General features: G+C 63.1%; 39 protein-coding genes and 17 pseudogenes. 31 read left to right on the top strand and 25 right to left on the bottom strand.

All coding sequences use genetic code 11. The annotated features are described in order from the left end of the window. Positions 1-303: 303 nt before the first annotated feature. From BVER_RS29815 to BVER_RS04430, 8 genes and pseudogenes are all read left to right on the top strand, one after another. Positions 304-495: pseudogene (locus tag BVER_RS29815) on the top strand (porin); the annotation flags it as partial. A gap of 239 nt (positions 496-734) precedes the next feature. Then, complete coding sequence (locus BVER_RS04460) at positions 735-1,577, top strand: AAA family ATPase (RefSeq protein WP_050452251.1); 843 nt, start codon at positions 735-737, stop codon at positions 1,575-1,577. 7 nt (positions 1,578-1,584) lie between these two features. Then, entirely contained in the window at positions 1,585-2,175 is a 591-nt protein-coding gene (locus BVER_RS04455) for a GNAT family N-acetyltransferase (RefSeq protein ID WP_050452250.1), read from the top strand. 28 nt (positions 2,176-2,203) lie between these two features. Then, positions 2,204-3,383: pseudogene (locus BVER_RS04450) on the top strand (vWA domain-containing protein). Positions 3,384-3,417: 34 nt separating this feature from the next. After that, positions 3,418-4,615 (top strand): annotated as a pseudogene (locus tag BVER_RS04445) (benzoate/H(+) symporter BenE family transporter). An 85-nt stretch (positions 4,616-4,700) separates the two neighbouring features. After that, positions 4,701-4,949, top strand: a complete 249-nt coding sequence (locus tag BVER_RS04440) for an energy transducer TonB family protein (RefSeq protein WP_050452249.1) — start codon at positions 4,701-4,703, stop codon at positions 4,947-4,949. A 222-nt stretch (positions 4,950-5,171) separates the two neighbouring features. Beyond that, positions 5,172-6,125 carry a transaldolase gene (gene tal / locus BVER_RS04435; protein WP_050452248.1) on the top strand — a complete coding sequence of 318 codons (954 nt, stop codon included), beginning with the start codon at positions 5,172-5,174 and terminating at the stop codon, positions 6,123-6,125. A gap of 215 nt (positions 6,126-6,340) precedes the next feature. Beyond that, positions 6,341-6,769, top strand: coding sequence for a VOC family protein (locus tag BVER_RS04430; protein WP_050452247.1), 429 nt, complete (start codon positions 6,341-6,343; stop codon positions 6,767-6,769). A 27-nt stretch (positions 6,770-6,796) separates the two neighbouring features. Here the strand turns inward: BVER_RS04430 and BVER_RS04425 are convergent. From BVER_RS04425 to BVER_RS04400, 6 genes and pseudogenes are all read right to left on the bottom strand, one after another. Beyond that, a pseudogene (locus tag BVER_RS04425) lies at positions 6,797-7,901 on the bottom strand (FUSC family protein). A gap of 126 nt (positions 7,902-8,027) precedes the next feature. Beyond that, complete coding sequence (mctP, locus tag BVER_RS04420) at positions 8,028-9,569, bottom strand: monocarboxylate uptake permease MctP (RefSeq protein ID WP_050452246.1); 1,542 nt, start codon at positions 9,567-9,569, stop codon at positions 8,028-8,030. Further along, positions 9,566-9,757, bottom strand: coding sequence for a DUF3311 domain-containing protein (locus tag BVER_RS04415; RefSeq protein ID WP_050452260.1), 192 nt, complete (start codon positions 9,755-9,757; stop codon positions 9,566-9,568). The genes mctP and BVER_RS04415 overlap by 4 nt, the downstream gene beginning before the upstream one ends. Before the next feature lie 347 nt (positions 9,758-10,104). After that, complete coding sequence (locus BVER_RS04410) at positions 10,105-11,010, bottom strand: class I SAM-dependent methyltransferase (protein ID WP_050452245.1); 906 nt, start codon at positions 11,008-11,010, stop codon at positions 10,105-10,107. Beyond that, positions 10,979-11,485: a DNA-deoxyinosine glycosylase gene (locus BVER_RS04405; protein WP_050452244.1), complete on the bottom strand. Its 507-nt coding sequence runs from the start codon at positions 11,483-11,485 to the stop codon at positions 10,979-10,981. The genes BVER_RS04410 and BVER_RS04405 overlap by 32 nt, the downstream gene beginning before the upstream one ends. Beyond that, positions 11,482-12,123: a chorismate--pyruvate lyase family protein gene (locus tag BVER_RS04400; protein WP_050452243.1), complete on the bottom strand. Its 642-nt coding sequence runs from the start codon at positions 12,121-12,123 to the stop codon at positions 11,482-11,484. The genes BVER_RS04405 and BVER_RS04400 overlap by 4 nt, the downstream gene beginning before the upstream one ends. Before the next feature lie 140 nt (positions 12,124-12,263). Here BVER_RS04400 and BVER_RS04395 point away from each other — a divergent pair, with 140 nt between their 5' ends. Beyond that, a complete protein-coding gene (locus tag BVER_RS04395; protein WP_050452242.1) occupies positions 12,264-12,521 on the top strand; it encodes a hypothetical protein in 258 nt (85 codons plus the stop codon). A 61-nt stretch (positions 12,522-12,582) separates the two neighbouring features. On the opposite strand, the gene htpG is transcribed toward BVER_RS04395, so the two are convergent. After that, complete coding sequence (gene htpG, locus BVER_RS04390) at positions 12,583-14,487, bottom strand: molecular chaperone HtpG (RefSeq protein ID WP_050452241.1); 1,905 nt, start codon at positions 14,485-14,487, stop codon at positions 12,583-12,585. A 710-nt stretch (positions 14,488-15,197) separates the two neighbouring features. After that, a pseudogene (locus tag BVER_RS04385) lies at positions 15,198-16,655 on the bottom strand (aminotransferase-like domain-containing protein); the annotation flags it as partial. A 155-nt stretch (positions 16,656-16,810) separates the two neighbouring features. Between BVER_RS04385 and BVER_RS04380 the strand changes: the two are divergent. The 6 genes and pseudogenes from BVER_RS04380 (at position 16,811) to BVER_RS04350 (ending at position 24,221) form a co-directional block, all read left to right on the top strand. Continuing rightward, a pseudogene (locus BVER_RS04380) lies at positions 16,811-17,598 on the top strand (VOC family protein). A 41-nt stretch (positions 17,599-17,639) separates the two neighbouring features. Further along, positions 17,640-18,566: pseudogene (locus tag BVER_RS04375) on the top strand (DMT family transporter). 100 nt (positions 18,567-18,666) lie between these two features. Further along, complete coding sequence (locus tag BVER_RS04370) at positions 18,667-19,863, top strand: aminotransferase-like domain-containing protein (RefSeq protein ID WP_050452240.1); 1,197 nt, start codon at positions 18,667-18,669, stop codon at positions 19,861-19,863. Positions 19,864-19,909: 46 nt separating this feature from the next. Further along, positions 19,910-20,371, top strand: coding sequence for a RidA family protein (locus tag BVER_RS04365; protein WP_050452239.1), 462 nt, complete (start codon positions 19,910-19,912; stop codon positions 20,369-20,371). A gap of 94 nt (positions 20,372-20,465) precedes the next feature. Then, positions 20,466-21,319: pseudogene (locus BVER_RS04360) on the top strand (PhzF family phenazine biosynthesis protein). 463 nt (positions 21,320-21,782) lie between these two features. After that, entirely contained in the window at positions 21,783-24,221 is a 2,439-nt protein-coding gene (locus tag BVER_RS04350) for a bifunctional diguanylate cyclase/phosphodiesterase (RefSeq protein ID WP_050452237.1), read from the top strand. Between the two features lie 21 nt (positions 24,222-24,242). On the opposite strand, the gene BVER_RS04345 is transcribed toward BVER_RS04350, so the two are convergent. Then, a complete protein-coding gene (locus BVER_RS04345; RefSeq protein ID WP_050452236.1) occupies positions 24,243-24,701 on the bottom strand; it encodes a CopD family protein in 459 nt (152 codons plus the stop codon). Between the two features lie 127 nt (positions 24,702-24,828). Between BVER_RS04345 and BVER_RS04340 the strand changes: the two genes are divergently transcribed. Together BVER_RS04340 and BVER_RS04335 are read left to right on the top strand one after the other, a co-directional pair. After that, complete coding sequence (locus BVER_RS04340; RefSeq protein ID WP_050452259.1) at positions 24,829-25,296, top strand: helix-turn-helix domain-containing protein; 468 nt, start codon at positions 24,829-24,831, stop codon at positions 25,294-25,296. Next, positions 25,293-25,875, top strand: a pseudogene (locus BVER_RS04335) (PIN domain-containing protein). The gene BVER_RS04340 and the pseudogene BVER_RS04335 overlap by 4 nt, the downstream one beginning before the upstream one ends. A gap of 3 nt (positions 25,876-25,878) precedes the next feature. On the opposite strand, the gene parC reads toward BVER_RS04335, so the two are convergent. The 4 genes and pseudogenes from parC to BVER_RS04315 form a co-directional block, all read right to left on the bottom strand. Next, on the bottom strand, positions 25,879-28,197 hold the full coding sequence (parC, locus tag BVER_RS04330; protein WP_050452235.1) for a DNA topoisomerase IV subunit A: 2,319 nt from the start codon (positions 28,195-28,197) through the stop codon (positions 25,879-25,881). Positions 28,198-28,234: 37 nt separating this feature from the next. After that, entirely contained in the window at positions 28,235-30,214 is a 1,980-nt protein-coding gene (locus BVER_RS04325; protein WP_050452234.1) for a DNA topoisomerase IV subunit B, read from the bottom strand. Positions 30,215-30,542: 328 nt separating this feature from the next. After that, positions 30,543-32,477, bottom strand: a complete 1,935-nt coding sequence (locus tag BVER_RS04320; RefSeq protein WP_050452233.1) for an ATP-binding cassette domain-containing protein — start codon at positions 32,475-32,477, stop codon at positions 30,543-30,545. A gap of 147 nt (positions 32,478-32,624) precedes the next feature. Beyond that, positions 32,625-32,798, bottom strand: a pseudogene (locus BVER_RS04315) (DUF4399 domain-containing protein); the annotation flags it as partial. Between BVER_RS04315 and BVER_RS29805 the strand changes: the two are divergent. Next, positions 32,783-33,025 (top strand): annotated as a pseudogene (locus tag BVER_RS29805) (bestrophin-like domain); the annotation flags it as partial. The pseudogenes BVER_RS04315 and BVER_RS29805 overlap by 16 nt on opposite strands. Continuing rightward, the gene (locus BVER_RS04310) at positions 33,022-33,771 is read left to right on the top strand and encodes a class I SAM-dependent methyltransferase (protein WP_050452232.1); all 750 of its coding nucleotides are present in this window, start codon (positions 33,022-33,024) and stop codon (positions 33,769-33,771) included. The pseudogene BVER_RS29805 and the gene BVER_RS04310, both read left to right, overlap by 4 nt. Before the next feature lie 29 nt (positions 33,772-33,800). Here the strand turns inward: BVER_RS04310 and BVER_RS04305 are convergent, their stop codons facing one another. Then, entirely contained in the window at positions 33,801-33,983 is a 183-nt protein-coding gene (locus BVER_RS04305; RefSeq protein WP_050452258.1) for a rubredoxin, read from the bottom strand. A gap of 273 nt (positions 33,984-34,256) precedes the next feature. Here BVER_RS04305 and BVER_RS36185 point away from each other — a divergent pair. Then, positions 34,257-34,457 (top strand): annotated as a pseudogene (locus tag BVER_RS36185) (DUF4399 domain-containing protein); the annotation flags it as partial. 43 nt (positions 34,458-34,500) lie between these two features. Then, positions 34,501-35,106 (top strand): annotated as a pseudogene (locus tag BVER_RS04300) (lysophospholipid acyltransferase family protein); the annotation flags it as partial. Between the two features lie 24 nt (positions 35,107-35,130). On the opposite strand, the gene BVER_RS04295 reads toward BVER_RS04300, so the two are convergent. Then, entirely contained in the window at positions 35,131-35,904 is a 774-nt protein-coding gene (locus BVER_RS04295) for an SDR family NAD(P)-dependent oxidoreductase (RefSeq protein WP_050452231.1), read from the bottom strand. Between the two features lie 123 nt (positions 35,905-36,027). On the opposite strand from BVER_RS04295, the gene BVER_RS04290 reads away from it, so the two are divergent. Next, positions 36,028-37,065: a LysR substrate-binding domain-containing protein gene (locus BVER_RS04290; protein ID WP_232316374.1), complete on the top strand. Its 1,038-nt coding sequence runs from the start codon at positions 36,028-36,030 to the stop codon at positions 37,063-37,065. On the opposite strand, the pseudogene BVER_RS33355 reads toward BVER_RS04290, so the two are convergent. Both BVER_RS33355 and pcaQ read right to left on the bottom strand, forming a co-directional pair. Next, a pseudogene (locus BVER_RS33355) lies at positions 37,039-37,248 on the bottom strand (response regulator); the annotation flags it as partial. The gene BVER_RS04290 and the pseudogene BVER_RS33355 sit on opposite strands and share 27 nt — an antisense overlap. A gap of 275 nt (positions 37,249-37,523) precedes the next feature. Beyond that, complete coding sequence (pcaQ, locus tag BVER_RS04280; protein WP_050452257.1) at positions 37,524-38,462, bottom strand: pca operon transcription factor PcaQ; 939 nt, start codon at positions 38,460-38,462, stop codon at positions 37,524-37,526. A 113-nt stretch (positions 38,463-38,575) separates the two neighbouring features. On the opposite strand from pcaQ, the gene pcaH reads away from it, so the two are divergent. From pcaH to BVER_RS04265, 3 genes are all read left to right on the top strand, one after another. After that, a complete protein-coding gene (pcaH, locus tag BVER_RS04275) occupies positions 38,576-39,277 on the top strand; it encodes a protocatechuate 3,4-dioxygenase subunit beta (protein ID WP_050452229.1) in 702 nt (233 codons plus the stop codon). Positions 39,278-39,282: 5 nt separating this feature from the next. Beyond that, positions 39,283-39,873, top strand: a complete 591-nt coding sequence (gene pcaG / locus BVER_RS04270) for a protocatechuate 3,4-dioxygenase subunit alpha (RefSeq protein ID WP_050452256.1) — start codon at positions 39,283-39,285, stop codon at positions 39,871-39,873. Between the two features lie 78 nt (positions 39,874-39,951). Then, positions 39,952-40,260: a DUF2288 domain-containing protein gene (locus tag BVER_RS04265; protein ID WP_050452228.1), complete on the top strand. Its 309-nt coding sequence runs from the start codon at positions 39,952-39,954 to the stop codon at positions 40,258-40,260. A gap of 6 nt (positions 40,261-40,266) precedes the next feature. Here BVER_RS04265 and BVER_RS04260 read toward each other — a convergent pair. Beyond that, positions 40,267-41,359: pseudogene (locus tag BVER_RS04260) on the bottom strand (AI-2E family transporter). Positions 41,360-41,549: 190 nt separating this feature from the next. Here BVER_RS04260 and BVER_RS04255 point away from each other — a divergent pair. Continuing rightward, the gene (locus tag BVER_RS04255) at positions 41,550-42,077 is read left to right on the top strand and encodes an OmpA family protein (protein ID WP_083452035.1); all 528 of its coding nucleotides are present in this window, start codon (positions 41,550-41,552) and stop codon (positions 42,075-42,077) included. Here the strand turns inward: BVER_RS04255 and BVER_RS04250 are convergent. From BVER_RS04250 to BVER_RS04240, 3 genes are read right to left on the bottom strand one after another with little or no spacing between them, the layout of a single operon-like run. Beyond that, complete coding sequence (locus BVER_RS04250; RefSeq protein WP_050452227.1) at positions 42,074-44,065, bottom strand: acetyl/propionyl/methylcrotonyl-CoA carboxylase subunit alpha; 1,992 nt, start codon at positions 44,063-44,065, stop codon at positions 42,074-42,076. The genes BVER_RS04255 and BVER_RS04250 overlap by 4 nt on opposite strands. Positions 44,066-44,069: 4 nt before the next feature. After that, the gene (locus BVER_RS04245) at positions 44,070-45,677 is read right to left on the bottom strand and encodes a carboxyl transferase domain-containing protein (protein WP_050452226.1); all 1,608 of its coding nucleotides are present in this window, start codon (positions 45,675-45,677) and stop codon (positions 44,070-44,072) included. 12 nt (positions 45,678-45,689) lie between these two features. Next, entirely contained in the window at positions 45,690-46,871 is a 1,182-nt protein-coding gene (locus BVER_RS04240) for an isovaleryl-CoA dehydrogenase (protein ID WP_050452225.1), read from the bottom strand. Positions 46,872-47,034: 163 nt separating this feature from the next. Between BVER_RS04240 and BVER_RS04235 the strand changes: the two genes are divergently transcribed. After that, positions 47,035-47,754 carry a TetR/AcrR family transcriptional regulator gene (locus tag BVER_RS04235; RefSeq protein WP_050452224.1) on the top strand — a complete coding sequence of 240 codons (720 nt, stop codon included), beginning with the start codon at positions 47,035-47,037 and terminating at the stop codon, positions 47,752-47,754. Position 47,755: 1 nt separating this feature from the next. Here the strand turns inward: BVER_RS04235 and BVER_RS04230 are convergent, their stop codons facing one another. Both BVER_RS04230 and BVER_RS04225 read right to left on the bottom strand, forming a co-directional pair. Then, positions 47,756-48,655 (bottom strand): ferritin-like domain-containing protein, encoded by a 900-nt coding sequence (locus BVER_RS04230; protein WP_050452223.1) that lies wholly within the window; start codon positions 48,653-48,655, stop codon positions 47,756-47,758. 104 nt (positions 48,656-48,759) lie between these two features. Then, positions 48,760-50,176: pseudogene (locus BVER_RS04225) on the bottom strand (MFS transporter). A 164-nt stretch (positions 50,177-50,340) separates the two neighbouring features. Between BVER_RS04225 and BVER_RS04220 the strand changes: the two are divergent. Beyond that, positions 50,341-50,628: a helix-turn-helix domain-containing protein gene (locus BVER_RS04220; RefSeq protein WP_050452222.1), complete on the top strand. Its 288-nt coding sequence runs from the start codon at positions 50,341-50,343 to the stop codon at positions 50,626-50,628. A gap of 22 nt (positions 50,629-50,650) precedes the next feature. Here BVER_RS04220 and BVER_RS04215 read toward each other — a convergent pair whose 3' ends face one another. After that, a complete protein-coding gene (locus BVER_RS04215) occupies positions 50,651-51,322 on the bottom strand; it encodes a TetR/AcrR family transcriptional regulator (protein ID WP_050452221.1) in 672 nt (223 codons plus the stop codon). 153 nt (positions 51,323-51,475) lie between these two features. Here BVER_RS04215 and BVER_RS04210 point away from each other — a divergent pair. The 3 genes and pseudogenes from BVER_RS04210 (at position 51,476) to BVER_RS04200 (ending at position 55,331) form a co-directional block, all read left to right on the top strand. Continuing rightward, positions 51,476-52,980 (top strand): annotated as a pseudogene (locus BVER_RS04210) (MDR family MFS transporter). A gap of 243 nt (positions 52,981-53,223) precedes the next feature. Then, positions 53,224-54,018, top strand: coding sequence for an ABC transporter substrate-binding protein (locus tag BVER_RS04205; RefSeq protein ID WP_050452220.1), 795 nt, complete (start codon positions 53,224-53,226; stop codon positions 54,016-54,018). A gap of 197 nt (positions 54,019-54,215) precedes the next feature. Then, positions 54,216-55,331, top strand: a complete 1,116-nt coding sequence (locus BVER_RS04200) for a succinylglutamate desuccinylase/aspartoacylase family protein (RefSeq protein WP_050452254.1) — start codon at positions 54,216-54,218, stop codon at positions 55,329-55,331. Between the two features lie 7 nt (positions 55,332-55,338). On the opposite strand, the gene BVER_RS04195 is transcribed toward BVER_RS04200, so the two are convergent. After that, on the bottom strand, positions 55,339-55,707 hold the full coding sequence (locus BVER_RS04195) for a nuclear transport factor 2 family protein (RefSeq protein WP_050452253.1): 369 nt from the start codon (positions 55,705-55,707) through the stop codon (positions 55,339-55,341). Between the last annotated feature and the right edge of the window lie 257 nt (positions 55,708-55,964).

Below are 55,964 nucleotides of genomic sequence, written 5' to 3'. Positions count from 1 at the left end.
GGCTTACCCGGAACAATGGACTCCAGTCGTCCCCATATCTCATCGGTCAGCAACATTCGACTCATCTTGATCGCTTACGCAAAAGATGAGATGTAAACACATTTCTTCAAATGTGAATAGAGCCTAGTGCTGTTGCACGCGCGACACAGCGCAAGGCGCGTGAAAGCACTGTCACATTTGTTTCTTTAGCGACCGCTACATTTCGCCCGTCGCTGTCACACGCCAACAGAGCGTGATACATCGCAGACACGCGTTGAACCACAACGACCGCACACCGCGAACCAACAACTCACGGAGCTTGTTTTGAAGAAGAATCTCTTGGCAACCGCCGCTCTCGCCGCTTTTGCCTCGCTCGCAGCAACGACCGCCCACGCTCAGAGCAGCGTCACCCTGTACGGCATCATCGATGCCGGTATCAGCTACGCCAACAACGCCGCCCGCACCGGGGGCAGCGATTCCTTCGTCAAGTACGACGACGGCGTGGCGCAAGGCAGCGTTTCCGCCTGCGACAATTCGTCCCTGCCCGGCGCGCACGGCCGCGTACGGAAATTGCACGCGCGCCCAGCCACCGCCCGCGCGATGGTCCGCAACGGCCGTCGCGCGCGTTCGAAAACCGCGTCCGGCACGGCCCCGACAGCCCGTCGACGGCGGCTCACACGATACCTGCCGCGCGGCTATCTCAAAAGGTCTTCTGACTTATACTGGGATTTTTTTCTCCGACCGGGATCTTCGTCATGCGTTTCGAAGGCTCATCGCAGTACGTTGCGACAGACGACCTCAAACTCGCGGTGAACGCCGCGATGACGCTTCAACGGCCGCTGCTGATCAAGGGCGAACCCGGCACCGGCAAGACCATGCTGGCGGAGGAAGTCGCTACCGCGCTGGGCATGCCGCTGCTGCAATGGCATATCAAGTCGACGACCAAGGCGCAGCAGGGTCTCTACGAGTACGACGCGGTCTCGCGCCTGCGCGATTCGCAACTCGGCGACGAGCGCGTGAAGGACATCCGCAATTACATCGTCAAGGGCGTGCTGTGGCAGGCCTTCGACTCGGATTCGCAGTCGGTGCTGCTGATCGACGAGATCGACAAGGCGGATATCGAATTCCCGAACGATCTGCTGCGCGAACTCGACCGCATGGAGTTCTATGTCTACGAGACGCGCGAGCTCGTGAAGGCGCGGCATCGGCCGCTGGTGATCATCACGTCGAATAACGAGAAGGAGTTGCCGGACGCGTTCCTGCGCCGCTGCTTCTTCCACTACATCAAGTTCCCGGATGCGCAGACGATGAAGGATATCGTCGAGGTGCATTTTCCGAACATCAAGCAGGACCTGCTCGCCGCCGCGATGCAGAGCTTCTTCGAATTGCGCAATGTGTCGGGCCTGAAGAAGAAGCCGTCGACGTCCGAACTGCTCGACTGGCTCAAGCTGCTGCTCGCCGAAGACATTCCGCCCGAAGCGCTGCGCTCCGACGATCAGAAGCAGATCATCCCGCCGCTGCACGGCGCGCTGCTGAAGAACGAGCAGGATGTCGCGCTGTTCGAACGGCTGCTGTTCATGAACCGCAATCATCGCTAGAAGACAAATGAGCCGCTGGATCGAACCCGTCACGCTGGAAGGCGAGCACGTCAGGCTCGTGCCTCTCACGCTCGAACACGAGCACGCCCTGAGCGCCACCGCCAGCGACGGCGAATTGTGGAAGCTTTGGTACACCTTCGTGCCCTCGCCCGAGGAAACGCGCGCCTATCTCGACACCGCGCTCGACATGCGCGATCGGCTGGGCGCGCAGCCGTTCACGGTGATCGACAAGAAGAGCGGCGAGATCGTCGGCTCGACGCGTTATTTCAATGTCGAAGAGGCGAATCGGCGGCTGGAAATCGGCCATACGTGGTATGCGAAGCGGGTGCAAAAAACCTCGCTCAATGCCGAAGCCAAGCTGCTGTTGCTCACGCACGCGTTCGAGCAACTGCACACGATCGCCGTCGAGTTCTGCACGCATTTCATGAATCACGCATCGCGCGCGGCGATTGCGCGGCTGGGCGCGAAACAGGACGGCATTCTGCGCAACAGCGGCATCAGCCGGAACGGCGCGTATCGCGATACGGTCGTGTTCTCGATCATCGAATCGGAATGGCCGGCGGTGCGTGCCAACCTGAAGTTCCGGCTCGACCGCTGAGCTACGAAAGCGTCAAGGAGACCGCGCCATGCTGATCGACTTTTTCTACTCGTTGCGCAACGCGAAGCTGCCCGTCTCCGTCAAGGAATATCTGACGCTGCTCGAAGCGCTCAAGGCGCAGGTCATCCAGCCGTCGCTGGACGAGTTCTACTTTCTCGCGCGCATGACGCTGGTCAAGGACGAGAAGTACTTCGACAAGTTCGATCGCACGTTCGGCGAGTACTTTCACGGCGTCACGCAGATTCCCGACCAGGCTTTCGAGGTCCCGCTCGACTGGCTCAAGAAGCGTCTGGAACGCGAGTTCTCGGCGGAAGAAAAGAAGCGTATCGAGGCGCTCGGCGGTCTCGACAAGCTGATGGAGCGCTTCAAGGAACTGATGGACGAGCGAAAGGCCGTCACGAAAGCGGCAACAAGTGGATCGGCACGGGCGGCACGTCGCCGTTCGGGCACGGCGGATATAACCCGGAAGGCTTTCGGATCGGCGGCGAGGCCTCGGGCAATCGCAGCGCCGTGAAAGTGTGGGATCAGCGCGCCTATGCCGACTACGACGATCAGGTGGAAATCGGCACGCGCAACATCAAGGTCGCGCTGCGGCGTCTGCGCCGTTTCGCGCGCGAAGGCGCGGCGGAAGAACTCGATCTGCCCGACACCATCCGCAGCACCGCCGCGAACGCCGGCTGGCTCGATCTCAAGATGGTGCCCGAGCGTCACAACAACGTGAAGGTGCTGATGCTGCTCGACGTGGGCGGCTCGATGGACGATCACATCAAGCGCGTCGAAGAGCTGTTCTCGGCAGCAAAGGCGGAATTCAAACATCTTGAGTTCTATTACTTCCACAACTGCGTGTACGACTATCTGTGGAAGAACAATTGCCGCCGCCACACCGAGCGCGCGTCGACCTTCGACGTGCGTGCTGCACAAGTTCACGCCCGACTACAAAGCTGATCTTCGTAGGCGACGCCACCATGAGCCCGTACGAAGTCCTGCAACCGGGCGGCTCCGTCGAGTACAACAATGCCGAAGCGGGCGCGGTCTGGCTGCGCCGCTTCGCCGATCAGTTTTCGCATCACGCGTGGCTCAATCCGGAGCCGGAGCGTTTGTGGGAATATCGCCAGTCGATCGCGGCGATTCGCAATATCCTCGGCAACCGGATGTACGGGCTGACGATGGCCGGTCTCGAAGCCGCGATGCGCGCCTTATCCAAGTAACACACAAGTAATACACGCAACACACACTCGAAAAATGAAAGCATCGCCTTCCGCGCCCGTCGTGCGCGCGCCCCTGCGTCCCTTCTCCGATACCTCCGTTTCCACGCTCGTCGCCGGTTTCGTCGCGATGATGACGGGCTACACCAGCTCGCTCGTGCTGATGTTTCAGGCCGGTCAGGCCGCGCACCTGAGCGACGCGCAGATTTCCTCGTGGATCTGGGCGCTCTCGATGGGCATGGCCTTGTGCACCATCGGTCTGTCGCTGCGATACCGCGCGCCGGTCGTGGTCGCGTGGTCGACGCCGGGCGCGGCGCTGCTGGTGTCGTCGCTGCCGAACGTGCCCTATTCCGATGCGATCGGCGCGTTCGTCATCTGCGCCGCGCTGCTGAGCGCCGTCGGCCTGACCGGCTGGTTCGACACGCTGATGAAGCGCGTGCCGTCGGGCATCGCGGCGGCGCTGCTGGCGGGCATTCTGTTCGAGATCGGCATCGAGATTTTTCATGCGACGGAACATCAGACCGCGCTCGTCATCGCGATGTTCTTCGTCTATCTGATCGGCAAGCGCTTCGTGCCGCGTTACGCGATTCCGGCAACGCTCGTCGCGGGCATCGCGCTGGCGGGCGCGCTCGGGCTGCTCGACTTTTCGCGCTTTCATGTCGCGCTCGCGCATCCCGTCTTCACGATGCCGACGTTCTCGGTGTCGGCGGCGATCAGCATCGGCGTGCCGCTGTTTATCGTCGCGGTGGCGTCGCAGAACGTGCCGGGCATCGCCGTGCTGCGCGCCGACGGCTACACCACGCCGTCCGCGCCGCTGATTTCGACCACCGGCATCGCCTCGCTGCTGCTCGCGCCGTTCGGCTCGCACGGCGTCAATCTCGCGGCGATCACGGCGGCCATCTGCATCGGACGCGAGACGCACGAAAATCGCGACAAGCGCTACACGGCGGCCGTGTGGTGCGGCGTGTTCTATCTGATCGCGGGCACCGACCATCGCGGCGCTGTTCGCGGCGTTTCCGAAAGCGCTGGTCGTGTCGGTCGCGGCGCTCGCGCTGTTCGGCTCGATCACGAGCGGGCTCGCCAACGCGATGGCCGACGTGCGTCAGCGTGAACCGGCGCTGGTGACGTTCATGGTGACGGCGTCGGGCCTGACTTTGTTGTCGATCGGCTCGGCATTCTGGGGACTGGTCGCGGGCGTTTTGACACATTTCGTCCTGAACGCGCGACGCGCCTGAGCGGGCGCTTGCGAGCCGCCTACAATGGAGAATTCGGCTGACCATTGCGCAGCCGATGCTTCATCCACGCTCTCGCCTCACCGTCATGGCCCTGATCGACAAACTGCTGGCGCGCGGCGCGCCGTCCGGCGCTGCCCAGAAACGCAAGACGATCGTTCGCGTCCTGCTCGACGATGCCGGCACCGTGCAGGACGTCGTTCTTAAAATGAGTTGCGGCGATCCGCAAAAAGACGCCCGCGCGCTCGAGGAAGTCCGCGCGATGCGCTTCCCGCGCGGCCAGATAGGCTCGGGCACGGTGCGCCGCTGGCACGAACTCGCCTACGCCGTCGACTGATCGGGAACGCCCGAGGAACGAGCAAGGAACGCAAGAACGCGCCGCCGGTCGAAATCTCGCGCGCAACGTGCACGCCGCAAGCGGGAATGCCGCGTGCAGGACTAAAATATCGATGTGAACTCAGGGCGCGCGCCGCGCGCGGGACATCGCCGCACGGCATCGCGATCATGGTTATCCGCGGGTTACCGCATTTGACAAGGCGCCACGCGCCGACGATACGACATGACATCCGCTCTCGACCAGCTCAAGCAATACACCACCGTCGTCGCCGATACGGGCGACTTCCAACAGTTCGTCGAATTCAAGCCGCAGGACGCGACGACCAATCCGTCGCTGGTTCTGAAGGCCGTGCAGAAGGACGACTACAAGCCGCTGCTCGAAAAGACCGTCAAGGAGCACAAGAATAAGCCGATGGGTCAGATCATCGACCATCTGCTGATTGCGTTCGGCACCGAAATTCTGAAGATCGTCCCGGGCCGCGTCTCGACCGAAGTCGACGCGCGTCTGTCGTTCGACACCAAGGCGTCGATCGACAAGGGCCGCGAAATCATCAAGCTGTACGAAGCCGCCGGCATGAACCGCGATCGCGTGCTGATCAAGCTGGCGTCGACCTGGGAAGGCATCCGCGCGGCCGAAGTGCTGCAGAAGGAAGGCATTCACTGCAACATGACGCTGCTGTTCTCGCTGGCGCAAGCCGTGGCCTGCGCCGAAGCGGGCGCGCAACTGATTTCGCCGTTCGTCGGCCGTATTTACGACTGGTATAAGAAGTCGGCGGGCGCGGAATGGGACGAAGTCAAGAACGGCGGCGCGAACGATTCGGGCGTGCAGTCGGTGCGCCGCATCTACGCGTACTACAAGAAGTTCGGCTACAAGACCGAGGTGATGGGCGCGAGCTTCCGCACTGTCAGCCAGATCACCGAACTGGCCGGCTGCGATCTGCTCACCATCAGCCCGGATCTGCTGAAGAAGCTCGCCGACAGCAACGACAAGGTCGATCGCAAGCTGTCGCCGGAAAGCGTGAAGAACGAGAACATCGAAAAGATCGCCATCGATGAATCGACCTTCCGCTTCCTCGTCAACGACGACGCGATGGCCACCGAAAAGCTCGCCGAAGGCATCCGCGCGTTCGCCGCGGACGCGATCAAGCTGGAAAAGCTGATCACTGCGCTGCAATAAGCTTGAGCGGCACAAGCATGAAAACGCGCGGCGAGTCCGCGCGTTTTTTATTGCGCCGATCACGCGAATAGCGAAAAATCGCGTCATTTCGCGCAGGAAACACTGTGTTTAGTCGTCTGAACACGTAATTTTCATGCTTTCAGAGCCGTCCGAGCATGGCCGTGCAATAGACTCCCAGCTATCGCGGAACGCCCGCCTTTGCTCGGAAGTCTGACATGCAGCTGGACACTTATTTGTTTTATCACGGCGATTGCGCCGACGCGCTCGCGCTCTATCAGGCCGCTTTCGGCGCGCAGATTCACACGCTGGTCCGCTTCCGCGATACGCCGGACGCCGCGAACGTCCCGCCCGAATGGCACGACAAGGTCATGCACGGCGTGTTCAGCGTCGGACCGAACGCGATCATGGTGTCGGACGGCCAATTCGGTCAGCCGCGCCGCGAATATTCGGGCTTCACGCTGTCCATCGCCGCGGACGATGCCGCATCCGGCGAACGCGTGTTCACTACGTTGAGCGATGGCGGCGACATTCTGACGCCGTGGCAATCCACGTTCTTCACGCAGGGCTTCGGCATGGTGAAAGATCGCTTCGGCGTGCCTTGGCTCATCAACGTCGTCCATCCGGAAGAAGCGGCGGCGGCTTAAGTCAATCGAAACGCCAGGCGCGCCGCGTCAGCCGTTGAGCGGCCGCGCGCCCTCTATATTCCACTGCCGCTCGATCTCCGACAGCCGCAGCCGCAAGCGCTCGACCTGTTTCGAGAATCGCATCGCGAGCCAGTGCATGCCTTGCGTCATCGTCGTATCGCCGTCGGCTTCCGCGCACGGTTCCGTCAACTGAAGCGGTGCATCGTTGCTTCGGTACAGCAGACTCACCCGGCCGAATCGCAGCGCACGCGCCATCCGCAGCAACTGCTGGCGCACCTGAAGCTCGCGCGGCGTGCAGGCAAGCGCGAAGTTGCGCGCGCTGCCGACTTCCGGCATCGAACTGGTCAGCATTTCGAGCGCCGCCAGAATCGCGCGATGCAGACGCTGAATCTCCTCCAGCCGCGCCAGCGGCACATCCGTTTCCTTGGCGACCGATTCCATCAGCGCACGCGATTGCACGAGCCTCTGGCTCATCGCGTAGAAACGGCGCGCGGTTTCCTCGGCGATCAGCGGCGAACCGTCGAGCAGCGCGCCGTAGAGCCGTGCACATTCGCGCAGATTGTCCGCGAGCCGGTAACGCCACGAATAGATCGCGTATTGCGGCAGCACGAACGAAAACGCCAGCGCGATCACGATGCCGATCAGCACGTTCGCCGTGCGCCACAAGCCGGTGCTGAAATCCAGATCGCCGTGACCCGAGACGATGACCATCGTGATCGCCGTCAACAGCGCCACGTAGCCCGCCTTGCCAATGGCGTAATACGCGCAGCCGCCCGCGATCACCGACATCAGCAGAAAGAACAGCCACGGCGCGCCGAAGATCGTCTGCACGAGGATGAGAAATAGTCCGAACCGCGCCGAGCATGGTGCCGATGGCCCGCTCCGCCGCCTTCTTGCGGATATTGCCGTAGTGCTGCAAACCGCCGACCACGACCAGCAGCGACACCGACGCCCATACGCCGTGCGGCAGGTTGATGCCCGACGTGACGATAAACGATGTCGCCATGCCGAGCGCCACGCGTATCGCGTGGATCAGATTCGCGTGCCGATAGCGGAAATACGGCGAGGCGAACGCGTGCAGAAGGCGCGCCACGCGGCCACGTCGGAGTGCGGAGGAAGTCGGGGAAAGCATCGTTCGCTCGCGTCTTGATCGCGTCCAGAAAGTCCCGCGCCGATGAAAAAAACGCCCGCAACGGCCGGAGGGCTGTTACGGGCGTTTTAGCAGCATTTCGCGAACCGCGTCGGGCGGCGGTCGAAATCAGCTTTCGACGACGTCCAGATAATCTTCCGGACGCGTGCGGTCTTCCGAGCGCTTGAGGCCCATCACGCGCACCAGCACGCTGACGACGATCGACACGACCAGATTGATGATCAGCGCCCACACGGCCGCGTAACCCGGCACCGAGTAGCCGAACAGGTTCACGGTAAAGATCGAACCCTTCAGTTGCAGCGATGCCGCCATCCACGTATCAGACGCGATACCGACCGCCCAGCCGATCAGCAGACCGCGATGATCCAGCACGCGCGTGTAGAGGCCGAGCACCAGCGCGGGCAGCGTCTGGATGATCCAGATCCCGCCGAGCAGTTGCAGCTGAATGGCGTAGGTCAGCGGCAGCGCGAGAATGAACACGACCGCGCCGACCTTCACGATCAGCGACACCAGCTTGGCAACGTTGGTCTCCTGCTCCGGCGTCATCGACGTATTGATGAACTCGCGATGCACGTTGCGCGTGTACAGATTCGCTGCCGCGATCGACATGATCGCCGCCGGAACCAGCGCGCCGATACCGATCGCCGCGAACGCCACGCCCACGAACCACGACGGGAAGAAGTGCAGGAACAGTGCCGGCACCGCGAAGTTCGCGCCGTAGGCCTTGAAGTACGACGCGTACTCCGGCATGTCCTTCACGCCCGAGGCGAGCGCCATGTAGCCGAGCAGCCCGAGCACCAGCGAATACGCCGGCAGCAGCGCCATGTTGCGGCGGATCGTGTTGCCCGAATTCGACGACAGAATCGCCGTGACCGAGTGCGGGTACAGGAACAGCGCCAGCGCCGAGCCGACCGCGAGCGTCGCGTACGCGCTGTAGCCGTTCAGGCTGGCGGTATCGGGTGCTTTCAGCAGCAGCTTGCCGCTTGGCACGACGCCGAAGATATGGCTGAAGCCGCCGAGCTGCGCCGGAATCACGATCATCGCGGCGATGATCGTGATGTAGATCAGCACGTCTTTCACGACGGCGATCATCGCGGGCGCGCGCAGGCCGGACGTGTAAGTGTACGCGGCCAGAATCGCGAACGCGATGATCAGCGGCAGATCGCCGAGCAGACCTTGCGTCGAGAAGCCGAGGGCGCCGATCACCACTTCGATGCCGACCAGTTGCAGCGCGATATACGGCATGGTCGCGACGATGCCCGTCACCGCGATCGCCAGCGCCAGCATGCGGCTGTTGTAGCGCGCATGCACGAAGTCGGCGGCGGTCACGTAGCCGTGACGCTTCGCGATGCTCCACAGCTTCGGGAACACGACGAACGCGAACGGATAGATCAGGATCGTATATGGCAGCGCGAAGAAGCCCGTCGCGCCCGCGCCGAACACGAGCGCCGGCAGCGCGACGAAGGTGTACGCCGTGTAGAGATCGCCGCCGATCAGGAACCACGTCACGATGGTGCCGAAGCGTCGTCCGCCGAGACCCCATTCGTCGAGCTGGCCGAGATCGCCTTTACGCCAGTGCGCGGCGATAAAGCCGAGAATCGTCACGCCGACGAAGAACAGCACGAAAACGAAGGTTGCGGTCATGTTCATCGCGCACCTCCGGCCTTGCGTGCCGAAGGCAGCGCCTTGGTCTTCTTATAGACGACCGCGGTGATGACCGCGCTGATCAGCACCCACAGCAACTGATACCAGTAGAAAAACGGAAAGCCCCACAGAACGGGCTCGATCTTGTTGTAAAACGGCACCCACACCACGCCGATCCAGGGAAGAATCAGCAGCCAAAGCCAAAGCCAAAGCCAATGCCAATGCCAATGCCAATGCCAATGCCAATGCCAATGCCAATGCCAATGCCAATGCCAATGCCAATGCCAATGCTTGTTGCGCGGTTGTCCAATGCCGGTCGCAGCTTCGTGAGCCATGAACGGTCTCCTCTCTTTGTTTTGAGCATTCGCTTTTGTCGATGCGGCCCGGCGGACGTGCCGGTGTCGGATGACATGCCGCTGAAAGCGCCCCGAAATAACAGAGGGAGTATATGGACCGAAAAAAGCCGGTCAATCAGGGGGAATCCCCAACATTCCCCTGATGTGAAAGGCTTATGTAATGCCGCGCGCCGTTCTGGTGCTTTTTAGATGGTGAAGGCGCCGGTCGTCGGCAGTCCGGCGCTTTGCGCGAGACCTTTGACCCACTTGCGCGCGGGCAGACCGAGTTGCGCTTCGATCAGCCTGGCGCGTTCGTTGAGCTTGTCGAACGAAATCTCGAGCGACGGACCCGCGAACGCCAGCACGATGCGATTGCCGTCGTGCACTTCCGGCAGCGCGATCACGCGACGATCGAAGGCTTCGTTGAGGTGACGCATATTGCGCACGAAGCTCGGATGATCGCCGAACAGGTTGATCGTGACGATGCCGGCTTCGGGCGTCAGACACGCGCGGCACGCGCGATAGAACGACACGCTGTCCAGCACCGGACCGCGCGCGGTGGCATCGTAGATATCGATCTGCAGCGCGCCGATACTGCCGTGATTGGTGCGATCGTTGACGAAGTCCCACGCATCGAGTTCGGTGACGGTGAGACGCGCGTCGTCGTAGGGCAGCTCGAACATCGCGCGCGCGGCGATCACGACTGCCGGATTCAACTCGACCGCCTCGACCTTCGCGCGCTTGAGAAAGCGATAGCAGAACTTCGTCAGCGCCGCCGCGCCCAGCCCGAGTTGCACGATGCGCTCGGGCGTTTCGACGAACAGCAGCCACGCCATCATCTGCTGCGCGTATTCGAGTTCGATGTGATCGGGCTTGCGGATCCGCATCGCGCCCTGAATCCATTCCGTGCCGAAATGCAGATAGCGCACGCCGCCCTCTTCCGAGAACGTCACGGGCGCGAAACGCGGCTTGCGCGGCGCGTCGATGCGCGGGGCGTTGGCGAGGTCGTCATCGTGCGCGTCGTTGCGGCGGTTGTGCTTGCAGTTCTGTTTGTCCTGCTTGCCGCGGAACGCGCGTGCTTCAGCCGATGCGCGCTTGATCAGATTCGTCATGAGTGAGGATGTCGCGCCAGACGCGCAGTTTTTGGTCGAACGAGAGGATAGCATTGGCCGCGCTCGACGACGGGAGGATGAGGGTGGCGTAGCCAGCGGCGGCGAGTACGGGCGCGAATTTGCCCGAAGTCTTGCCGTTGAAGCACACCTTGCGCAGCATCGGAAAGCGCGTGTGGAATGCAGCGAAATCGTTCGGCGATGCGTGGCGGATCGCGGTGTCGAGACTGCCTTCGCGCTCGCAGGCGGCGAGCACATCCCACAGGCCGATGCCGTGTTCCAACAGCCGTTCGATGCGAGCGTCGTAGGCCATTTCGTGCAACGGCTCGCCGATCGCCGCGCCGACCAGCCGCCAAAACTGATTTCGCGGATGCGCGTAATACTGCGTCGCCACGAGCGATGCCACGCCGGGAAAGCTGCCGAGAATAAGCGTATGCGTACGCGCATCGCCGATAGGCGGAAAGCCTGCGAGCTTCATTTCGCCTCGCCGCGCACGATGCGTTTCGCGTGCGACGCCAGATGATCGTACGCACGCGCGTGATCGCGATGATGCGTCCGCTCATCCGATGCGGCGAGCGTCGACCACAGCGCATCGAGCATGCATTCGGTGACCATCAGCGGCGCGCCGTGCCGCCTGAACACGGAGCGGCGCGCGACGAGCGCGTGCTTCGTATCGCCCTGACGCGCCGCCAGCCGATGCAGCGGATGCCGCGCCGTGACGCTGCGGCTCACCAGCACGGACCGCGACACACTGCTATCGCTGTAGAGCAGTTCGGCGAGGGGTCGCGTGCGCAGGCGGCGCATCGATTGCCAGATGCCCGTGCTGTGCGCGAGCGGCACGATGCTGTGCGCGACGACGAACGGCACATCGTCGACCTTCAACGCGACTTCGCGGACCCAGACCGGCGTGCGCGGCGCGATGCTGAGCGCGCGCCATTCGTCGCGCCACGGCCGATCGACGGCTTCGCGCGTGACCTCGACGGTGACGCGGCCGAGCGTGCGCAGATGCGCGGTGAGCGAGCCGCCGCGAGTGAGCCAGTCGGTGTGATGAGCGCCGAGCGACGGACGCGGCGCGATGCGCCAGTGTCGATCGACGCGAGCAGTGGAAATCGGCATGGCGTCGATTATAAGGACCAGCGCATGCTCAGGACGAATCGTATGGATCGCGCGCGTGCATCGGTGGAAACTTGACGGCCGGCCGTCAGGATGACATCCGCCGGACGCGAGGCCGCCGGCACTTATCGAGGGCACACCGAATGTCGGACAACAAGAAACAGACATCGAAAAAAGTCGCGCATCTCGCAGCGGAATCGCTGCACGATCCGAAGGCGTCGGCCATCAAGAAGAAGCTGGCCGGTTCCGCGCTGTCGCAGTCGCATACCAGCAAGCAAACGGGCGCGCATATGGAACACGTCGCGGGCGAAGTACTTCACAGCACGAAGTATTCGAAGGAAACCAAGGAGCTCGCCGCGTCGGTACTGGCGCAATCCACCAAGGACCGCAAGCCCAAATAAAAAACGCGCCGCCGGTTCCCCGGCGGCGCGTTCTTGCTTCATCGCATCGAACGTCGAACGATCAGCGCGTCAGCAACAGCGCATTCGTGCGCTTCACGAAGCTCGCCGGATCGTCCAGTTGGCCACCTTCGGCCAGCATCGCCTGATCGAACAGCAGATGGCACCAGTCGCCGAAATTCGCGGCGTCCGGATTCAGGCCCTTGACCAGCGGATGCTCCGGATTCACTTCGAGAATCGGCTCCGCTTGCGGCGCCTTCTGTCCCGCCGCCTTCAGCATGCGTTGCAGATAGCCGCTCATGTCGCCTTCGTCGGCGACGAGGCAGCTCGGCGAATCGGTCAGGCGGAAGGTCAGGCGCACGTCCTTGGCCTTGCCTTCGAGCGCTTCCTTCATCTTCTCGACCAGCGGCTTCAGTTCCTCGCCGACCTTTTCCTGCTGCTGCTTTTCTTCGTCGTTGAGCGAACCGAGATCCAGATCGCCGCGCGCGACGCTAGCCAGCGGCTTGCCGTCGAAATCGTTCAGGAACGACAGCATCCATTCGTCGACGCGATCCGTCAGCAGCAGCACTTCGACGCCCTTCTTGCGGAACACTTCGAGATGCGGGCTGTTCTTCGCGGCCAGCCAGTTGTCGGCGGTCACGTAGTAGATCTTCGACTGCTCGGGCTTCATGCGCGACACGTAATCCGCAAGCGACACGGTCTGCTCGTCGCTGTCGTTATGCGTCGAGGCAAAGCGCACCAGCTTGGCGATCCGCTCGCGATTGCCGAAGTCCTCGCCGATGCCTTCCTTCAGCACCTGACCGAACTCGTTCCAGAACGTTTGATACTTCTGCTTGTCGGCGTCTTCCATCGCTTCGGCGGAAGTCGTCGCGATGTCTTCGAGCATCGACAGCACGCGCTTGGTCACGCCTTCGCGGATCGCCTTCACATCGCGGCTTTCCTGCAAAATTTCGCGCGATACGTTGAGCGGCAAGTCCGCCGAATCCACCACGCCCTTCACGAAGCGCAGATACGCCGGCAGCAGTTGCTCGGCATCGTCCATGATGAAGACGCGCTTCACATACAGCTTCAGCCCGCCGCGATGCTCGCGATTCCACAGATCGAACGGCGCATGCTTCGGCACATACAGCAACTGCGTGTACTCGCTGCGGCCTTCCACCCGGTTATGCGTCCACGAAAGCGGTTCGTCGTGATCGTGCGAAATGTGCTGGTAGAACTGCTTGTACTGCTCGTCCGTGATGTCGTTCTTCGGCCGCGTCCACAGCGCGCTCGCCTGATTGACGGTCTCGTCTTCGTCCTTTTCGACCATCGCGCTCTTCTCGGCGTCCCATTCTTCCTTCTTCATCAGAATGGGCAGCGCGACGTGATCCGAATACTTCTGGATGATCGACTTGAGCTTGTGCGACGACAGCAGATCGTCTTCATCGGCACGCAGATGCAGCGTGATGGTCGTGCCGCGTTGCGCGCGCTCGATTTCCTCGATGTCGAAATCGCCCTCGCCCGCGCTGGTCCAGCGCACGCCCGCGCTCGCCGGCAGTCCCGCGCGACGCGTTTCCACCGTGATCTTGTCGGCGACGATAAAGCCCGAGTAGAAGCCCACGCCGAACTGGCCGATGAGCGCGGCGTCCTTCTGCTGGTCGCCGGAGAGCTTCGAGAAGAATTCCTTGGTGCCCGAACGCGCGATGGTGCCGAGGTGCGAAATCGCCTCGTCGCGGCTCATGCCGATGCCGTTGTCGTCGATGGTGACGGTGCGCGCGTCTTTATCGAACGAGACGCGGATACGCAGTTCCGGATCGTTCTCGTACAGCGCGCTGTTTTCGATGGCTTCGAAGCGCAGCTTGTCGGCGGCATCCGATGCGTTCGAAACGAGTTCGCGCAGGAAAATTTCCTTGTTGCTGTACAGCGAGTGAATCATCAGTTGCAGAAGTTGCTTCACTTCTGCCTGGAAGCTCATGGTTTCTTGCGCCATGTCGGGTCCTCTCTTCGATTGCGTTGATGCGGAATGTGAAATACGTGCTGGCCCGTCCCGGCCAATTCGTGCGATGTATGGGCAGTTTCGGTGCTTTCAAGGGGCGCATGTTCCGTCGCCGATCCATTAGCATGCGCTTTTTGGAAAGACGATTCGACGTCATGCTCTTTCGTACGAAACATCCGGCCCGCCCGCTGACATCGGGAGAAACGTCGCTCGCGCGGCTCGTATTCGGCGATGCGATCGATTACTCGACCGTGCGCGTGCATCCGCGCGGCTATCTGCCGTTCGGCCTGCAGCCGCGCCATATCGCGATGGCGCCGAACGGCAGCCTCTATTTTCCACGCGCCTGCTTTCGCGACGATTTCTCCCGCTGCGACATCGTCAATCGGATGTGGTTCATCCACGAAATGACGCATGTCTGGCAGTTCCAGCTCGGCTATCCGGTGCGGCTGCGCGGCGCGATCCGCATCGGGTTGGATTACGGCTACATGCTGCGTCCCGGCAGCCGTCTGGCCGATTTCAACATGGAAGCGCAAGGCAATCTGCTGGCGGATTACTTCGCGCTCAAATTCTGCGATGGCCAAAGCCGGATCTACGAACGCCGTTACCGCGACGAACCGGACGCGCTCGCGCTCTACGAAACCGTACTCGCCGATTTCATCGCCGCGCCGTCCGCGCGATCGCACTTGCCGCGCCGCTTGCGCCCAAGCTGAACGCCGCGCCGCGCGATCCAGATGCCCGGCCAGCATCGCGGGCAGCGCCGGATCGCCGCAATTGGCGACGTTGAAGCGCATCCACGTCGTCGGCGACTGATGCGGCGAAAACAGGCTGCCGGGCGTCAACAGAAAGCCCGCTTCGTGGCCGGCAGCCGCGAGACCATCGGAATCGACGCCCGCGTCCGCCCACAGGAACATGCCCGCCGACGGCGGAATAAACAGCTTGAGGCCGGTCTTCTCCAGCATCCGCGCGGTCTTGTCGCGCACGCCGTCGAGCCGTGCGCGCAGCCGTTCGACGTGTCGACGGTAATGCCCTTCCGTCAGCACTTTATAGACGACGCGTTCGTTGAGTTCGGGGCTCGTCATGCCGACCAGCATCTTCTGATCGGCGATCGCCTTGGCCACATCGGGCGACGCCGCGATAAAACCCACGCGCAGGTTCGCCGCCAGCGTCTTCGAAAAGCTGCCGAGGAAAATCACGCGCTTGAGTTGATCGAGCGAGGCGAGCCGCGTCGCCTGAAAATTGGTCGGGCACAGATCGCCGTACACATCGTCTTCCACGACGATAAAGTCGTACTGCTGCGCCAGTTGCAGGATGCGATACGCCTGCGCCGCCGTCAGCGACGTGCCGGTCGGATTCTGCAGCACCGAATTGATGATGAGCATCTTCGGCCGCCAGGTCGCGACCAGCGTTTCGAGCGCATCGAGATCGGGGCCGTCCGGGCGTGTACGGCATGCCGATCAGCCGCGCGCCCTGCGACGCGAAGCGCCCGAACATCTGGAACCACGCGGGATCGCCGGTGATCACGGCATCGCCCGGTTTGACGTAGAGGCGCGCGATCAGGTCGATCGCCTGCGTGATGCCCGAAGTCAGCACGATCTGCTGCGCGGTCGCGCCGATCTCCAGTTCCGCGAGGCGCGTCTGCAATTGCTGACGCAGCGGCAGAAAACCCTGCGGTGTGCCGAAGCCGAGCATTTGCGCGCCGGACAGACGGCTCATCAGCGCAGCGCGTTGGTAATCAGTTCGTCGTCCAGCCAGCGGCCGGGCAGATAGCCCAAGCCGGGGCCTTTCTCCGGACTCGTCGTATGCAGCATGTTGCGCAGCAGCCAGACCACGTCGATGGCGCTTTCGACCGGCTCGCGCTCCACCGCCACCGCAGGCGGCGCGCCGTTGGCGACCAGCGTCAGCGTGGTCCGCTCGCGCACGTAGAAACCGGAACCGCGTCGCGAATCGAGATAACCGTGCGCGACCAGCCGCTCGTAAGCCTCGACGACGGTGAAGCGCGACACGCCCTTGTCCAGCGCGAGTTTGCGGATCGACGGCATGCGCATGCCGGGCCGAAACACGCGTTCGTCGATGCGACGCCTGCCCCATTGCACCAGCTGATCGACCAGCGTCAGTTGCGCGGCGTCGTGCGGGGCGGGAATCTGATCGAGCGGAACGGACATGGCGAGCCTCCGGTGTTCGGTCGAAACGGTGGAACTGTACCGAATAGTATTGGCCCGATTGTACCGTTACTGTCATGGTGATAGGGGATACATTCTCCTTTCGGACCGGCGGCCAGCGGTTATGCTAGCGGCCCGTGATTACTCAACGCATCGCCATGAACGCTCCCTCGCTGAAACTCGATCATCTGGTGATCGCCGCCGCCACGCTGGAAGAAGGCGCGCGCTTTATCGCGACGAAATTCGGGGTCGAATTCACGGTCGGTTCGGCGGCGGGCGGCGCGCATCCGTCGATGCGCACGCACAACCGCCTGCTGAGCCTGTCGGGCGGCGCGTATCTGGAAATCATCGCGATCGATCCGGCGGCCGCGCGCGTCGATGCGCCGCGTGCGCGCCTGTTCGCCCTCGACGATCCGGCGATGCAGCGCCGCCTCGACGCCGATGGCCCGCAACTCGTCCACTGGGTCGCGCGGGTGGATCGGCCGAAGTCGCTTGCGCGCTGGCGCGAGCAGTATCCGGCGCGCATTGCGCCGGTCGTGCCGATGTCGCGTGGCGGCATACGTGGAACCTGACCGTTCCCGACGACGGCGCGTTTCCCGCCTGGCAAGGCGCGGGCGATGGCGTCGCGCCGTCGCTGATTCAGTGGGACACCGCGCGCCTTCCGGGCGATACGCTGCTGCCATCGGGTATCGCGCTGCGCTCACTGACGGGCTTTCATCCGGACGCGGGCGCTATCGCCGATCAGCTCGCGTGGCTGGGCGCATCGCATCTGATGCGCGTCGAGACGACGGCTGGCGCGCCGGCGCTGGTCGCGGAGTTCGAATTGCCGGATCGCGGCATCGTCACGCTCGGCGAGGCGGCGGAATGGGTCGAATCCGCGCAACAAACAGTAGCGAAGCCTCGGCGCAACAAAGATCACGCATCACCGACGAACACCGAAAGCTGACGCAACCGCGTCGGCCGCACAAAGCAAGGAGACATCGCACGATGAGAACCCGCGAAACCGAAGGCATGCTGCTCGGCCTGATCGGCGTCGTCATTTTCAGTCTGACGCTGCCGATGACGCGCATCGTCGTGCAGGAAGTGCATCCGCTGCTGAACGGCCTCGGGCGCGCGCTCGTCGCAGCGATTCCCGCCGCCGCGCTGCTGCTCTGGCGACGCGAAAAGCTGCCGACCTGGCCGCAAGTCAAGAGCCTCGCCGTGGTGTCGCTTGGCGTGATCATCGCGTTTCCGGTGTTTTCCGCCTGGGCGATGAAAACCGTGCCCGCCTCGCATGGCGCGGTGGTCAACGGGCTGCAACCGCTGTGCGTCGCGATCTACGCGGCGTGGCTGTCGCACGAACGGCCGTCGAAGGCGTTCTGGGCGAGCGCGATCGCGGGCAGCGTGATCGTCGTCGCGTTCGCGCTGCAAACGGGCGGCGGCCTGCAGGCGGGCGATCTGCTGATGCTCGTGGCGGTCGGCATCGGCGCGCTCGGCTACGCGGAAGGCGCGCGGCTGGCGCGGCAGATCGGCGGCTAGCAGGTGATCTGCTGGGCGCTCGTGGTGTCCGCGCCGTTTCTGCTGCTGCCGGTCGGCTGGCTGGCGTGGGCGCATCACGCGGCGCATCCCGAACCGCTGCAATTGCGCACCTGGCTCGCGTTCGGTTACGTCACGCTGTTCTCGCAGTTCATCGGCTTTTTCGCGTGGTACGCGGGTCTCGCGATAGGCGGCATCGCGCGCGTCGGACAGGTTCAGCTTTTGCAAATTTTCTTCACGATGGCCTTTTCCGCGCTGTTCTTCGGCGAGCATGTTTCCGCATCGACGTGGATTTATGCGGCAGCGGTGATCGTCACCGTGATCGCCGGAAGAAAGGCCGCCGTGCGTCCCGCGCCCGCCGCTTCGGCACTCGCGGCACAGCCAAACAGCGCACGCTGAGCCCACACGCGCGATAATCGAGCCTTTCCGCAGCATCGAAAGACAGCAGCACCACCCAAGCAACCGCACTTCCGACACTTCAAAGCGACCGAGGCATCACATGAATCAAGCCGATCTCCGCGCCACGCCGTGGCAACTCTCCGAACGCGCCCGCAAGCTCACCAGCTCGGCGATTCGGGAAATCCTCAAAGTTACGGAGCGGCCGGAAGTCATTTCCTTCGCGGGCGGACTGCCCTCGCCGGCGACTTTCCCCGTCGAGGAAATGCGGCATGCATCGGAGCGCATCCTGCGCGATCAGCCGTCGGCTGCGCTCCAGTACAGCGCGACCGAAGGCTTCATGCCGCTGCGCGAATGGGTCGCCGCGCGCTATTCGATGGGCGGCGCGCAGATTCGTCCGACGCAGGTGCTGATCACGACCGGCTCGCAGCAGGCGCTCGATCTGCTCGGCAAGACGCTGGTCGATCCGAACAGCCGCGTGCTGGTAGAAACGCCGACCTATCTCGGCGCGCTGCAATCCTTCTCGCTGTTCGAGCCGCATTACGTGCAAGTGCCGACCGACGAACACGGCCTGATTCCCGAAGCGCTCGACGCCACGCTGACCGCCGACGCGCGTCTGCTCTACGCGCAGCCGAATTTCCAGAACCCGACCGGCCGACGCCTGCCGCTGGAACGCCGCCGCGCGCTCGCCACGCTGGCGCAGACCGCCGCGTTCCCGATCATCGAAGACGATCCCTACGGCGCGCTCGATTACGCCGGCGCGCCGCTGTCCACGATGCTTTCGATGGCGCCGGATCACATCGTCCATCTCGGTTCGTTCTCGAAAGTGCTTGCGCCGGGTCTGCGCGTGGGTTACATCATCGCGCCCGAGGAATTGCACTTCAAACTCGTGCAGGCCAAGCAGGCGACCGACCTGCATACGCCGAGCCTCACGCAGCGCATCGTCTACGAAGTGGTGAAGGACGGTTTCCTCGACGGTCACGTGCCTAAAATCCGCGCGCTGTATCGTGACCAATGCGAAGCCATGCTCGATGCATTGCAACGCCACATGCCCGCCGGCGTCGAATGGAACCGTCCGGAAGGCGGCATGTTCGTGTGGGTCAGGCTGCCGAAGCATATCGATTCGATGAAACTGCTGGAACGCTCGATCGAGCAGAACGTGGCCTTCGTGCCGGGCGGTCCGTTCTTCGCGAACGAAGCCGAGCACAATACGATGCGTCTGTCCTTCGTCACGGTGCCGCCCGCGACCATCGACGAAGGCATGGCCAAGCTCGGCGCGCTGATCCGCGCAAGCCTCTGATCATTGGGCGCGCGAGCGCCCTTCCACCTCATTCTCAGGAGCAACGATGGCATCGAACGTGTACGACAAGCTGAAGGAACTCGGCATCGAACTGCCCGCCGCGAGCGCGCCCGCCGCCGCTTATGTCATGAGCGCGCAGAGCAGCAACACGGTGTATCTGTCCGGACATATCGCGAAGAAGGACGGCAAGCCGTACGTCGGCAAGCTCGGCGACACGCTCTCGACCGAGGAAGGCCAGGCCGCCGCGCGCAATGTCGCCATCGATCTGATCGCGACGCTGCACGCGCACGTCGGCGATCTGAACCGCGTGAAGCGCGTCGTCAAGCTGATGAGCCTCGTCAACTCGACCTTCGATTTCACCGAGCAGCACATCGTCACCAACGGCGCGTCGGAACTGATCGCGGCCGTGTTCGGCGATGCCGGCAAGCATGCGCGCTCGGCTTTCGGCGTCGCGCAGATTCCGCTTGGCGCGTGCGTCGAGATCGAACTGATCGCCGAAGTCGACTGAAACGACGTTTCATCTTTTGCTTGAAGCCGGCCCGACGCCATCAAGCGTCGGGCTTTTTTGTCACTACGATTTTCGCATCGACAGTGGAAACGCCATGTCATCCCGAACCGTGCAACGCGTTGTGCAATTTAAACAAGTCGATGTTTTTACGTCCGTGCCGTTCAAGGGCAATCCGCTCGCGGTGATCTTCGATGCCGAAGGTCTCACCACCGAACGCATGCAGCAAATCGCGCGATGGACCAATCTTTCCGAAACGGCGTTTCTGTTTCCGCCGACCGATCAGCGCGCGGACTATCGCGTGCGCATCTTCACGACGGCCGTCGAACTGCCCTTCGCGGGACATCCGACGCTCGGCTCCGCGCACGCGCTGATCGATGCCGGCTACACGCTGAAGACTAAAGGCCGGCTCGTGCAGGAATGCGGCGTCGGTCTGGTCACGCTCGAAGAACAGGACGACGGAGCATGGGCGTTTGCCGCGCCGCCCGCGCGCATCGCCGCGCTCGATGAAAACCAGCGCGAACGGTTGAAGGCAGCGCTCGCGCCGACGGTAATCGATTTCAGTTCGCCGCCTTGCATGGTGGACAACGGCGTGCCGTGGCTGATCGTCCGTCTGAACGATGCGCGCGAATGTCTCGACTTCGTGCTGCGTGGCGAGGCGCTTACGCGGCTGACGACTGAAGTGCATACGCATGGCATCGTCGTGTACGGTCCGCATGACGAAGACGGTCCCGCAACCTTCGAATTGCGCGCGATGCTGCTCGGCGACGAAAACCTCGAAGACCCCGTGACGGGCAGCGCGAACGCCGCGCTTGCCACACTGCTCACGCAACAACGCAACAACACAACCGTCCGGGCGATACCTACACCGTCCGGCAAGGCACCGCGCTCGATCGCGACGGCCGCGTGAAGGTCGTCTACGACGACGCAGCCGATAAGCCTGCCATCTAAATAGGCGGTCATGCGGTGACGGTCATCGACGGAACTTTTCGCTTGTGAAACAATGACCTGTCTGAATTTATCGGGCTTGGGAAAATTGCGTATACCCCGAGCCTCCACCCTTTCTTAATCAGGCGGGCTTCAGTACTATCTGACCAATAGAGCAATCAACGGGTCGAGATGACAGCGCGGCGCTTCCTTGCCTACGAAGCGCTTGCGCCATCATGCAAACACAAAGCAAACACAACGCAAACGTATTCTCGCAACGAAGCGTGACCCGCGTATCGACGGTCATCGCCTGCTTCGTGCGCGGCGCGTTTCCTGCCGCACCGCCATCGCGTGCCGCGCACTTCATAGTGATTCGTTTCGGCCGAAAGCCTCAGGACATGCATTGCCACCGCTCCTTCGCGCAGTTCGCCGCCGCGCCATGCGCCCACTTTGTGGCGCGACTCGGTCGCGGCGCGCCGGGCATCGCATGAAACGCGCGCGCGCCGCCCACGCGAGCGACACCCTGCACACCGCGCCGTCGGTGCGGCGGCGGCGCGCGCTGCTCGCCATTCCCGTGCTCGGCACCGTTGTGCTGGCGTTGCTGTGGGCCGTGATCTTCGCGCGGCTGTCGGTCGAACGCGATTCGACCATCCACGATTCGATGGCGTCCGCCGCGATTCTTTCGTCCGCGCTCGAACAGCACACGATCAAGGCGATTCATCAGGTCGATCAGATCACGCGCTTCGTCAAGTTCGAGTATGAGAAATCGCCCGGCGACTTCGATCTGATTTCGACGGTCGAAAAGGGCGTCGTGCAGAGCGACACGCTCGTGCAGGTCTCGCTGATCGACGAACACGGCACGCTGATCGCGACCACATCGGACCCGCATCCGAAACCCATCGATCTGTCGGATCGCGAGCACTTCAAGGTGCACGTCCACGCCAACGACGATCTGCTCTACATCAGCCGCCCGGTGCGCGGACGCGTCTCGGGCATCTGGACCTTGCAGATCACGCGGCGGCTCAATCATCCCGACGGCACGTTCGCGGGCGTGGTCGTGGTGTCCGAAGACCCCGCCTATTTCACCAACGATTTCTACAACGTCGCGACGATCGGCCACGAAGGCGTGATCGCGGTCGTGGCGGACAACGGCACGGTGCTCGCGCGCAGCACCGGCGACGGCACCAACGACCATCCGCCCGCGTCGGCGGTGAGCAAGGGCGGCGCGGCGCGCAACGCGGCCTCCGATCCGCACGATCACACGCACGGCGCGTTCAGCGCGAGCGGCATCTATCCGACGTCCGAGCATGCGTCGGGCATCTATGTCGATCCGATCGATCACGTGAAGCGCATCGTGTCGTACCGGCATATCGACGGTTATCCGCTCGGCGTGCTGGTCGGACTCTCCGAGCGCGAGGAGATGGTCGACTACAACCACACGCGCAGCGTCTATCTGCTGATGGCGAGCTTCATTTCGATGGCGATGCTCGGCTTCTTCGCGGTGGCGACGGGTCTGATCGGCAAGCTGCTCGAACGCGAGCGCGAGATGACGCATCTGGTCGAATACGATCTGCTCACCGGCCTGCGCAATCGCTATTCAACCTTGCGCGCGCTGCGGCTGGACGTGGCGCAGACGGAGAATATCGGGCGGCTGGCGCTGCTGTTCATCGACCTCGACAACTTCAAGACGGTCAACGATACGCTCGGCCACAATGCGGGCGATATCGTGCTGCAGATGACCGCATCGCGTCTCGCGGAAACGGTCGGGCATAGCGGCACGCTGTCGCGTATCGGCGGCGACGAGTTCGTCGTGGTCGTGAAAGGCGACGATGTCGAGCAGCGTGCGGTAACGCTGGCCAACGACATCGCCACCATGTTCGCCACGCCCTTCGATGTGCGCGGCAGCGCCTTCGTGCTGCATGCGAGCATCGGCATTGCGTTGTATTCGGTGTCGAACGAAAGCGAAATCGATCTGCTGAAAAAAGCCGATCTGGCGATGTACAGCGCCAAGGACGCGGGCCGCAACTGCTATCAGTTCTATTCGCCGCAGCTGTCGCATCGCGCGGATCATCTGATGAAGTGGGAGCAGCAACTGCGTGTTGCGCTGACCGAGGAGCAACTGTTCCTCGTCTATCAGCCGAAGATCGATCTGACGCGGCGCTGCATCACCGGCTTCGAGGCGCTGGTGCGATGGAACCATCCGCAGCACGGGCTGATTCCCGCCAACGAATTTATTCCGGTGGCAGAATCGACGGGGCTGATCGTCACGGTCGGCGACTTCGTGATTCATACGGCGTGCAAACAACTCGCGCAATGGCAGCGCGACGGTTACACGGGCTTGTCGCTGGCGGTGAACATTTCGGCGGTGCAATTCTGGCGCGGCGATCTGCTGGAGACCGTGGCGCGCGCGATCGCCGCGACCGGCATTCCGCCGGGCAAGCTCGAACTCGAAATCACCGAAACCGTGATGGTCGAATATCCCGAACTCGTGCAGGAGAAAATCGTCGCGCTCAAGCGGCTGGGCGTGCGTATCGCGCTCGACGATTTCGGCACGGGCTATTCGTCGTTGTCGTATCTGAACCGCTTTTCGGTCGATACGCTCAAGGTCGACCGCTCCTTCATTCAGGCGATTCCCGAAGACCGCAGCGTCTGCGTGATGGTATCGGCCATCATCAATCTGGCGCGTTCGCTCGGGCTGACCGTGGTCGTGGAAGGCACCGAGCGCGAGGAACAGATCGGCTGGCTGGCCTCGCTCGGGCCGGTCGAAGCGCAAGGCTTCCTGTTCTCGCGACCCGTTCCGGTCGATGGCGTGCAGGCGCTGCTGGATCGCTTCGGCGTCTGCGGATGGCCGCGCGGCGCCGCGCCCCGCTCGCGCACGGAGCCGTCGTCGAACACCGCGTTGAGCGACGAACGCGGCGGACGTTAGCGCGGGCGACTGGAATCGGCTTCAGAGCCCGCGCGACAACACCGCCGTGCCGATCGTCACCACGCCCAGCACGAGATTGATCACCACGAGCCGCCTGACGGTCGCGACGGCGCGCGCGCCATCGGGCCAGTTCTGCGCCTGCACCGCGCGGCGGATACGCGGAAACACGCCGAAGCGAATATGCCCGAAGATCAGCATCATCACGATGCCCAGGCCCGCCATCGCGTGCAACGACCACACGGCATGACCGCCGCCGAACTGCATCAACAGAAAGCCGCCGGTGATCAGAATGACGAGCACCGCGCCGGCGACCCAATTGAAGAAACGCGAAAACACGGCTTCCCACAGTGGCAGACGCAGTTGCGGCGTGAGATCGCCGAGCGCGGGGCGCAGGCAGAAGTGCGCGAAGACCATGCCGCCGATCCAGACGGCCACGCCGAGCAAGTGCAGGAAAAGCGCAGCTTCAATGGCTTTGTTCATTGGGTTCTGTAAATGTGGTTGTTTGTTATGTAGGCGGCACGCGCCGTTTCGTTTAATGCGATTTTCGTTTATTTCGAATAAACTGGCGTTTTGCGAAAGTCCGAGCGCCTTACCCGCGCAAAACACCATGACCTCCATCGCGCACGCCGAAGTGAATCTGCCCGCCGAACGCGAAGTCGAGACCGCGCTGCGCGGTCAGCGCGCACTCGCGACTTATCTGTCGACCAGCATCGAAACCCAGCGCATCCAGATCTACGACGACAACGATCAGGCGCATCAGGTCGAATTGCCGACATCGGCGCTACGACTGTTGATCGACATCCTCGCCGAACTGGCCGATGGCAATGCCGTGAAAGTCGTCCCGGTCCACGCCGAACTCACGACTCAGGAAGCGGCCGATCTGCTCAACGTATCGCGGCCGCATCTGGTCAAGCTGCTCGAATCGAATGCGCTGCCCTTCCACAAGACGGGCAAGCATCGGCGCATCCGGTTCGCGGATCTGATGCAGTACAAGCTGGAACGCGAACGGTCGAGCGAAGAAGCGATGTCGGCGCTGGCGAAGCAGGCACAAGATCTAGGAATGGACTACGAATGAGGAGTTCCCGCTTCACGGTCATTTTTGATGCATGCGTGCTCTATCCTGCGCCGCTGCGGGACTTGCTGATGTGGTTGGGACTGTCGGGACGATTCCGCGCGCGATGGACCGCGCGGATTCATGAGGAGTGGCAACGCAATCTGTTGAGGAAGCGCGCCGATCTGACGCGCGAGCAGATCGGGCGCACCGCGAGTTTGATGGACGCGGCCATACCGGATGCACTGGTCGAAGGATACGAAGACCTGATTGCGGGCCTCAATCTGCCCGATCCGGACGATCGCCATGTGCTCGCCGCCGCGATCCGCTGCGGCGCCAGTGTCATCGTGACGTTCAACGAGCGGGACTTTCCCGACGACGCGCTTGCGCCTTGCGCCGTTCGGCATCGAAGCGCGGCATCCGGATGCCTTTATCGACGACCTGTTCGATCTCGATCCGGCCACCGTGATTCAGGCCGCGCAACGACAGCGCAAGCAACTCAGACATCCGCCGATGGAAATCGACCGATACCTCGATGTCCTGCTCAAACAAGGTCTCGTGCAGACATGCCGAGCGCTCGCGCCGTTCAGATCGATACTCTGAACCCTACCCCTCAAACACCGGCCGCAACTCCGTCACCTTCAACGACGAATCCGGCGCGCGACCCTTACGCGCCCGCTTGCCCAGATGCAACTGCATCTGCGAGCCGGACAGCTTCTCGTCGCGAATCTTGCCGCCGCGTCCCGTGCCGATCATCATCACGCCGCGCGCGTCGATGGCGAGCGCCTGACGCAGCGTTTCCTTCGGATCGAGCGCCATCAGCGTGACGCCGCGACCGCCGCCGGAAAGCGTCTTCATCTCGTCCATGCCGAATACGAGCAGACGCCCCGTGCTCGACAGACACGCGATGTAGTTCGCGCCCGGAATCACCGGCATCGGCGCGAGCGGCGCTGAGTCTTCGTCGATGGTCATGAAGGCCTTGCCCGCCTTCTGACGGCTCACCATATCGCCCAGCTTCGCCGTAAAGCCGAAGCCGTTGCTCGATGCCAGCAACAATGGCTGCTCCGCATTCGCCGCGAAGTAATGCAGCAGATGCGTGCCCGATTCCAGTTCGATCAACGACGTCACCGGCACGCCGTCGCCGCGCCCGCCCGGCAGCGACGCCACCGGCACCGAATACACGCGGCCCTTGCTGCCCCACGCGACCAGCGAATCCGGCGTGCGCGCGAGGAACGCGGCATACAGCCCGTCGCCCTGCTTGAACGTGAAGCTCGCCGGATCGAGACCGTGGCCCTTCAGCGCGCGGACCCAGCCGCGTTGCGACACGACCACCGTCACCGGTTCGTCGACGACACGCGCCTCGAACGTCGCGCGCTTGTCCTGCTGAATCAGCGTGCGGCGATCGTCGCCGTATTGCTTCGCGTCGGACTCGATTTCCTTGATGAGCAGACGCTTCATCGCGGCGTCGCTGTTGAGCAGTTCCTCGAGACGGGTTTTCTCGTCGCGCAAGTTGGCCAACTCCTGCTCGATCTTGATCGCCTCCATGCGCGCCAACTGGCGCAGCCGGATTTCGAGAATATCTTCCGCCTGCCGGTCCGACAGCTTGAAACGCGCGATCAACGCCTGCTTCGGCTCGTCCGATTCGCGGATGATCCGAATCACCTCGTCGATATTCAAGAAGACGATCATCCGCCCTTCGAGAATATGGATGCGGTCGTTGACCTTGGCGAGGCTGTGCTGCGTGCATCGCGTGACCGTCGCGAAGCGGAAGCCGACCCACTCGTGCAGTATCTCGACGATGCCCTTCTGACGCGGCCGCCCGTCCGAGCCGATCATCACCAGGTTGATCGACGCGTTCGATTCGAGACTCGTATGCGCGAGCAGCGAATTCACGAACTCGGTCTGATCGATACGGCTCGACTTCGGCTCGAACACCAGACGCACGGGCGCATCGCGGCCGGATTCGTCGCGCACGGTGTCGAGCAGCGCGAGCATCGACTGCTTGGTTTGCGCCTGCTCGGGCGTGAGCGTCTTCTTGCCGAGCTTGATCTTCGGATTGGTCAGTTCCTCGATTTCTTCGAGCACCTTCTGGCTCGACACGCCCGGCGGCAATTCCGTGATGACGATCTGCCACTGGCCGCGCGCGAGTTCCTCGACCTTCCAGCGCGCGCGCACCTTGAGGCTGCCGCGTCCGGTCTCGTAAGCCGTGGAAATTTCCGTCGGCGACGAAATGATTTGCCCGCCGCCCGGGAAATCCGGTCCGGTGAGCTTTTCCATCACGCCCGCATGGCCGATCTTCGGATCGCGGATCATCGCGACCGCCGCGGTCGCGACTTCGCGCAGATTGTGCGACGGCACTTCCGTCGCCATGCCCACCGCAATACCCGATGCGCCGTTCAGCAGCAAGAACGGCAAACGCGCGGGCAACAGCTTCGGCTCTTCCGACGAACCGTCGTAGTTCGGCATGAAATCGACCGTGCCCTGATCGATTTCATCGAGCAGCAGACGGGCGATCGGCGTGAGACGCGCTTCCGTGTAACGCATGGCCGCCGCGCCGTCGCCGTCGCGCGAGCCGAAATTGCCCTGTCCGTCGATGAGCGGATAGCGCATCGAAAAATCCTGCGCGAGCCGCACCAGCGCCTCGTACGCGGACGAATCGCCGTGCGGGTGATACTTGCCGAGCACATCGCCCACCACGCGCGCCGACTTCACCGGCTTCGCGTTATTGGACAGGCCCATCTCGTTCATTGCGTAGAGAATGCGGCGTTGCACGGGCTTCTGGCCGTCGCAGACGTCGGGCAAGGCGCGGCCCTTGACCACGCTCACCGCGTAGTCGAGATAGGCGCGTTCGGCGTAGTCGCCGAGTGTCAGTCGTTCGCCGTCCGGTGCGGTCTGTTCGGCGAAGAGATCGTCTGTGGGTTCCATCGATTATCTGTTCCTGATGCGTTCGATCGTGGCGCGCTCAAATGTCGGCTTCGACTTCGTTGCCCTTCTCTTCGAGCCAGCTACGGCGCGACGATGCTTCGCCCTTGCCCATCAGCATGGTCATGCGCGAGACGGTCAGATCGAAGCCGAGATCGCCGAGCGCGACCGGCAGAAGGCGGCGCGTGTCGGGGTTCATGGTCGTGTCCCAGAGCTGCTCGGCGCTCATTTCGCCGAGACCCTTGAAGCGGCTGATGCTCCACGCCGTTTCGCGCACGCCGTCCTTGCGCAGCTTGTCGAGGATCGCTTCGAGTTCGCCTTCGTCGAGCGCGTAGAGCTTCTGCGCGGGCTTCTTGCCGCGCGCGGGTGCATCGACGCGAAACAGCGGCGGACGCGCGACGCACACATGGCCGCGTTCGATCAGTTGCGGGAAATGCTTGAAGAACAGCGTCAGCAAAAGCACTTGAATATGCGCGCCGTCGACGTCCGCATCCGACAGAATGCAGATCTTGCCGTAACGCAGATTCGACAGATCGACCTGCTCGTCCGGACCATGCGGATCGACGCCGATCGCAACGGCGATGTCATGCACTTCGTTATTCGCGAACAGACGATCGCGCTCGGTTTCCCACGTGTTCAGCACCTTGCCGCGCAACGGCAGAATGGCCTGAAATTCCTTGTCGCGGCCCATCTTCGCGGAGCCGCCCGCCGAATCGCCTTCGACGAGGAAAAGTTCGTTACGCGCGATATCCGTCGATTCGCAATCGGTCAGCTTGCCGGGCAAAACGGCCACGCCGGAACTCTTCTTCTTCTCGATCTTCTGGCCGGCACGCGTACGCGCCTGCGCCTGACGGATGACGAGTTCCGCGAGCTTCTTGCCGTACTCGACATGCTGATTCAGCCACAACTCTAGCGCCGGACGCGAGAACGACGACACGAGCTTCACGGCGTCGCGACTATTCAGCCGTTCCTTGATCTGCCCTTGAAACTGCGGATCGAGCACCTTCGCCGACAGCACGAACGACACGCGCGCAAACACGTCTTCCGCGAGCAGCTTGACGCCCTTCGGCTGCAGATTGTGAATCTCGACGAAGTTCTTCACCGCCTGAAAGAGGCCGTCGCGCAGGCCGGATTCGTGCGTGCCGCCCGCGGGCGTCGGAATCAGGTTGACGTAGGATTCGCGCAAGAGCGGACCTTCCTCGCTCCACGCGACGACCCACGACCCTCCCTCGCCTTCGGCAAAGGTCTCTTCGGTATTCTTCGAGCTTTCCGCGAAGCGTTCGCCTTCGAAAAGCGGAATCAGCAGATCGCTGCCGCCCATGCCTTCGAGCAAATAGCCGCGCAGACCGTCTTCGTACTTCCAGGTCTGACGTTCGCCGGTCTTTTCGATCACCAGCGCCACTTCGACGCCCGGCAACAGCACGGCCTTCGAGCGCAGCAGACGCTGCAATTCGCCGAGCGGCAGATTCGCGGAATCGAAGTACTTGGGATTCGGCCAGGCGCGCACGCGCGTGCCGTTTTTTTTCTCGCCGCGTTCGAGCGCGCGCGTGGTGAGCGTCTCGACGACATCGCCATTCGAGAACAGGAGTTGCGCGGACTTGTTGTCGCGCCACACCTGCACTTCGAGGCGCGTGGCGAGCGCGTTCGTCACCGATACGCCGACGCCGTGCAGGCCGCCCGAGAACGTGTATGCGCCGCCCGCGGCTTTATCGAACTTGCCGCCCGCGTGCAGACGCGTGAAGACGATCTCGACGACCGGCACGCCTTCTTCCGGATGCATGCCGAACGGAATGCCGCGCCCGTCGTCTTCGACGGATACGGAATTGTCGGTGTGCAGCGTGACGGTGATCTGTTTGCCATAGCCGCCGAGCGCTTCGTCCGAAGCGTTGTCGATGACTTCCTGAATGATGTGCAGCGGATTCTCGGTCCGCGTGTACATGCCGGGCCGCTGTTTGACCGGCTCCAGGCCCTTGAGCACCTTGATGGATGCTTCGCTGTAGCCGGCTGCCTTGGCTTGCATGACACTACGCTTGCCTCGTTCCGTAGCGGTCGCCATTGCGCTGGATTTTTTCGTGGACATAGTTGAACGGTTGCCCGGCTCTCGTGCGTCCTTGCGGGATCCGACACGATGTGGCCACATCATGACGCCCGATTTGCCGGCGATAAATGCCTTAAATTTGCCTGACCGGATGGTCCTTGACGAAGCGCTCGCCTCGTCCGCCGATCCGTGCCGCGCTAGGAGAATAGCGGTTTTCGCTCGCCGCGCCCACCTCGGCAGCATAAAACGCCCGATGGCGCGGGCCGCGCCGGTCACGAAACCGACACGCGCCCGATGCGATTCGCGCCCGCTATTTCCGTTTCGCTTCCAGTTCTTCCCAGCGTTCCAGCGCGACCAGCAGTTCCTCTTCGATCGCGGCGTGACGTTCCGACAGACGCGCGCCTTTCTTGGCGTCCTTCGCGAAAATCGAGCCGTCCGCGAGTTGCGCGCCGATGGTCTTCTGCTCGTCCTCGAGCGCCGCGATCCGCTCCGGCAGCGCTTCGAGTTCGCGCTGTTCCTTGAACGACAGCTTGACCGTGCGCTGGGCGTTGCGGCCGGCGGCGCTTTCCTTCGGCACGTCGTCCTTCGGCGCTTCCTTCGCGGTCTGACGCGCCGCTTCTTCCGCGATCCGCTCCGAACGTTCGCGCTGAATCTGCCAGTCGGAGAAGCCGCCGACGTACTCGCGCCACTTGCCGCCGCCTTCCGCCGCGAACACCGAGGTCACGACGTTATCGAGAAACGCGCGGTCGTGGCTTACCAGCAGCACGGTGCCGTCGTAATCGGCGAGCAGTTCTTCGAGCAGTTCGAGCGTGGGAATGTCGAGGTCGTTGGTCGGTTCGTCGAGCACCAGCACGTTGGCGGGACGCGCGAACAGCCTCGCCAGCAGCAGGCGATTGCGCTCGCCGCCCGACAACGAGCGCACCGGCGATCGCGCGCGCTCGGGCGCGAACAGGAAGTCGCCGAGATAGCTCATCACGTGCTTCTTCACGCCGTTGACTTCGACCCATTCGCTGCCGGGACTGATGGTGTCCGCCAGCGATTTGTCGAGATCGAGCTGCGCGCGCATCTGATCGAAATACGCCGCCTGAATGTTGGTGCCGGTGCGCACGCGGCCGTCGTCGGGCTGCAATTCGCCGAGAATCAGCTTGAGCAGCGTGGTCTTGCCCGCGCCGTTCGGCCCGACCAGACCGATCTTGTCGCCGTGCATGACGGTGGCCGTATAGCTGTCGACGATGGTGCGTTCGCCGTAGCGCTTGGTCACATCCGTCAGTTCGGCGACGATCTTGCCCGACTTCTCGCCCTGCCCGACATCGAGCTTCACGTTGCCCTGCACGTTGCGGCGTTCGGCGCGCTCGTTGCGCATTTCCACCAGCCGCGCAATGCGCCCGACGCTGCGCGTGCGCCGCGCCTCCACGCCCTTGCGGATCCACACTTCTTCCTGCGCGAGCAGCTTGTCGAACTTGGCCTGCTCGACCTGTTCGACTTCCAGCTGCTGCGCCTTGCGCGTCTGATACGCACTGAAATTGCCCGGATACGACAGCAGCCGCCCGCGATCCAGTTCGACGATACGCGTCGCCACGCGATCCAGAAACGCCCGGTCGTGCGTGATGAACAGCAAGCCCGTGCGCAAGGTGACCAGCAGTTCCTCGAGCCAGCGGATGCCCTCGAAGTCGAGATGGTTGGTCGGCTCGTCGAGCAGCAGCACGTCCGGCTGCACGACCAGCGCGCGCGCCAGCGCCACGCGCTTTTTCATGCCGCCCGACAGCGCGCCGGAACGCGCGTTGCCGTCCAGCCCGATCTGATCGAGCGTGGTCGAGACGCGGGTGCGCCAGTTCCACGCATCGCGCAGATCGAGCGAGGTTTGCAGCGCGTTCATGCGCGCCAGCAGCTCGTAGTGCTTCGGGCCTTCGGGCGTTTCGGCGAGCGCGTGGGCGACGGCGTCGTATTCGTCGAGCAGCGTGCGGGCTTCGATGAGACCGGAGGCGACGACATCGAACACGGAGGCATCGAGATCGAATTCCGGCTCCTGCGGCACGTAGACCGTGGTGAGTTCGTTCTGACGCATGACGAGGCCGTCGTCGGGCGCGGCGAGCCCCGCGACGATCTTCAGCAGCGACGACTTGCCCGCGCCGTTGCGGCCGATCAGCCCGACCCGCTCGCCCGCTTCGAGCGAAAAGTCGGCATGGTCGAGCAATGCGACGTGGCCGAACGCGAGTTGCGCGTCCGTGATGGAATAAAGCGACATGGGAGAGCCGTGGAAAAAACGAACGGTGACACCGATGTGTCACGCAGGGAAGCATTCATTGTACCGTTCGCGCGCGACGGGCCGTGGCTCAGCCGAACGGCATAGGCCGCCGCGCGCGGTTTTGCGTGTGTGCCGACCCGCGCGCGTCTACTTGACGTGCACCTTGACGGTCGAACTCATCTCCGGCCCGTACGAGCGATGCGCGCCGTCGGCGAACTGCATCGTCAGCGTGTGATCGCCGGGCGGCAGCTTCACGTCGGCTTCGGTCTGGCCTTTGCCGTAGTGGATGTGCGTATCGTCGGCGGGCACCACGGTCGATTTCGTATCCGTTCGATCGCATTCTGGTCGGCTGGCTGCTGATCATTTTTCTCTGCTTCGGGCTGATCGCGCCGCGCAATGCGCTGTCGCTCGTGACCATCACGCTGGGCGCGTTGTCGATCGCGTCGGCCGTGCTCGTGATCCTCGATCTCGATACGCCGTTCAGCGGCCCGATCATGGTCCGCAGCCAGCCGATGCGCGACGCGCTCGTCTACCAGAACCGCCCATGACCACTGCCTCGCTTTACGACGATGCGCGTCTCGTCGCGCTCTACGACACGCTCAATCCCGCCGCCGCCGATACCGCGTTCTACGTGGCGCTGGCCGAATCGGCGGAACACGTGGTCGATCTCGGATGCGGCACCGGACTGCTCGCCTGCGAACTCGCGACGCGCGGCTATCGCGTGACGGGTATCGATCCGTCGCCGCGGATGTTGCAGGTGGCGCGGCATCGGCCGGAAGGAAAACGCGTGACGTGGATCGAAGGCGACGCGGGCGCGCTGGCGTTTGTCGGCCCCGTCGATCTGCTGCTGATGACCGGCCACGTCGCGCAGGTGTTTCTCGACGACGCCGCGCTGCTCGCGACGCTCAAGGCCGCGCGACGCGCGGTGTGGCCGGGCGGGCGCATCGCGTTCGAAAGCCGTCATCCGATGGCGCGCGCGTGGGAGGCGTGGACGCCCGAGGCATCGCGGCGGCAGGTGAAAGCGCCGGATGGCGGCAGCGTGGGCATCTGGCAGGAACGGCACGCCGCGCCCGATCCGCTGACGGACGGCCGCGTGGCGTTCACGACGCACTATCGATTCGAGGAAAACGGCGGCGAGACGCTCGAGGCGCGCAGCGAACTGCGCTTCTGGACGCGCGACGAACTCGCGCGGCTGCTGAATCAGGCGGGATTCGCGCGGATCGACTGGTATGGCGACTGGAATCGCGCGCCGCTCGATGACACGAGCCGCGAGATGATCGCGGTGGCGCGCTAGAAAAGACGTGTCGGGGCTAACAGCCCGCTTTAGAAATCGACGACGACGAAATCTTCCTTGCCGACGTCGCATTCCGGGCAGCGCCAGCCGGCGGGGATATCGGCGAAACGCGTGCCCGGCGCAATGCCTTCTTCCGGCAGACCGTGCTCTTCGTTGTAGATCCAGCCGCAAATCAGGCAGACCCAGCTCTTGAATTCGATGACTTCGCTCACGACAGACTCTTGGTGACGTATGGACTGAAAGCGCGCCTGTTGTCCGGATAAAGCGACGGCACGGACGGGCGCGCGGCGACGCATCTTACCGGAATTCCGCTCTCCGACGCCCGCGCGGCCGGGCATGCGCGGCACGGCGCCGCACCCGGCGCGGGCAGCGTCGCTGCGAGCGCACGAAAGGCCGGTGTATGCTTGGTCGCGGTCCGTGCGTCCGGCAAGCTTCCCCCGGCGCGCGGCCGACTTCCACGGCGCTGCCGATACAAGGAGAAGACGATGCTTTCGAAAACGCTCTTGCGCGTCCTGATTCCGGGCGCCATCGCGCTCTCGCAATACGGGGTGGCGCACGCGCAGTCCGCGCGCGTTTATTTCATCGAACCGAAGGACGGCGCGACCGTCACGAGCCCGGTGCATGTGAAGTTCGGCGTCGACGGCATGACCGTCGCGCCCGCCGGCACGATGACGGACGGCACCGGCCACCATCATCTGATCATCGACGGCGCGGCGGTGCCCAAAGGCACGCTACTGGCTCGCCACGCTCTGGTGCCGCGCCGTCGTCGCGATGATGCGCGTGATCACCGGCACGACGTGTTCGGTCGAAGGACTGGAGCACTTGCCGGACGAGCCGTGCATCATCCTGTCGCGACACGAATCGACATGGGAAACGCTGACCTTCATGGCGCTGTTTCCCCGGCGCATCAGCTTCGTGCTCAAGCATGAACTGATGAACATTCCGTTCTTCGGCTGGGTCTTGCGCGGGCTGGATATGGTGAGTCTGGATCGCGGCTCGATCCGTCAGGCGCATCAGGCGGTGACGCGCGAATGCGCCGCGCGCCTGAAAAAAGGCGATGCGGTGGTGATCTTCCCGAAAGGCACGCGCGTGGCGCACGATGCGCCGCTCAAGCTCGCGTCGGGCGGCGTGCGGCTCGCCTGCGCGACGAAAGTGCCGGTCGTGCCCGTGGTGCACGATGCCGGCCGCGTCTGGCCCGCGAAGGGCTGGCCCGATCGCGGAGGACATATCCGCGTGATCGTCACGCCGTGTTTGCCAGTCGATTGCGAGATTCCGCAGGAACTGAACAAGCTCGCGCAAGCGCAGATGGATGCCGCGCTGGCCGAATTGCGCTGAAGACTTCGGCCAGCTTTCGATGGTTTACTGACGGCCCGCCATCACGCCGCCATCGACCGGCAACACGGTTCCCGTAATCCACGACGCACGATCCGACGCGAGGAACAGGATCGCTTCGGCGACATCGCGCGGCTGGCCGTTGCGGCCCAGCGGATGGAACGCATCGAAGGTCGGCAACACTTCCTTCACCTGATCAGCGCTCATGAAGGTGCCGTAGACCGGCGTCTCGACGACCGCCGGCGCGACCGTGTTGATGCGGATTTTCGACGCCGCCAGTTCGATCGCGAGATTGCGCGTCAGCGCGTGCACGCCCGCGTTCGCCGCCGAGTAAGCGGCCGACGGCGTCGCGCCGATCGCCTGCGACGCCCACAACGATCCGGTCTCGATCGCGCCGCCGCCGCGCTTCTGCATCGCCCGGGCGGCGGCTTGGGCCATGAAGAACTTGCCTTTCAGGATCGTATCGAGGAACCAGTCGTACTCGGTTTCGTCGACGTCGAGAAACGCCTTCGGCCGGAACACGCCCGCATTGTTGACGAGGACATCGACGCCGCCGAACGCCTGCGTCGCCAGATCGACGAGCGCGCTCGCCGTCGCGGGATGCGCGATATCGCCCGCATGGAAGCGCACGCGTTCGCCGTTCGGATCGATTTCCGCTGCCGCCTGTTTGAGCTTCGACTCGTCGCGTCCGCCGATCACGACGCGCGCGCCTGCCTGCACGAGACGCGCCGCCACCTCCTTGCCGATGCCCGAACCACCGCCCGTCACGATCGCAACCTTAGAAGAAAAACTATCGTTCATGCTGATTTCTCGCTTGATGGATTGAGCACGCCGAATGCGGCTCAATGAAACGGATTGTCGTGAGGAATCGCGGTATCGGCAAATGAGATAATCTTGCCGTATTGGATAGAAATTCTTTTAGACATAAAAGCACCCGTGCACCTCAACGCGATGCGCGCTTTCGAAGCCAGCGCGCGGCATCAGAGCTTTTCGGCGGCGGCGCTCGAACTGAACGTGACACCCGCCGCCGTCGGGCAACTCGTGCGCGGGCTGGAGGAATGGCTCGGCGTATCGCTGTTTCTGCGCGGCGCGGGCGGCCGCGCGCGGCTCGTTGCGACCGATGTCGCGCAGCGCGCGCTGCCGGATATCCGCGCGGGACTCGATCGTTTGAGCCTCGGTCTCGAACGCCTGAAGGAAGGCGCGCCGAGCAGTCTGCTGACGGTGACGGTCAGTCCGGCGTTCTCGGCCAAGTGGCTGTTGCCGCGCATCGAGCGTTTTCACGATGTCCCCGACATCAACATGCGCCTCGACACCAGCCTCAAGCTGCTCGATTTCGCGACGCAGGGTATCGATATCGGCGTGCGCTACGGCACGGGAACGTGGCCCGATCTCGTCGCCGACAAGCTGATGGACGAGGATATCTATCCGGTGTGTTCACCGCGTCTGCTGCAAGCGCGCGGCGATTGGCACGCGCCCGCCGACCTCGCGCGCGAAACGCTGATCCACGATCTGTCGGTCGATGGACGCGCCGGCTTCGCAACCTGGGATGCGTGGTTCAGCCACGCGGGCGTGGATGGCGCGACATCGCATCGCGGCATGAAGATCAACAACTCGGCGGCCGTGCTGCAAGCCGCGATCGATGGCAACGGCATCGCGTTGGCGCGCAGCGCAATGGCCGCCGACGATATCGCGGCGGGACGTCTCGTGCGACTGTTCCCGTCGTTATCGTTCACATCGACGCTGGCTTATTACGTGGTGTATCGGCCCGAGTCCGCGACGCTGCCGCGATTGGTGGCCTTCCGTGACTGGCTCTGCTGGACGAAGCCAAAGCCGCCCTCAATACATCGGCCGCTTCTTCGCCGCGCACAGGCGGTTGATCGACGCGATCAGCGTTTCCATCTCCACCGGCTTGCGCAGATAACCGTCGTAGCTGACGAACGCGGGCGGATTCGGATGCCCTGAAATCATCAGGAAAGGAATGTGCGCGAGCGCCGAATCGTTCTTCATCGTCTGGCACAACAGCGCGCCGCCCAAGCCCGGCATCATCCAGTCGGAGACGACGATATCCACGGCTTGCGCGGTCAGGATCGACAACGCGCCGTTGCCATCGAAGGCGCACAGGACCTGACAGTCCTCGCCTCGCATGCCGAGGGTCCAGGCTTCGATAGTGTTGGGATCGTCGTCGACGAGCAGTACGGTCTTCATCGTGCAGGCGTTTTCTACGAAGCGGGCGTAAGGCTGATGGATAAGCGCGTTCGTCGGCATGCGGATCTCCGGACGAGTTCGGTTGAAACCGCCGTCGCGGACGTTCGTTGCATGTCGCAGTCCTTCCCGGCGCTTTTCCTCATAGTATTTCTTTCGCGCGAAATCTGCGCAGTAAATACTCCCTCAGCAAATCACGCGCCGCGCTCGTGAAGCGGTCATTTGCTCCCGGCGCGCGCGCGTCCGGCCTCGCGCAACGCATCGACGAACGACTCTTCCACCGGCGTGCGCGCGGCATCGTTGCGGCGCATCAAGCCGATCGGTTCGTCGGTGCCGGCGAAGGGCATCGGCAACGCGGTCAGCAGACCGAGCTCGATATCGTGCTCCACCGCGCCCGCCGGGACGAACCAGACGACATCGTTTTTCATCGCCAGCGAGCGGCCGAGCGACACCGACAGGGTTTCCACCAAGGCCGTCAGCGCATGCGTGCCGAACGCGGTCAGCACGCTTTCCGCCGATTGCCGGATCAGCGTGCCGAACGGCGGCACCACGATCACGAAGCGCGCCAGCAGCGCTGGCGTGAGCGGCGTCTCGAAGGTCAGCGGATGCTCGCGCCGCACCACGACCGCGAGCGGCTCGCGATAGATCTGTTCGAAGGATAGTTCATGCATCGCCTCGGGTTCGGATAGACGACCGACCACGAGATCGACCTCGCCTGCCTTAAGACGCTCGAGCAGTTGCGCGTTTGAATCGGTCCACACGGATAGCGACACCGCCGGCCATTGCTGACGAAACGCGGCAAGCGCGGGCGGCAGCAGCGCCGTCGCAACCGTCGGCAACACGCCGACGGAGATCGTGCCCGGCACTTCGCCGCGCTCGCGTAGCAACATGTCGACGCCCTCGCGCAGCGATGCCACGCACGCGCTCGCATGCGGCGCGAACAGCCGCCCTTCGCGCGTCGGCACCGCGCCGCGCCGTCCGCGCTCGAACAGGCGCACGCCTAGAATGGATTCGAGTTCGCCGATCGTCTTGGAGACGGCCGGCTGGGTGATCGACAGGCTGTCGGCGGCGCGCTGGACGCTGCCGAGCTGCGTCACGGCCAGAAAACACTGCAGATGCCGGAACTTGACGCGGGTGTTGGTGAAGTCGGTATCCATGACCATCCGTTATGCAAGAGCGCACGAAACATCATTTTCCATAACTTCGCGGGTTATATAAAGTAGCCGTCAGAAACTTCCGAATCAACCTCACAAATACAGGAGACAGTCAGATGACTTCCCCCATCCTGACGCCGCGTGACTGGGAATCGCATCCGCCGTATCTGTCGCCGGGTTACCGGTCGTCGGTGCTGCGCAGTCCGGGCCTGCCGCTGATCCCGCTGAAAGAGAATCTGAAGAACCGCCGCGTGCCGGTCTACGGCGCGGACGATCTGGGCACGCTCGACGCCGACCTGACGCGCAATGCCGCGAAGAACGGCGAACCGCTGGGCGAGCGCATTATCGTGACGGGACGCGTGCTCGACGAAGGCGGACGCCCGGTGCGCAACACGCTGGTGGAAGTCTGGCAAGCCAACGCGGCCGGCCGCTACGTGCACAAGGCCGATCAGCACGATGCCCCGCTCGACCCGAACTTTCTCGGCGCGGGCCGCTGCCTGACCGACGATCAGGGCCGTTATCGCTTCATGACGATCAAGCCCGGCGCGTATCCGTGGGGCAATCACACCAACGCGTGGCGGCCGAATCACATTCACTTCTCGCTGTTCGGCGACTACTTCGGCTCGCGTCTGGTAACGCAGATGTACTTCCCCGGCGATCCGCTGCTCGACCTCGATCCGATCTTCCAGGGCATTCCGGAGCAGGCACGGAATCGTCTCGTGTCGAAGTTTTCGATCGATACGACGCAGGAAAACTACGCGCTCGGCTACGAATTCGATATCGTGCTGCGCGGCCCGGACCAGACGCCGACGGAGTGAACGACATGACCCAACTCAAGCAAACCCCATCGCAGACGGTCGGACCGTACTTCGCCTACGGCCTCGTGCCCGAGCAATACAACTTCGATCTGAAGAGCCTGTTCACCGCGTCGGCGACGGATCGTGAAGTGCCGGGCGAGCATATCGCCATCGTCGGCAATGTGTTCGACGCGGAAGGCAAAGTAGTGAACGACGCGCTGATCGAAATCGCCCAGGCCGATGCGAACGGCCGCTACGTGCAGACCGCCGACGAAGCGCGCGAGTCGGGCTTTCGCGGCTTCGCGCGCTGCGGCACGGGCACCGATCCGAAGCTGCGTTTCATCTTCGATACCGTGAAGCCGGGCGCAACCGCCGACGACTCCGCGCCGCATCTCGACGTGATCGTGCTGATGCGCGGCATGCTGCTGCATTGCTACACGCGCGTCTATTTCGACGACGAACAGGCCGCGAACGCGAAAGACACCGTGCTGCAAAGCGTGCCGGCCGAGCGCCGTCATACGCTGATCGCGAAACGCGAGGCAGGCTCGACGGGCACGATCTATCGCTTCGACATCCATCTGCGCGGGCCGAACGAGACGGTCTTCTTCGACCTTTAAGTCGGGAATCGCGCGCGGCAAACGAAGGCGTCAGGCACTGCTATAGTGTCAGACGCCTTTCGTTTATCTGATCACGCCATGACCGACGCCTCTTCGAATCCCAGTCCTCTTTACGCCAAGCTGCTCGGCGAAACCGCGCAGATCGGCTGGCCGGAACTCGAGCGCTTCTTCGCGCAAGGCAAGCTCATCTGGGTGAAGAGCGATCTCGATCTCGTCAGCGTCGCGGAAGCCGTCGCCAACGACGATACGACGCAAGTCGCGCAATGGCTGTCGTCCGGTCTGATCGAACGCATGCAGGCCGAAACCGCCGCCGATCTCTCCGCGCGCGATCCCGAACTCTGGGCCGTGGTGACGTCGCCGTGGGTGTGCGTGCAGGAACGCAACTGATTCAGGTTAGCTTCGCACCCAGTCGGTCCACAGCACGACGAGAATCGTCATCAGCGCCGGACCGATAAACAGCCCGATCAGCCCGAACGTCTCCGCGCCGCCGAGAATCCCGAACAGCACCAGCAAAAACGGCAGACGCGCGGAACCGCCGATCAGCACCGGCCGCACGAAGTGCTCCGCCACGACACGACGATCAGGCCGAACGCCGCCACGCACGCCGCCGCGATCATCGAGCCTTGCGCGGCCAGCCATAGCGCGGAGCCGAGAAAGACTAGCGGCGCGCAGAACGGCAGCATGGCCGCCACCGCCGTCAGCATGCCGAGCAGCGTCGCGTGCGGCACGCCCGTTACCGCGTAAGCAATGCCGAGCAGCGCGCCCTCGCCCAATCCCACCACGACCAGTCCGACCACCGTGCTGCGCACCGATTCGGCCATGCGTCGCACGATCGCCGCGCCGTCCGATCCGAACGCGCGCTGCGAGCCCGTCAGCAGTTGCTCGCCCAACTTCGAGCCGGCCTGAAACATGAAGAACAGCGTCATCAGCATGAAGCCGAAGATCACGAGACCATGCACGACGCGTCCGCCGAAGTGACGCGTCATCGCGACGACGGTCGCGCTGTGCAGGTTCTTCACCACCGGCGACGACTCGAGCGGCGGCGCGAGATTCGCCTGCCACCAGCGCGAAACCTGTTGCGAACCCATCGGCAGATGATCGACGAGCGCGGGCATCGGAATGCCGTTTTCGAGTACGTGATGGAGAACCAGCCGATCAGATCGCGCGCTTCCTTGGCGGTCTGCGCCGCGCCGATCGCGAACGGCACCACGAACAAAAGCCCCAGTGCCGCGGTCAATAGAAACGCGAGCAGGTTATGGCGTCCGCGAAACATCGGGCGGCGTTCGAGCCAGCGAAATGCCGGCCACAATGCAATCGCGATGACGACCGCCCACACCACCGCCGGAATGAAGGTGCGCGCGGTATAGAGCGCGATCAGCACGAGCACCGTATAAAGCGCCGCCGATGCGATACGTTGCACGCGACGCCTGCGGTCCGCCGCGTCGGGCGCTTCGGTTCGGGTGTCGTTGCGCGGCAGGTTCGGCATGGAGCGGCGGCCTCGTGGATGAATAGAAGGGAATCGGTAAGCCGAAGGAAGTACGGGCGAAACGTTCGAGGGCATTGTAAGCGCGCACGAATCATTCCAGTGCGGCCGCGCGCGACGATCAATGTTCTTTACAAAGCCACGCTTCGCGCTCCCTATAATCGTAGCTCGGTATAAAAGCAGGGACGCGGGCATGACGTCGAGAAGTCTGGAAAAGCTGGTGGCAGCGAGTGCGTCGCTCACGCTCATCGCGGGTTGTTCGTCGGGCCTGAACCGTTCGAAGGAAGATCAGCTGAACGCGCAGTACGGCATCATGATGCAGGAAGTGAAAGGCGGCGTGGAGATGCGTGTGCCGGAAACGCCGCTGTTCGCCGTCGACGAATCGCGCGTGCAGCCGGCGAGCCTGCCCACGCTGGAACGCGCGGCACAGGTGCTCAAGCGCAGCATGCGTCCCATTCTCATCGAAGGCCACACCGATAACGACGGCTCGCTTGCCTATAACCAGGAATTGTCGGAAGCGCGGGCGGATGCGGTCGCGAAGGCGCTGATCGCGCGCGGCGTGCCGGCGGAGCGCATTACCACCAAAGGCATGGCGTATTTGCGGCCGATCGCCAGCAACGAAACGCCGCAAGGCCGCGCGATGAACCGGCGCGTCGAGATTCTCGTGCGCGCCGAGAGCGAGAACACGCTGCTCGGCACGCCCAAGAAGGTCAAGCGTTAAGCGGATGCTTCGAGTATCAGGAGCTGCGCGCCGTCAGCAACCTGATCGCCCACATCGAACAGAATCTCGCCGATCTTTCCCGCCGATGGCGCCACAATGGTGTGCTCCATTTTCATGGCTTCCATCACCATCAGCGGCGCGCCTTTCTCTACCGTCGCGCCCGCTTGCACCAATACCGCGATCACCTTGCCGGGCATCGGCGCGGTGAGACGGCCTTCGTGTTCGGCATCGCCCGCGTGGGCCATCAGGTTCTGCCATTCGAACGCGAACGATGCGCCTTCGTAGAAGACGTGGAAGATATCGCCATCGGTGAAGACGTGGCCTTTGATCAGCGCATCGTCGAGTTGCACCGCGTACGATGTCTCGCCGCTATGCGACCAGCCAAAACGCGCGCTCTCGCCGTTCAATTGCAGCCGCTTCTCGCCGTTCTTCGTAAAGACGACTTTCAGCGCTTCGTCGTTATCCGTCGCGCGAAAGTTCAGGTCCTGACTGTAACCGCCCGCCATGCGCCAGTGACTCAACGCATCCCACGGCGACTGGCCATGCGCTTCGCCGCCTTCGCGCGTCAGCAACGCGGCGCAGGCCAGCGCGAGCGCCTTGTTGCGCGAAACGGTCGACGGCGCGAACAGCGCATCGTGATGACGTTCGATCAAGCCCGTATCGAGTTCGCCCGATGAAAACGGCTCGCTCTTCACGATGCGTTGCAGAAACTCCACGTTCGTATGCAAGCCGACGATCTCGCATTCCGCCAGCGCACGCGACATACGCGCCAGCGCATTGCGACGATCGCGGCCATGCACGATCAGCTTCGCGATCATCGGATCGTAGTACGGCGTGATCGCGTCGCCCTGACGCACGCCGCTATCCACGCGCACGTCGCCGTCAATAGCGAATTGCACGGCATGCGGCATCCGCAGATGCTTGAGCGTGCCGGTCGAAGGCAGAAAGCCGCGCGACGGATTCTCCGCATAGATGCGCGCTTCGATCGCGTGGCCGTGCACTTTCAGTTGATCTTGCGTCAACGGCAACGGCTCGCCCGCCGCCACGCGCAATTGCCATTCGACGAGATCGAGGCCCGTGACCATTTCCGTCACCGGATGCTCGACTTGCAGACGCGTGTTCATCTCCATGAAATAGAACTGGCCGTCCTGCGTCATGATGAACTCGACGGTGCCCGCACCGACGTAATTCACCGCGCGCGCGGCGGCGACGGCGGCTTCGCCCATCGCGCGACGCGTCTCGTCGCTCAGGCCCGGCGCGGGCGCTTCTTCCAGCACTTTCTGGTGACGCCGTTGCACCGAACAATCGCGATCGAACAGATACACCGCGTGGCCGTGTTTGTCCGCGAAAACCTGCACTTCGACGTGACGCGGACGCAGCAGATACTTTTCGATCAGCACGCGATCGTTGCCAAAACTCGATGCCGCTTCGCGCTTGCACGACGCGAGCGCCGCCGCGAAGTCCTCGCTCTTTTCGACGACGCGCATACCCTTGCCGCCGCCGCCCGCGCTCGCTTTCAGCATCACCGGATAGCCGATGCGATCCGCTTCGCGCTGCAACAGCGACGCATCCTGATCGTCGCCGTGATAACCCGGCACGAGCGGCACGGACGCGGATTGCATCAGCGCCTTCGCTGCGGCCTTGGAACCCATCGCGCGAATCGCTTCGACCGGCGGCCCGATGAACGTGATGCCCGCCTGCTTGCAAGCATTCGCGAATGCTTCGTTCTCCGACAGAAATCCGTATCCCGGATGAACCGCCTGCGCGCCCGTTTTCTTAGCCGCATCGACAATGCGCTCGATGCGCAAATAGCTCTCCGCCGCAGCCGATCCACCGACATGCACCGCTTCGTCGCACACATCGACATGCTTGGCTTTCGCGTCCGCATCCGAATACACCGCGACGCTGCCGACGTTCAAGCGCTTCGCCGTCGCCGCGACGCGGCACGCAATCTCGCCGCGATTTGCAATCAGTATCTTGTTGAACATGGCGTTACATCCGGAAGATGCCGAAGCGGGTGTCTTCGATCGGCGCGTTCATCGTCGCGGCCAATCCCAAACCGAGCACGTCGCGTGTTTGCGCGGGATCGATTACGCCGTCGTCCCACAATCGCGCGCTCGCATAGTACGGATGCCCTTGCGCTTCGTATTGATCGCGAATCGGCGCCTTGAAGGCTTCCTCTTCCTCGGCCGACCACGCGCCGCCCTTCTTTTCGATGCCGTCGCGACGCACCGTTGCCAGCACCGAGGCGGCCTGTTCGCCGCCCATCACCGAGATGCGCGCGTTGGGCCACATCCACAGAAAGCGCGGCGAATACGCGCGGCCGCACATGCCGTAATTGCCCGCGCCGAACGAGCCGCCGATGATCACCGTGAACTTCGGCACCTTGGCCGTTGCAACCGCCGTCACCATCTTCGCGCCGTTACGCGCGATGCCTTCGTTCTCGTACTTGCGGCCGACCATAAAGCCTGTGATGTTCTGTAGGAAAACTAATGGAATCTTCCTCTGACAGCACAGTTCGATAAAGTGCGTACCCTTCAACGCCGACTCGGAAAACAGAATGCCGTTATTCGCGACGATGCCGACCGGATGCCCCCAGATATGCGCGAAGCCGCAGACGAGCGTCGTGCCATAGCGCGCCTTGAACTCGTCGAAGGCGGAGTCGTCGACGATGCGCGCGATCACTTCGCGCACGTCGAAGGGCTTGCGCGTATCAACGGGAATCACGCCGTAGACGCTTTGCGCGTCGTAACGCGGCGGCATCGGCTCCTTCAATGCGAGCGGCGGCGTCTTCACGCGATTCAAATTACCGACGATGCTGCGCGCGATGCCGAGCGCATGCGCGTCGTTCTGCGCGAGATGATCGACGACGCCCGACAGACGCGTATGCACATCGCCGCCGCCCAAATCTTCCGCGCTGACTTCTTCGCCCGTCGCGGCTTTGACCAACGGCGGTCCGCCCAAAAAGATCGTGCCTTGATTTTTCACGATGATCGATTCATCGCTCATCGCGGGCACATACGCGCCGCCTGCCGTACACGAGCCCATCACCACGGCGATCTGCGCGATGCCCTGCGCCGACATGTTCGCCTGGTTGTAGAAGATGCGGCCGAAGTGATCGCGATCGGGAAACACATCGTCCTGATTCGGCAGATTCGCGCCGCCCGAATCGACGAGGTAGACGCACGGCAAACGGTTCTGCTCGGCAATTTCCTGCGCGCGCAGATGCTTCTTCACCGTGACGGGATAGTACGTGCCGCCCTTCACGGTCGCGTCGTTGCAGACGATCACGCATTCCTGCCCCGCAATGCGCCCGATGCCCGTGATGATGCCCGCGCCCGGCGCATCGTTGTTGTACATGCCGTAGGCCGCGAGTTGCGACAACTCCAGAAACGGTGTGCCCGGATCGAGCAGTTGCGCGATGCGATCGCGCGGCAGCAGCTTGTTGCGCGATACGTGACGATCGCGCGCGGCCTGTCCGCCGCCTTCCGCGATCTTCGCGACTTTCGCCTTGAGGTCCGCGACGAGCGCATCCAGCGCCGCCACGTTCGCGCGAAATTCCTCGCTGCGCGGATTCAGCTTCGATTCGATGATCGGCATAGGTGCGCGTCCTTAAGCCGTTTCAGCGAACAGTTCGCGGCCGATCAACATGCGGCGAATCTCGCTCGTACCCGCGCCGATTTCATAGAGCTTCGCATCGCGCCACAAGCGGCCGACCGGATACTCGTTGATATAGCCGTTACCGCCGAGAATCTGGATCGCTTCGCCCGCCATCCACGTGGCTTTTTCGGCGGTATAGAGAATGACGCCCGCGCAATCCTTGCGCACTTGCCGGACGTGACCGGAGCCGAGCGTATCGAGTTGGCGGCCGACCGCGAACAGATACGCGCGGCACGCTTGCAGCGTCGTGTACATGTCGGCGACCTTGCCTTGAATCAACTGGAATTCGCCGATCGGTTGCCCGAACTGCTTGCGGTCGTGGATATACGGCACCACCGAATCCATGCACGCGAGCATGATGCCGGTCGGCCCGCCCGCGAGCACGGCGCGTTCGTAATCGAGGCCGCTCATCAAGACTTTGGTGCCGCCGTTGAGCTGGCCGAGAATGTTTTCCTTCGGCACTTCGACGTTTTCGAACACGAGTTCGCCGGTATGCGAGCCGCGCATGCCGAGCTTGTCCAGCTTCTGCGCGACCGAAAATCCCTTCATGCCTTTCTCGACGATAAACGCCGTGATGCCGCGCGCGCCCGCTTCCGGATCGGTCTTGGCATAGACGACGAGCGTGTCGCAATCCGGCCCGTTGGTGATCCACATTTTCGTGCCGTTGAGCACGTAGTGATCGCCTTTTTCCTGCGCGCGCAGTTTCATGCTGACGACGTCGGAACCGGCGTTCGGCTCGCTCATCGCCAACGCGCCGACGTGTTCGCCGGAGACGAGCTTCGGCAAATACTTTTCCTTCTGCGCCGCCGTGCCATTGCGATGAATCTGGTTCACGCACAAATTCGAATGCGCACCGTACGACAACCCGACCGATGCCGACGCGCGCGAAATTTCTTCCATCGCGACCATATGCGCCGTGTAGCCGAGATTCGCGCCGCCGTATTCCTCGGACACTGTCATGCCGAGCACGCCGAGATCGCCGAGCTTTTTCCACAGGTCCATCGGAAACTGATCGGTGCGATCGATTTCCGCCGCGCGCGGCGCGATTTCCTTCGACGAAAAATTGATCAGCGTGTCGCGCAGCATGTCGATGTCTTCGCCCAGCGCGAAACTCAAACCCGGTACGGTGCTCATGGATCGTCTCCTCCAGATGCGGTGTTACGGCGCGACCCGACATCTGAGTGATGCTCACAGCGGGCCGTCGACCGTCGAATGGAGCAATTTCACGCTCAAATCGGCTGGCAGTCAATAGGTTTTTGAGCTACGCTCACATTTATCTCACGAAGGTTTCAGCGCCATGTCCACGCACACCACTGCCACCAGCCGCCGCACGCCGGCGGGCGTCAAATCCCAGCAGCGCGTGAAGGACATTCTGCGCGCCGGGCGCGATGTCTTCGCCGAAAAAGGCTACGACGCCGCGACGAGCGCGGAGATCGCGCAGCGCGCGGGCATTTCGGAGGCGACGGTTTTCAGCTATTTCGCGGGCAAGCGCGAACTGTGCGCGCGCGTGATCGCGGATTGGTACGACGAAATCATCGATGCCTTCGAATCCGGCTTGCCGCGCGACGGCTCGGTGCGCCAGCAATTCGCGTTCATCGTGCGCACGCATCTGCGGCTGATGCTGGTGAACGGCACGGGACTCTGCGCGCTCGTGTTATCCGAAGGACGCTCGAAGCAGCACGATCTCTCCGACACGCTGACCGATCTGCAACGCCGCTACACCGCGCCGCTGATGGACGTGCTCGCGCGCGGCCAGTCGCTCGGCCATGTGCGGACCGACGTGCCGCTGCGTCTATTGCGTTCGCTGGTTTTCGGGCCGATGGAACATGTGCTGTGGGACGCAACGCTCGCCAAGCGCCGCCTGAGTCAGACTCAGATCGAGACGACGGCGAACGAGCTCGTGGATGTATTGTGGTCGGCGCTGCAGCCGCCCGACGCGAAGTTAGCGGCACTCACGCAATTCCGTCAGGAAGTCGAAGAAGCGTCGCGCCGATTCGAAGAGAAATCGGCCGAATGATTTACTTGATCGATTTGAATCGCAGCGCGAAACGCGCGAGCCTCGGCACCGTGATGGGACGCAAAAGCCGCGCATCGTAACCGCCCATGCGGCGGTCGTTTTCGCTCAGACAGAGTTCGATGAGCGAGCGCACCGATACATCGCCCGCGACGGAATCGCCTACGTTTGCAGGAAAATTTGCGTCTTTCGCCGCGCCGTTGTTGTCGAAGCCGCGCGCCAGCGAGATGCGATCGCGAATCAGCGAGCACCAGACGCTCGCGGTCTTCATCATGAACCACGGCTTGCTATACCACGGCAAGCTGCGCCGATACCACGCGACCCAATTGGCGAAAAACAGAATGTGCCGCGCTTCTTCCTGAATGACCGGCTCGAAGGTTTCGACCAGCTCTTCCGGAAAGTAGCCCGATTGCCGCGCCGCTTCGAACAGACCGAACGCAAAGAAACTGTCGATGCACTCGCTATAGCCCGTCAGCATCCACGCGCGCAACGGATCCTTCGGCGCGGGATAAGGCGGCTCGGGCGCGAGCTGAATGCCGTACGCCTCGACGAGCTTCGAGAGCACGACCTTGTGACGCGCTTCCTCGCCGCCGTTCATGCGCAGCGCGTCGCGCATTTGCGGATCGTCGACGGTTTCCGCGAAGGTCAGCACGCGGATCGATGCGCGCCCTTCCGTCTGCACCGCGATATCCCAAATGGGCAGGGACGTCACGCGCTTGAGCGCGGCGGGATCGAGTTTTGGCCAGTCGATGACGGCCGGTTTGTACGGGTTATGCGTCGTCAGCAGCATCTCGCAGAACATGCGCTTGTGGAGCGCGGAGCCGACCGGAATCGTGCCCTCCGAGCGGTACGTCCAGTTGCGCATCGCATGATCTGCTTCTACGGGTGTGAGCGTGTCCGACATATTCGAATAGTGGCCGCGTCCGAGGTACGTTCTGCGGATTCTGGCATACGAACCGCAAACACGCAGTATGTGACACCCGTTTGTGATCGGTTGCACCGCCCGCGTCAGCGCGAAATCTCTTCCAGCGCGATATCGCGCGTTTTCGGTCCCATCAATCCGATGGCCGCCATCACGATCAGCATCGCGCCCGCGATGAACACGAACACGCCCGTCGTGCCGAATTCCTTCAGCACGCCCGCGATGATGAACGACGTGAAAATCGCCGAGAAACGGCTCCACGAGTACACGAAGCCGACCGCGCGCGCTCGGATGCCGGTCAGAAACAATTCCGCCTGATACGCGTGGAAGCTATACGACATGATGTTCGCCGACAGCGTGAGTCCGACGCCCATCGCGATCAGAAACGCCGGATTGCCCGACTGGCTGAACAGCAATCCGCAGACGATGTTCGCCGCCGCCATCAGCACGATCACCGTCTTGCGCTCGATCCGGTCGGCGATTGCCAGCCCGATCAACGGCCCGATCGGCGCGGCGATCGCGATGATGCTCGAATACATCAGGCTCGACGTCACCGTGATGCCCTGCTTGACGAGCAGCGTCGGCACCCAGTTCGCGAAGCCGTAGAAACCGACGGTCTGAAACACGTTGAAGATGATCATCATCGTGGCGCGCTTGCCGTAGGGCGGCTTCCACATGTCGGCGAAGGAACTGCGCGCGGCGACGCCATCGGCGCGATCCTGAACCGGCATCGGCTTGCCGTATTCGCGCTCGACTTTCGCTTCGAGGCTCGCGCATCACGCGATCGGCGACGTCGAGCTGGCCTTTTTGCGCCAGCCAGCGCGGACTTTCCGGCAGCGTCCGACGAATCCACCAGACGAACAGCGCCCCGTGCGCGCCGATCACGACGACCCAGCGCCAGCCGTCGAAACCGAACGGCGCGCGCGGCACCAGCAGAAACGCGAGCAGCGCGACCACCGGCACGGCCATGAAACCGATCGCCTGCTCGCACGCGAAGGCCCGTCCGCGAATATGCTTGGGCGCGAGTTCGGAGATGTACGTACCGATCGTCACCAGCTCCACGCCGATACCCACGCCCGCGACGAAGCGCCAGAAGTTGAGCCAGCCGGCCGTGTCCTGAAACGCCATCACGAGATTCGCCGCCGTGTACCACAGCAGCGAATACGTGAAGATCGCGCGCCGGCCGAAGCGGTCGGCGAGAAAGCCGCACGCGATCGTGCCGATAAACAGCCCCGCGAACAGCGACGCGATAAAGCTCGCGACACCCGTCAGTCCGAAGAAGCCATTGGTGGTCGGCGTGAGAATGCCGCTTTTGACGAGACCGGGCGCGACGTAACCCGAATACAACAGATCGTAGAGTTCGAAGAAGAAGCCGAGGCTCAACAGCGCGATGAGCGTCCAGATCGTGCGCGTGGCGGGCAGGCGGTCGAGCCGCGCGGAAATGGACGCGGCGCTGACGGGCGCGGCCGTCTTCGGGGCCTGCGCCGCTTGGGATGCTGCCATCGGAGTGTCTCCTCGGGATGTGCGGGTTCGAGGGGCGCATTTTAAACGGCGGGGTAATTGAGAGCGGGTGCGAATGCGCGCGCCTTACGATATATCAACAGTTGTATATTGTTTCTCCTTGAGAACACATCGCCCGCCGTTATCGCCAAATCGGAGCCTGAACCATGAACGAACCCATCACCGAATCGACCGGGAACGTCTTCAGCGATCTCGGATTCTCCAACGAGGAAGCGACGCTGCTTCAGTTGCGCGCCGATCTCATGGCCTCGCTTCGTCAGGCGATCGAGTCGCGTGGCTGGACGCAGGCGCAAGCGGCCGAATCGCTCGGCATCAGCCAGCCGCGCGTGTCGGACCTGATGCGCGGCAAGTGGGATCGATTCAGCCTCGACATGCTGCTCTCGCTCGCCGTGCGCGCCGGGTTGCATCCGCATATCGAGCTCAAGGCGGCGTGAGGCGCGGACGGCGCGGACCTTGTCAAAACGGCCGAATCCCATGCATCAGCAACGCCACCGCATACCGCGCGATACCCTCCGTCGTCAGCGTGCGTTCGCCCTGATCGCGCCAGCGCGCGGTCGCCAGCGGCAGCACCGTCAGCCCGAATAGCGACATGAACACGAGCGACGGATCGAGCTCCGGATTCAGCTTGCCGTCGCGCTGCCATGCCGCGATCCGCTCGACCGCGCGATCCTTGTTCCCTTCGCCGAAGCGTGCCGCCATGCGCTGACGCAGCAGCCCGCCCTCGCTGATCACCTCGCGCACCCACAAGGCCGCGAACCACGGATGCCGGTCCACCGTCGCGGCCAGCGCTTCGACGAAAGCGCGCAGTGTGTCCGCGGGTTCGGCGTCGGGATCGCTGAAAATGCGTGCGAGCTCGGTCCGCAAAGGCGCGAAACGTTCATCGATCAGCATGTCCAGCAACTGTTCGCGCGTCTTGAAGTAGTAGTGGACCATCGCCGGCGTCACGCCCGCCTCGCGCGCGATCGCGCCGAGCGTCGTCTCGCCAATTCCCTGCCGCGCAAACAGCTCCAGCGCGATGTTCAGCAGATGCTCGCGGGCATCCGCGCCGTGACCGCCGCTCGGGCGTCCGGGCCGTCGGCCGGGCTTTTTGGGCGAAGCCGGCTCCGTATCGATTGCATCGTCTCTCATGTCTTCATTGACTTGCGTTCTATCGTCGACTATATTAATTTTTATATTAATTAATATCAATCGGGACAGATCGTCGATCCCGATCGATGCCCGATTCGACGCTCAGCTCCGGTTCGATCCACGACGTCTCCCTTGTTATTGTCTGCTGTCACCATGACTACTCTGCACCAATCCGCCGTCCCCGGCGCGGAATCGGCCAAACAGCCGCTCTGGCTGCTGTTCGCCGCCCTCATGCTCGTCATGCTGTTGGGCGCGCTCGACCAGACCATCGTGTCCACCGCGTTGCCGACCATCGTCGGCGATCTCGGCGGGCTCGAGAATCTGTCGTGGGTCGTCACGTCGTATCTGCTCAGTTCGACCATCGTCGTGCCGCTGTACGGCAAGTTCGGCGATCAGTTCGGGCGCAAGCTCGTGCTGCAAGCGTCGATCCTGATCTTTCTCGCCGGCTCGATCCTCTGCGGCGTCGCGCAGAACATGACGCAACTCATCGCCCTGCGCGCGCTGCAAGGGCTCGGCGGCGGCGGTCTGATGGTCATCACAATGGCCGCCATCGCCGATGTCATCCCGCCCGCCGATCGCGGTCGCTTTCAGGGCCTGTTCGGCGGCGTGTTCGGGGTGGCGACGGTCGTCGGGCCGCTGCTCGGCGGCTTCATGGTCGAGCATCTGTCGTGGCGGTGGATTTTTTATATCAACGTGCCGCTCGGCGTCGTCGCGCTCGCGATCATCCAGTTCGTCTTCAAGCCGCATACGGCGCATGTGAATCATCGCGTCGACTACATGGGCGCGGGCTTTCTGGCGGCGGCGCTGACCTGCATCATCCTGTTCACAAGCGAAGGCGGCTCGACGCTGCCGTGGAGTTCGACGCAGCTGTGGTGCACGCTCGCGCTCGGGCTGATCTGCCTAGGCGGCTTCGTCTACGAAGGCGCCTCGCCGCCGAGCCGATCATGCCGCTGTCGCTGTTTCGCGAGCGCACTTTCGTGCTGGCGGGGCTGATCGGCTTTATCGTCGGCTGCGCGCTGTTCGGCGCGGTCACGTTTCTGCCGCTGTATCTGCAAGTCGTGAAGGGCGCGACGCCTTCGCAAGCCGGCCTGCAAATCACGCCGATGATGGCGGGCGTGCTGCTGTCGTCGATCGTCAGCGGACGCGTGATCAGCAAGATCGGCAAATATCGCTTCTTTCCGATCGCGGGCACCGCACTCGTCACCGTCGCGATGCTGTTGTTATCCACGCTCGAACTCGACACGCCGCTGCTCGTCATGCAGGCCTACATGGCGATTCTCGGCCTCGGTCTCGGCATGGTGATGCAGGTGCTGGTGCTCGCGGTGCAGAACGTCGTCGAATTCCGGCTGATCGGCGTGGGCACGTCCAGCGCGACGCTGTTCCGTTCGATCGGCGGATCGGTGGGCGTGGCGGCCTTCGGCGCGATCTTCTCCAACAGCCTGCGCGCGCGTCTCGAAACGCTGATGCCGCCCGGCGCCGCGATGCCGCGCTCGCTCGGACCGCAGACGGTGGCGCATCTGCCGGCCGCGCTGCGCAACGACTATCTGCACGCCTTCGCCGGCTCGATGCACACGGTCTACCTGGTTGCGGCAAGCTTCGCGCTGATCGCGTTCGGGCTGTCGTGGCTGCTGAAGGATCATCCTTTGCGCAAGCATTGAGCAATTCGGCGGGCGATCGACGCGCATTTGGATATATTCCCTTGTCGAGAAAACGAAGGTTTGCTCTAAAAAGCCGTGGCTATCGGGGCTTTTACTAGGTGCCCAACATTTTTGGCTTGGTAACCTTCTGCCGATTCTGCCGGACACGATCCGCGGAATGCCAACTTCGGCGCGTCACGTCGCGCCGGTTGCCCGAAGAAGAGACCCTTCGGGCTGAACTGACCACCTTCTGGAGTTAAAACAGTGAAGAAACTGCTCGCGGCACTGACGATGTCCCTCCTCGCCGCCACGTCGCTCACCGCCGTCACGTCCGCGCAAGCGAAGGACTATTCGACGATCCGCTTCGGTGTCGACGCCAGCTATCCCCCGTTCGAATCGAAAGGTTCCGACGGCAAGCTGGTCGGTTTCGATATCGATCTCGGCAATGAAATCTGCGCGCGCCTGAAAGCCAAGTGCGTGTGGGTGGAAAACGACTTCGACGGCATGATCCCCGCGCTCAAGGCGAAGAAATTCGACGGCGTGCTGTCGTCGATGTCGATGACCCCGCAACGCGCCGAACAGATCGCCTTCTCCAGCAAGCTGTTCAACACGCCGACGCGTCTGGTCGCCAAGAAGGGCAGCGGCATCCTGCCGACGGCCGACAGCCTGAAGGGCAAGAATGTCGGCGTCGAACAAGGCACGATTCAGGAAACCTACGCCAAGACCTACTGGGCGCCGAAGGGCGTGACGGTCACGCCGTACCAGAATCAGGACCAGGTCTACGCCGACCTGCTGGCCGGCCGTCTGGACGCAGCGCTGCAAGACGCGGTGCAGGCTGAAATCGGCTTCCTGAAGACGCCGCGCGGCGCGGGCTACGACTTCGCCGGCAAGGATATCGACGATCCGAAGACGCTCGGCAACGGCGCGGGCATCGGTCTGCGCAAGGACGATACCGAGCTGAAGACCAAGATCGACAAGGCCATCGCCGAAATCATCAAGGACGGCACGTACAAGAAGCTCGAGAAGAAGTACTTCGACTTCGACGTGTACGGCAGCTAAGCCGCTCGTCTTCTGTCGAACGGGCTCCGTGCCGAAGGGTGCGGAGCCCGTTTGCTTTTCCGGGGCCACGTCCCGCGTGGCGTTTTTCGGCTAAGATCGATCGTTTGGGACGGCGACGGCGCAAGGAGACAGCGCGGCGCACGGTCCTTCCGATCTCCTGTCCAGCAACACCGCGCACCCGAATGCGCGCGACGAACATGCAAACCAACACTCATCCTCTGATCTCGCCGACGCTCGGCACGACCCGCACCGTCAGCAGCTTTCACTATGGCCCCGGCGGCGGCCAGAAGATCTATATCCAGTCCTCGCTGCACGCCAACGAACTGCCCGGCATGCTGGTCGCGTGGCGGCTGCGTCGCCATCTCGCCGAACTGGAAGCCGCGGGCAAGCTGCGCGGCGAAGTGGTGATCGTGCCGGTGCCGAATCCGATCGGCCTGAACCAGAATCTGCACGGCACGCTGATGGGTCGTTTCGAGACCAACAGCGGCCACAACTTCAACCGCAATTTCTACGATCTGGCCGCGCTGATCGCGCCGCGCATCGAGGCGCGTCTGGGCCGCGACGCCGACGCCAATCGCGCCGCCGTGCGCGCCACGATGAAAGAAGCGCTCGACGAGCAGACGCCGCAGACCGAACTCGAATCGCTGCGCCTCGCGCTGCAAAAGCTCTCCTACAACGCCGACGTCGTGCTCGATCTGCATTGCGATCTGGATGCCGCGCTGCATCTGTACGCGAATCCGGATATCTGGAGCGAAGTCGAACCGCTCGCGCGCTATCTCGATGCGAAGGCGTCGCTGCTGGCGCTGAATTCGGTCGGCAATCCGTTCGACGAGATTCACAGCTTCTGCTGGTCCGATCTGCGCCAGAAGTTCGGCGAGCGCTTTCCGATTCCGAACGGCGGCATCTCCGTCACGGTGGAATTGCGCAGCCAGCACGACGTCTCCTACGAACTCGCGGAGAAGGACGCGCAGGCCATCGTCAACTATCTGATTCATCGCGGCGTGATCGACGCGCCCGTGCCCGAGCAGCCGCCGCTCGAATTTCCCGCGACGCCGCTGGCGGGCGCGGAGCCGATCGTCGCGCCGGCCTCGGGAGTGCTGGTGTTTCGCGCGCAGGTCGGCGCTTATATCGAAGCGGGCACCGCCATCGCCGATGTCGTCGATCCGCTGAGCGATACCGTCACCACGCTCACCTGCACGACCTCGGGCGTGATGTACGCACGGCATATCACGCGCTTCGCGACGGCCGGTCTGGAAGTAGCGCGCATCGCGGGCGCGAAGGCCTATCGCACGGGGTCGCTGCTGTCGGCTTAAGGCCGCGTCAGAATGCCACCAGGCCGCATTGCGCGGCCACCACCTTCCACGTTCCTTCGACCTCTCCCCACGTTCGCGTGTAGCGCAAGCTGCCCGCGAACGGCGCGCCCGCGAAGGTGCCGGCGATCGCCACGCGCGTGACCGTCACCGCAAACGTTTCATACAGACGAATCCCCTGCTCCTCGACATCCAGCCATTCGATGCGCTGCATGCCATAACGATGGCCGTTCAGGTCGTCGGCCTTGCTCCAGACCTTGCCCGTGGCGTCGACGAAGCTGAGATCGTCGGCGAGCAGCGCGTCGAGCGCATCGACGTCCGATTTCATCATTGCCTGCTTCAAACGCTCTTCCAGTGCGCGGATTCCGTGCTCGTCCATATCGTCGTCCGTGATGAATGAATCATGAGCATCGCAGCTTTCGCTCATGAATGCATAAGCGCCGCCGTTGCGCTAGGTCATGTTCACATTTAAGAGCGGCCCGAAGGCAGACACGATGGAGACAAAGGTGAGGTAGTCGGCCCTTCAGAATTAGTCGAAGTCAAGGGTGGCAAGGGGCCGCCGGAAGATCGTGTTTCCCAGAACTCCCAGAAGCAATATTGATCTGAATGGTTTCCTGGGAGTTTGGAACTTCGCCG

The organism is Candidatus Burkholderia verschuerenii, assembly GCF_001189365.1.
Lineage (GTDB): Bacteria > Pseudomonadota > Gammaproteobacteria > Burkholderiales > Burkholderiaceae > Caballeronia > Caballeronia verschuerenii.
The sequence above is the reverse complement of the archived record's forward strand: the minus strand, read 5'-3'. Positions and strand labels throughout refer to the sequence as shown.

Excerpts from the sequence above, each read along its gene's own strand:
- BVER_RS04460 (WP_050452251.1), top strand. The coding sequence starts at position 735 with ATGCGTTTCGAAGGCTCATCGCAGTACGTTGCGACAGACGACCTCAAA.
- BVER_RS04455 (WP_050452250.1), top strand. The coding sequence starts at position 1,585 with ATGAGCCGCTGGATCGAACCCGTCACGCTGGAAGGCGAGCACGTCAGG.
- BVER_RS04440 (WP_050452249.1), top strand. The coding sequence starts at position 4,701 with ATGGCCCTGATCGACAAACTGCTGGCGCGCGGCGCGCCGTCCGGCGCT.
- tal (WP_050452248.1), top strand. The coding sequence starts at position 5,172 with ATGACATCCGCTCTCGACCAGCTCAAGCAATACACCACCGTCGTCGCC.
- BVER_RS04430 (WP_050452247.1), top strand. The coding sequence starts at position 6,341 with ATGCAGCTGGACACTTATTTGTTTTATCACGGCGATTGCGCCGACGCG.
- mctP (WP_050452246.1), bottom strand. The coding sequence starts at position 9,569 with ATGAACATGACCGCAACCTTCGTTTTCGTGCTGTTCTTCGTCGGCGTG.
- BVER_RS04410 (WP_050452245.1), bottom strand. The coding sequence starts at position 11,010 with ATGACGAATCTGATCAAGCGCGCATCGGCTGAAGCACGCGCGTTCCGC.
- BVER_RS04405 (WP_050452244.1), bottom strand. The coding sequence starts at position 11,485 with ATGAAGCTCGCAGGCTTTCCGCCTATCGGCGATGCGCGTACGCATACG.
- BVER_RS04400 (WP_050452243.1), bottom strand. The coding sequence starts at position 12,123 with ATGCCGATTTCCACTGCTCGCGTCGATCGACACTGGCGCATCGCGCCG.
- BVER_RS04395 (WP_050452242.1), top strand. The coding sequence starts at position 12,264 with ATGTCGGACAACAAGAAACAGACATCGAAAAAAGTCGCGCATCTCGCA.
- htpG (WP_050452241.1), bottom strand. The coding sequence starts at position 14,487 with ATGGCGCAAGAAACCATGAGCTTCCAGGCAGAAGTGAAGCAACTTCTG.
- BVER_RS04370 (WP_050452240.1), top strand. The coding sequence starts at position 18,667 with ATGAATCAAGCCGATCTCCGCGCCACGCCGTGGCAACTCTCCGAACGC.
- BVER_RS04365 (WP_050452239.1), top strand. The coding sequence starts at position 19,910 with ATGGCATCGAACGTGTACGACAAGCTGAAGGAACTCGGCATCGAACTG.
- BVER_RS04350 (WP_050452237.1), top strand. The coding sequence starts at position 21,783 with ATGAAACGCGCGCGCGCCGCCCACGCGAGCGACACCCTGCACACCGCG.
- BVER_RS04345 (WP_050452236.1), bottom strand. The coding sequence starts at position 24,701 with ATGAACAAAGCCATTGAAGCTGCGCTTTTCCTGCACTTGCTCGGCGTG.
- BVER_RS04340 (WP_050452259.1), top strand. The coding sequence starts at position 24,829 with ATGACCTCCATCGCGCACGCCGAAGTGAATCTGCCCGCCGAACGCGAA.
- parC (WP_050452235.1), bottom strand. The coding sequence starts at position 28,197 with ATGGAACCCACAGACGATCTCTTCGCCGAACAGACCGCACCGGACGGC.
- BVER_RS04325 (WP_050452234.1), bottom strand. The coding sequence starts at position 30,214 with ATGCAAGCCAAGGCAGCCGGCTACAGCGAAGCATCCATCAAGGTGCTC.
- BVER_RS04320 (WP_050452233.1), bottom strand. The coding sequence starts at position 32,477 with ATGTCGCTTTATTCCATCACGGACGCGCAACTCGCGTTCGGCCACGTC.
- BVER_RS04310 (WP_050452232.1), top strand. The coding sequence starts at position 33,022 with ATGACCACTGCCTCGCTTTACGACGATGCGCGTCTCGTCGCGCTCTAC.
- BVER_RS04295 (WP_050452231.1), bottom strand. The coding sequence starts at position 35,904 with ATGAACGATAGTTTTTCTTCTAAGGTTGCGATCGTGACGGGCGGTGGT.
- pcaQ (WP_050452257.1), bottom strand. The coding sequence starts at position 38,462 with ATGGATACCGACTTCACCAACACCCGCGTCAAGTTCCGGCATCTGCAG.
- pcaH (WP_050452229.1), top strand. The coding sequence starts at position 38,576 with ATGACTTCCCCCATCCTGACGCCGCGTGACTGGGAATCGCATCCGCCG.
- pcaG (WP_050452256.1), top strand. The coding sequence starts at position 39,283 with ATGACCCAACTCAAGCAAACCCCATCGCAGACGGTCGGACCGTACTTC.
- BVER_RS04265 (WP_050452228.1), top strand. The coding sequence starts at position 39,952 with ATGACCGACGCCTCTTCGAATCCCAGTCCTCTTTACGCCAAGCTGCTC.
- BVER_RS04255 (WP_083452035.1), top strand. The coding sequence starts at position 41,550 with ATGACGTCGAGAAGTCTGGAAAAGCTGGTGGCAGCGAGTGCGTCGCTC.
- BVER_RS04250 (WP_050452227.1), bottom strand. The coding sequence starts at position 44,065 with ATGTTCAACAAGATACTGATTGCAAATCGCGGCGAGATTGCGTGCCGC.
- BVER_RS04245 (WP_050452226.1), bottom strand. The coding sequence starts at position 45,677 with ATGCCGATCATCGAATCGAAGCTGAATCCGCGCAGCGAGGAATTTCGC.
- BVER_RS04240 (WP_050452225.1), bottom strand. The coding sequence starts at position 46,871 with ATGAGCACCGTACCGGGTTTGAGTTTCGCGCTGGGCGAAGACATCGAC.
- BVER_RS04235 (WP_050452224.1), top strand. The coding sequence starts at position 47,035 with ATGTCCACGCACACCACTGCCACCAGCCGCCGCACGCCGGCGGGCGTC.
- BVER_RS04230 (WP_050452223.1), bottom strand. The coding sequence starts at position 48,655 with ATGTCGGACACGCTCACACCCGTAGAAGCAGATCATGCGATGCGCAAC.
- BVER_RS04220 (WP_050452222.1), top strand. The coding sequence starts at position 50,341 with ATGAACGAACCCATCACCGAATCGACCGGGAACGTCTTCAGCGATCTC.
- BVER_RS04215 (WP_050452221.1), bottom strand. The coding sequence starts at position 51,322 with ATGAGAGACGATGCAATCGATACGGAGCCGGCTTCGCCCAAAAAGCCC.
- BVER_RS04200 (WP_050452254.1), top strand. The coding sequence starts at position 54,216 with ATGCAAACCAACACTCATCCTCTGATCTCGCCGACGCTCGGCACGACC.
- BVER_RS04195 (WP_050452253.1), bottom strand. The coding sequence starts at position 55,707 with ATGGACGAGCACGGAATCCGCGCACTGGAAGAGCGTTTGAAGCAGGCA.